The sequence below is a fragment of the Streptomyces sp. NPDC051322 genome (assembly GCF_040689485.1).
In the GTDB taxonomy this organism is placed as follows: Bacteria; Actinomycetota; Actinomycetes; order Streptomycetales; family Streptomycetaceae; genus Streptomyces.
Window position 1 is genome coordinate 1 of record NZ_JBFBAK010000010.1, and the last position, 55,332, is coordinate 55,332.

Below are 55,332 nucleotides of genomic sequence, written 5' to 3' on the forward strand. Positions count from 1 at the left end.
TCTCTGCGCCGCCCCGCGTTCGGGGGCGGCCCGCCCCCCCCCGGCCCGCCCGCCCCCGCTCCCCCGTACCCCGTTACCCCCCTCGGTACATCCGCCGCATCCCCCGAGGCGGCGGCCCCCGTACCCCCGATCCTCAGGCGACCAACTCGCCGAAGGAATCCTCCTCGTCACGGCCGAAGCTGAGCGCTTCGTCGTCCCGCATCCGGCGCAGGGAGCGCCAGATGCTCGACTTCACCGTGCCGACGCTTATACCGAGAATGTCCGCGATTTCCGGGTCCGTGCGGCCCTCGTAGTAGCGCAGCACCAGCATGGTGCGCTGCGGTTCGGGCAGCCGGGCCAGCGCCTGCCAGAGCACCGCGCGCAGTTCGGTTCCGCGCATCGCGTCCGTGTCGCCCGCCGTCTCCGGGAGCTGCTCGGTCGGATACTCGTTGATCTTGCGCCGGCGCCAGGCGCTGATGTGCAGATTGGTCATGGTGCGGCGCAGATAGCCGCCGACCGCCGCCTTGTCGCTGATCCGGTCCCAGGCGCGGTAGGTGGAGAAGAGCGCACTCTGCAGCAGATCCTCGGCCTCGAAGCGGTCACCGGTCAGGTGGTACGCGGTGGCGTACAGGGAGGCGCGGCGTTCCTGTACGTAGGCGGTGAACTCCGCCTCCGACAGGGACTGCCGCTCCCCCGTGTCCTCCCGGTACGCCGCCGCGTGTTCGGCGTGCTCCGACGGCGTCTGTTCCAGCGGTGCGTCGACCACGGTCATGTACGCCGTGGACTGACGCCCGGTGCCGCGAGCACACCCCCGCCTGCTTACGGCACCGGACTTCTCGGCGTTGCGCGCTGCCACTACGTCGTGCAGACGCGTGATTACTGCGCTGGAGTTGGTGCTGTGCAGTGTGTTCATCTCGCGCCCCCCGTCGTGGAGTCGTGCTCGGCCTGTGATGAAGAGATTGCCCTGGCAGTTTCATGACGGTGTCTGCCGACTGTCACAGCCGCGTTACAAGGGGGGATGACGGGAGGCGGAAGCGATCAGAGCGCTCCAGAGGTCGAACTCCGCTGCCCCCATGGGCCAGAATGGCCCCCGTGCCCTTCCTGTTGCTGATCGAGGACGACGACGCCATCCGTACGGCTCTTGAGCTGTCTCTGTCACGCCAGGGGCACCGTGTGGCCACGGCCGCCACCGGCGAGGACGGTCTGAAGCTGCTGCGCGAACAGCGGCCCGATCTGATCGTGCTGGATGTGATGCTGCCCGGGATCGACGGTTTCGAGGTCTGCCGGCGGATCAGACGCACCGACCAGCTGCCGATCATCCTGTTGACCGCGCGCAGCGATGACATCGATGTGGTGGTCGGCCTGGAGTCCGGCGCCGACGACTATGTGGTGAAGCCGGTCCAGGGCCGGGTGCTCGATGCCCGGATCCGTGCGGTGCTCCGCCGCGGGGAGCGCGAGTCCACCGACTCGGCGGCCTTCGGCAGTCTGGTCATCGACCGTTCCGCGATGACCGTGACCAAAAACGGTGAGGACCTTCAGCTCACGCCGACCGAACTGCGGCTGCTCCTCGAGCTGAGCCGCAGGCCCGGGCAGGCACTGTCCCGCCAGCAGCTGCTCCGGCTGGTGTGGGAGCACGACTATCTCGGCGACTCCCGGCTGGTGGACGCCTGCGTCCAGCGGCTGCGGGCGAAGGTCGAGGACGTGCCGTCCTCGCCGACCCTGATCCGTACGGTCCGTGGCGTCGGCTACCGGCTGGACACTCCTCAGTGAGTCGTACGTTCCTCCGCAGGTTGCGATGGACCAGTCTGCGGCTGCGGCTCGTCGTCGTCTTCGCGCTGGTGGCGCTCACCGCGGCGGTCTCGGCGTCGGGCATCGCTTACTGGCTCAACCGTGAGGCGGTACTGACCCGCACACAGGACTCCGCGCTGAAGGACTTCCGGCAGGAGATGCAGAACCGGGCCGCCTCGCTGCCGCTGCAGCCGTCGCAGAACGAACTGCAGACCGCCGCCGTGCAGATAGCGAGCAGCAGCAACCCGGGATACAGCGTGCTGCTGGTCGGTGAGCGGGCCAAGGGCAAACCGGTCGTCGGCTATTCGAACCTGGACAATTTCACCCTGTCCGATGTGCCGCAACGGCTCCAGGAGGCGGTGGGCAAGCAGCAGGACGTCGGCGCGAGCAACGCGTACGCGTACCACTTGTTCTGGCAGCGGATCACCCTGCACGGCAAGCCGTATCTGGTCGGCGGCACCCGGATCATCGGGGGCGGGCCCACCGGTTACATGCTCACCTCGCTCGCCCAGGAGCGCGAGGACCTCAACTCCCTCGCCTGGTCACTGGCGATCGCCACCGCACTGGCGCTGATCGGCTCCGCGCTGCTCGCCCAGGCGGCGGCCACCACCGTGCTCCGGCCCGTACAGCGGCTCGGGGACGCGGCCAGGCGGCTCGGCGAGGGCGAGCTCGACACCCGGCTCAGGGTCTCCGGCACCGACGAACTCGCCGATCTTTCCCGGACCTTCAACAGGACAGCCGAGGCGCTGGAGGAAAAGGTCAGCCACATGAGCGCGCGGGAGGAGGCGAGCCGCCGTTTCGTCGCCGACATGTCGCACGAGCTGCGGACCCCGCTGACCGCGATCACCGCCGTCTCGGAGGTCCTCGAGGAGGAGTCCGAGAACCTCGACCCGATGATCGCGCCCGCCGTGCAGCTGGTGGTCAGCGAGACCCGCAGACTCAACACGCTGGTGGAGAACCTGATGGAGGTCACCCGCTTCGACGCGGGCACCGCCAGGCTGGTCCTCGACCACGTGGACATCGCCGACCAGATCACCGCCTGCATCGACGCACGTGCCTGGCTCGACGCGGTGGAACTCGACGCCGACCGCGGCATCATGGTGCGTCTCGACCCGCGGCGCCTCGACGTGATCCTGGCGAACCTGATCGGCAACGCGCTCAAGCACGGCGGTTCCCCGGTGCGGGTGGCGGTGCGGATCGAGGGCGAAGAGCTGGTCATCGAGGTGCAGGACCACGGCCCCGGCATCCCCGAGGACGTGCTCCCGCACGTCTTCGACCGCTTCTACAAGGCGAGCGCTTCCCGGCCGCGTTCGGACGGCAGCGGCCTCGGCCTCTCCATTGCGATGGAGAACGCACACATCCACGGCGGGGACATCACCGCGGCCAACGCGGCGGACGGCGGTGCGGTGTTCACCCTGCGGCTGCCCCGCGACCCGGCGGATCCGGCCGACGACCAGGAAGGCGATCACGCATGAGGGCGGGCAGGCCGGTGGCGGCGCTCATCGGGGTGGCGGCGCTCTTCGCCGCGGCGACCGGATGCGGGATCCGGGACACCTCGGTGCCGGTGGACGCGGGGGCCGCGCCCTCCCGGGTGGCCTGTGACCTGCCCGCGGAGAACGTCACGGCTCAGGCGCTCGAGGGCATCCCGGTCCGGGTCTATCTGGTCTGCGGGAGCCGCCTGGTCTCCGTGGACCGTACGGTGCAGATCGCCGAGGGCCGGACGCTGTCCGACGGCGTACGGGTCGCCGAGAAGCTCCTCGACGAACTGCGCGAACCGCCGACCGCCGCCGAGAAGAACGCCGGCTTCACCACCGACGTACGGGATCCGATCGCGGTGAGCGCCGGGCACCGGAGCGACCCGGCGGGAGCGCTGCGACTGAGCGTCGCACCGGAGGACCTGCCGGCCAACGCCCTCGCCCAGATCGTCTGCACCTACGCGGAGAGCGCGGCGGCGGAGACCGACGGCTCGGTGGTGCTCGGCGGCCCCGGGCAGGACCCGCCGCGGGCGTACTCCTGCACCCAGGACCTCAAGACCCGGCCGGGCTCCGACCCGAACCTGGGCAACCTACGGCCAAGTGGCTGACGCGGGACCCAGTGCCTGACGCGACCGGCACGTCACCGTGACAAAGTCGGCGGAACCGATCCCGATGGTGGCCGCGTCTTGGAAGGCGTGCGTCAAGGAATGGGCGGCCGCGCCGTCATCCGTGTCCGCGTCGCGGGGATCGTCCTCCTCGCCGCGCATCTGCTGGTCGTCGGCTGGCTGACGCTGCGACCCCTTGACGTGATGTGGGTGACCGCATCGAATTTCACCCCGTTCGCCGGCCTCCGCGCGGACCTGGCCCTCGGCGCCCTGCAAGCCACGCGTCGCATCGGCGAGGGCCTGCTGCTGCTCGCGCCGCTGGGCGTGCTGCTGCCGCTCGCGGGCGCCCGGCTGTACGGCTCTCCGTGGGCCTCGCTGGCCCGTACGGTCGCGGCGGGCGCTCTGATCTCGCTGGCCATCGAACTGCTGCAGACGGGTGTGCCCGGCCAGGTCGTCGATGTGGACTCGCTGCTGCTGAACACCGTCGGGGTGGCCCTGGCGCACGTCGCGGTGGTGCCTGCCGCACGGTCCCGGCTGCGCGGCAGGCAGGCGCAGCCACGCCGCGCGCTCCCACCGCAGGAGGAGCCTGCTCAGGGGCCGACCCCGATGATTCCCAGGGTCGGGATCGCCCCGCGGAGCGACGCTCTGTACCAACGCTCCGCGTCATAGTGGAAGTACCGGGAGCGCGACGGAGCAGCTCCCGAAGCTTCCCGAAGGAGCCCCTCATGTCCGCACTTGCCCGCCCCCGTGACGGCCGTGTCCTCGGCGGAGTGTGCGCAGCGCTGGCACGGCGCTTCGGCACGTCCGCCACCACCATGCGGGTGATCTTCGTGGTCTCGTGCCTGCTGCCGGGGCCGCAGTTCCTGCTCTACCTGGCGCTGTGGATCCTGCTGCCGTCCGAGTCTCCGAGGTCGGCGTCGACCGCCTGGTAGTCCGGGCCCGCCGACGACCGCAGCGGGGCGCACACCCGTGGGGACGGGTGTGCGCCCCGCTGCCGCTTCACTGCTGGGCCGGCCGGCGCTCCGGTGTCAGGCGCCGATGCCGGACAGCGCATCGCCCGGCAGCGAGTTGCCGGACAGCGAGCCGCTGGGCAGGCCGCCGAGCAGGCCGCCGGGGTTGGCCCCGCCGTTGAGGGGCAGCCCCTTCGACAGGGTGCCGGCGAGGGCGTTCGGCAGGCTTGCCGATTCGCTGCCGAGGGCGGTCCGACCGGCGTCCACCGACTTGCCGGCTCCGAGCGGCAGCTGGGCGGGGCCGACCTGCACCGGGAGTGCCTCGGCGACGGAGTCCAGGGCTCCTGACACGTTCGGCGCGGCCGCCGGAACGGTGGCTGCGGAGGCGGAACCGGCGGCGACTGCGGCAAAAGCGGCACCGACGACGGCGACACCGAGGGTCTTGGCAGCAGACTGCTTCATGAGGAAAACGTCCTTGTGACGGGGAATTTGAGCGGTTACGCAAGGTAGCCATCCGTCAGCACGTCCCGCAAACACCCGTCAGTGCCCGTAACCACCGGCGCCCGGCCGCTTTCGGTCGGCGTCTTCAGCTCGTCGAATCCTTGGAACCACTGGTCACGGCGGTCTGACGGAACAGCCATTCCGCCTTGAGTTCGGCGTAACCGGGCTTGATGACGTCGTTGATCATGGCCAGCCGTTCATCGAAAGGAATGAACGCCGACTTCATCGCATTGACGGTGAACCACTGCATGTCGTCGAGCGTGTAGTCGAATGCATCGACCAGGGACTCGAATTCACGGCTCATGGTGGTACCGGACATCAGCCGGTTGTCGGTGTTCACCGTCGCCCGGAAATGCAGCCTCCGCAGCAGCCCGATCGGGTGCTCGGCGTACGAGGCGGCGGCGCCGGTCTGCAGGTTGGACGTCGGGCAGAGCTCCAGCGGGATGCGCTTGTCGCGGACGTAGGCGGCGAGCCGCCCGAGCTTCACCGTGCCGTCGTCGGCGACCTCTATGTCGTCGATGATGCGCACGCCGTGGCCGAGCCGGTCGGCGCCGCACCACTGGAGCGCCTGCCAGATCGACGGCAGACCGAAGGCCTCGCCGGCGTGGATGGTGAAGTGGTTGTTCTCCCGCTTCAGATACTCGAACGCGTCGAGGTGCCTGGTGGGCGGGTAACCCGCCTCGGCGCCCGCGATGTCGAAGCCGACGACGCCGGAATCGCGGTAACGGTTCGCGAGCTCGGCGATCTCCAGGGCGCGGGCCGCGTGCCGCATGGCGGTGAGCAGCGCCCCGACCCGGATCCGCCTGCCGTTCTCACGGGCGATCCGCTCGCCCGTGCGGAAGCCCTCGTTGACCGCCTCGACGACCTCTTCGAGACTCAGCCCGCCGTCCAGGTGCTGCTCGGGCGCGTAGCGGATCTCGGCGTACACCACGCCGTCCTCGGCGAGGTCCTCGGCGCATTCGGCGGCGACCCGCACCAGGGCCTCGCGGGTCTGCATGACGGCGCAGGTGTGCGCGAAGGTCTCCAGATAGCGCTCCAGCGAGCCGGAGTCCGCCGCCTCCCGGAACCAGATGCCGAGCTTGTCGGTCTCGGTCTCGGGAAGCGACTCGTACCCCACGGCGCGGGCGAGTTCGATGATGGTGCCGGGGCGCAGGCCGCCGTCGAGGTGGTCGTGCAGCAGCACCTTCGGTGCGCGGCTGATCTGGTCGGTGGTGGGCGCTTGCCCGGTCTGGCTCGTCATCTGTGCACTTTAGCCCCTACGCGCGTAGAACAGTCCCCGCCGATATGTAACAGTGACCGTCTTGGAGGGTGGAGTACACCTCCGCTTCTGAGACTGTTCCGTTATGGCACAGCAAGCACCCGGCCTGCCGGAAGCCCGGCTGGGACCGGTAGTCGGGGCGGACGGCGCCCGTTCCGGGGTCGGTGGCGTGGTGCTGCTGCTCCCCGACGGCGCCCCGCTCTCCAAGCGCCGCCCCTCTCCTCTTCCGTACGCCTCCCTCCGCCCGCTGGCCCGACGGCTGGCCCGGGCGGGCCGCGACGACGGTCTGGCGGCCCATGTCGTCCGGTACCGCTTTCACGGCTGGAACGGCACCGACGCGCATCTCGCCGAGGACGCGAACCGGTGCGTGGACGAGGCCGTACGGCGTTACGGGGACGTGCCGGTCTGCCTGGCCGGGCGCGGCATGGGCGGCCGCGCGGCCCTGCACGCGGCGGGCCACCCGGCGGTCGCCTCGGTCCTGGCGATCGCTCCGTGGCTCCCGGACGACGACCGGGCCCCGGCACCCGAGCCGGTGAAGCAGTTGGTGGGGCGGCAGGTGCTGATCGTGCACGGCACGACGGACCGGCGTGCGGACCCGGAGCTCTCCTTGCGCCTGGCCGAACGCGCCAAGAAGATCAACCGCACCACCTGCCGTTTCGAGGTGCACTCGGACGGCCACGCACTGCGCCAGCACCGGGCCGAGGTGATGGCGCTCGCATCGGATTTCGTGTGCGGGACGCTGTTCTCCCGGCGGTTCTCGCGGCCGGTGGTCGATGCGCTCGCGGCTCCGCCGCCGCTGGGGCTGCGGATGCCGTTGGCGGCGGGGTTCGGACGGACGCTGGAGCGGTAGCCGCAGGCCTTCGGACAGCCTCAGGAGCTGAAGGTGGGCAGCAGTCTTCCCCGCCGTGACAACAGGAACTCCTTGAAGGCGGCGACCGGAGGCGTGTCCGGGTGGCCGTCCAGCCAGGCCACCCCGATCTCGCGCACGGCCCGCGGCGCGGTGACCGACAGCTCCACCACCCCGGGCCTGGGCACCGCGGGCGGGGGCAGCAGCGCCACCCCCAGGCCGGCGGCGACCAGACCGCGCAGGGTCTCCGCCTCCTCGCCCTCGAAGGCGACCCGCGGGGTGAAGCCGGCCTCGGCGCACAGGTCGTCGGTGATACGCCGCAGGCCGTATCCGGGCTCCAGCGTGACGAAGGCCTCGTCGGCGGCCTCGATCAGACGGATCCGCTTGCGTCCGGCCAGCCGGTGATCGTCCGGCACCACCAGCCGCAGCCGCTGCTCGTCGAGACGGCGGGCGACCAGATCCGGCGCGTCGGGGACCGGCGAGGTGAGGCAGAGGTCGAGTTCCCCCGCCCGCAGCCCCTTGAGCATCGCCTCGCCGTAGTTCTGCACCAGTTGGAAGCGCACCTTCGGATGGTCTGCCCGGAAGGCGCGGATCAGTGCGGGCACCGTCTCGGAGCCCATGGTGTGCAGAAAGCCGAAGGAGACCCGGCCCGCCGTGGGATCCGCGTCCGCCCGTACCGAGTCCGCAGCCCGCTCCACCTCGGCGAGAGCCCGCTCGACGGTGGTGAGGAACGTCCGGCCGGCCGGAGTCAGTGAGACGGTGCGGCCCTTGCGGGCGAACAGCGCCACCCCCAGGTCCGCCTCGAGCCTGACCATGGCACGCGAAAGGGTGGACTGCGGCACCGACAACTCGTGCGCGGCCCGGGTGACGTGCTCGTGGCGGGCCACCGCCTCGAAGGAGGCGAGGCGAGGCGCGAGCAGGAGGCGGATGTCTTCTTCGTAACTACCGGGTGACATCCGGGGCTGTGAGCTGTTGTCATGCACCATGGGAACGATTATGGCCAGTCCGTGCATTGGACGCATGAGAGCCGGTCGGCCTACGTTCGCCGTATGCCTCCCGCGAGTACCGAGGCGCTGAGCACGTCGAGCGCCCCGTCCGAGTCCGCCCCGCCCCAGTCCGCGTCCGCCGAACCGCAGCAGCTGATGCCGGGCCGTCCCGGCTACCGCCGGATGAGCTTCGCGCTCTTCGCCGCCGGTGTGGCCACCTTCGCCCTGCTGTACTCCACGCAGGCGCTGCTGCCCGCGATCACCTCCGACTTCGGTGTCACGGCGAGCCAGGCCAGCTGGACGGTCTCCGCCGCGACCGGCGGACTCGCCCTCTTCGTACTGCCGCTCAGCGCGCTGTCCGAGCGGTTCGGACGGCGGACGATGATGACGGCCTCGCTGACGGTCGCCGTGGTCATCGGACTGTTGGTTCCGTTCGCGCCGGACCTGGGCTGGCTGATCGCGCTGCGCGCCGTGCAGGGCGCGGCTCTCGCCGGGCTGCCCGCATCGGCGATGGCGTTTCTCGCCGAGGAGGTGCGGCCGAAGGCACTGGTGGCGGCGATCGGTCTGTTCGTCGCGGGCAACTCCATCGGCGGGATGAGCGGGCGCATCCTGGCCGGCTGGGCCGCGCAGGCCTGGGGCTGGCGCGCCGCGCTCGGCACGATCGGCCTGGTCGCGGTGGTCTGCGCGGTCGGCTTCCGGCTGCTGCTCCCGGCAGCCCGCAACTTCACCCCGGTCTCCCTCAACCCCCGGGCCCTGGGCCGTACGGTCGGCGCCCACCTCGGCGACCCGCTGCTGCGCCGGCTGTTCGCGATCGGCGCGCTCTTCATGACGGTGTTCGGTGCCGTGTACACGGTGATCGGCTACCGGTTGGTCGGCGCACCGTTCGATCTGGCCCAGGGACTGGCCGGTTCGGTGTTCCTGGTCTATCTCGTCGGTACGGTCTCCTCCGCGGCCGCCGGACGGCTGGTCAACCGGCTCGGCCGGCGCGGTGCGCTCTATCTCGCCGGTTCGACGACCGCGGCGGGCCTGCTGCTCTCGCTGGCCGACCTGCTGCCGGTCGTACTGCTAGGGCTCGTCCTGATCACCGCTGGTTTCTTCGCCGGGCACGCGGTCGCCTCGTCGGCCGTGAGCCACACCGCGAAGACCGGCCGGGCCCAGGCGTCAGCGCTCTACCAGTCGGCGTACTACCTGGGCAGCAGCGCCGGCGGTGCGCTCGGCGCGGTCGCCTTCCATGCCGCGGGCTGGGCGGGCACCGTCGCGCTGGGGCTGCTTGCGGTACTCGGTGTCGTGGCGGTCACCGTGCACGGGTCGCACAGCGCCCGGGCCGCCCGCCGGATGACTGCCGCGGTGCGCTGACCGGCGCCGAGCCGGGCTCGCGCAAGAGACCTGCCCCGCCCCGGACGGGTGGTGAACGGCTGTTCCGGGGGCGATTGTCAGTGGCCCCCTGTAGCTTTTCAATCGCTGGTGCGATTGGGATTCAAGCAGGGGGCACCCTATGAGCGACCTGGCCACAACCGACCTCGACGTCCGTCTGGAAGGGCACCGGACCGAGCTGACCGGATACTGCTACCGGATGCTCGGTTCGGCCTTCGAAGCGGAAGACGCCGTGCAGGACACCATGGTCCGCGCCTGGCGGAGCTTCGACCGGTTCGAGGGGCGTTCCTCGCTGCGCTCGTGGCTGTATCGCATCGCGACCAACGTCTGCCTGGACATGCTCAAGGCCGGCAGCAAGCGCGCCCGCCCGATGGACCTCACCGCTGCCACCCCGGTCGCTCAGGCCGCGCTCAACTCCCGCCCCGAGGTGACCTGGCTGGAGCCGGTGCCGGACGGCCGGGTGCTCCCCTCGGTGAGTGACCCGGCGGAGACCGCGGTGGAGCGGGAGACGATCCGGCTGGCCTTCGTCGCCGCGTTGCAGCATCTGCCGCCCAAGCAGCGGGCCGTGCTGATCCTGCGCGAGGTGCTCGCCTGGAAGGCGAGCGAAGTGGCCGAGTTGCTCGAAACGACCGTCGCTTCGGTCAACAGCGCACTTCAGCGAGCCCGTGCCACGCTCGCCGAATCCCCGCCCGCGACGACCGACTCCGCCGACCCGCTGGACGAGGAACAGCAGAAGCTGCTCGCCCGCTATGTGGCGGCCTTCGAGGGGTATGACATGCAGGCGCTGACCGCGCTGCTGCATGAGGACGCCACGCTGTCCATGCCGCCCTACGACCTGTGGCTGCGCGGACACGAGGACATCGTCGGCTGGATGCTGGGCGTCGGCTCGGTCTGCCGTGGTTCGCGCCTGGTGCCCGTGGTGGCCAACGGCACGCCGGCCTTCGCGCACTACCACCCGAGCGAATCGGGCAAGGGCTTCGACCCCTGGGCGCTCATGGTCATCGAGATCACCGACGGCGCGATCGCCGGGATCACGTCCTTCCTGGACACCGAGCGCTGGTTCCCGCTGTTCGACCTGCCCACCCGCCTGGAGGAGTGAGCGCGGCCGCCACCTCCCTACGACTCGTCGGCAAGCCCCACCAGTTCCAGCAGTGCGACGAGCGCGGGAGCGGCATGGCGCAGGCGGATGCGGCTGCCGTGCCGGCGGGCGGTGAGCCGGAGCCGGACGACGGCTTCGACCGCGGTCAGGTCGGGGCGGGTCAGCGCTCCGACGTCGCAGTCCACCACGGGCGCCCCCGTGCTGGTCAGCAGCGCCCGCAGCTCCTCGCACAGGCGCGGGACATCGGCCCGGCCGACCGGCCCGGCAACGACAAGGGCGATCGGCCCGGTGACATCCACAAGGGGAAGACCGGCGCGGCGAACGGAAATCATCGGTGCGCCGCCGCCGGCCGAACCGGGGGGCCGCGAACCAGCCCAGCACGCCCTGCGACGAGATCAGGGCGGTGGCGTGCGGTCCCCCCACCAGACCGTGGTCGGCCATGGGCACGCCCCTGCCGAGCGCGGATATCCCGGTCAGGCGATGCGTTCCAGGACGATCGGGCTCGCCGTGAAAGCGGTCCCGGCGGGGGCGATCTCGTACGCGGCGGCGAGCGATTCGAGGGCGTAACCGAACTTCTCCGGGGTGTCGGTGTGCAGGGTGAGCAGCGGCTGCCCCGCCGTCACCCGGTCCCCCGGCTTGGCGTGCAGCTCGACGCCCGCCCCGGCCTGCACCGGGTCCTCCTTGCGCGCCCGGCCCGCGCCGAGACGCCAGGCGGCCACCCCGACGTCGTACGCGTCGAGGCGGGTCAGCACGCCGCTCGAAGCGGCGGTGACCACATGCTGCTCGCGGGCGACCGGCAGGGCCGCGTCCGGGTCGCCGCCCTGGGCCGAGATCATCCGGCGCCAGTGGTCCATCGCCGAACCGTCGGCGAGCGCCTTGGCCGGGTCGGCGTCCGGCAGCCCCGCCGCGTCCAGCATTTCCCGGGCCAGCGCCAGGGTGAGCTCGACGACGTCGGCCGGGCCGCCGCCCGCGAGGACCTCGACGGACTCCCGCACCTCGAGGGCGTTGCCCGCGGTCCGGCCCAGCGGGGTGGCCATGTCGGTGAGCAGTGCGACCGTCCGCACACCGTGGTCGGCGCCGAGGCCGACCATGGTCGAGGCCAGTTCGCGGGCGTCGGCCAGGTTCTTCATGAAGGCGCCGGAACCGACCTTGACGTCCAGCACCAGCGAACCGGTGCCCTCGGCGATCTTCTTGGACATGATCGAGGAGGCGATCAGCGGGATGGCCTCGACGGTGCCGGTGACGTCGCGCAGCGCGTACAGCTTCTTGTCGGCCGGCGCCAGGCCGTCGCCCGCCGCGCAGATGACCGCGCCGACCGAGTCCAGGACGTCCAGCATCTCGGCGTTGGAGAGCAGCGCCCGCCACCCGGGGACGGACTCCAGCTTGTCGAGGGTGCCGCCGGTGTGGCCCAGACCGCGGCCCGACAGCTGCGGCACGGCGGCCCCGCAGGCGGCGACCAGCGGGGCGAGCGGCAGGGTGATCTTGTCGCCGACACCGCCCGTGGAGTGCTTGTCGGCGGTCGGTCGGGAGAGCGCCGAGAAGTCCATCCGCTCACCGGAGTTGATCATCGCGGCGGTCCAGCGGGCGATCTCGGCGCGGTTCATGCCGTTCAGCAGAATCGCCATGGCCAGCGCGGACATCTGCTCGTCGGCGACCTCGCCGCGGGTGTAGGCGTCGATCACCCAGTCGATCTGCTCGGGGCTCAGCTCGCCGCGGTCCCGCTTGGTGCGGATGACGGAGATGACGTCCATGGCTTTCCTTCCGGCCTTCCGGCAAAAAAATCGTATCGCGCGACTCTACGCGCATAGAGAAGAGTGGGTCGACGGCCCTCCCACGCTCCCGGGAGGGCCGTCGCTCTCAGCCGAGATGCTGCGGGCCGAACGCCTGGGGCAGCATCTCGGACAGCGGCAGCACACCGCCGGGTGTTTCGAGCAGCAGCCCGGGCCCGCCGAATTCGTACAGCAGCTGCCGGCAGCGACCGCACGGCACCAGGACCGCGCCCTCACCGTCCACACAGGTGAAGTGCGTCAGCCGGCCGCCGCCGGTGGCCTGCAACTGCGAGACAAGACCGCACTCGGCGCACAGGCCCAGACCGTACGAGGCGTTCTCGACGTTGCAGCCGACCACCGTACGACCGTCGTCCACCAGGGCCGCCACCCCGACCGGATACCGCGAGTACGGCGCATAGGCGCGGGCCATCACAGCCCGCGCGGCCTCCCGCAGAGCGTCCCAGTCGACCTCGGTCACTTGCCCTGGCCCTTCCGGTAGCGCATACCGTCCGCCTTCGGCATCCGCAGCCGCTGCGCGGACAGGGAGAGCACCAGCAGGGTCACCACATACGGCGTGGCGCCCACGAAGTCGGACGGGACATCGTCGGTCAACAGGTACCAGACCAGGACGACCACGGCCATGACCGCGCTGACCGTGCCCTGGATCATCGCCTTGCGGTACAGCTTCCACACCGCGAGCAGCACCAGCAGCACCACGATGAGCAGCAGCAGCGCGTGCACGGTCTCGCCGCCGTTGCGCAGCTGCAGCGCGTCGGAGAAGCCGAACAGGCCCGCGCCCATGGCGAGTCCGCCGGGCCGCCAGTTGCCGAAGATCATCGCGGCGAGGCCGATGTAACCGCGGCCGCCGGTCTGGTTCTCCAGGTAGATGTGCGTGGGGACCATCGCCAGGAACGCACCGCCGAGACCGGCCATACCGCCGGAGATGGCGACGGCCGCGTACTTGTACCGGTAGACGTTCACGCCCAGCGACTCGGCCGCGATGGGGTTCTCACCGCTGGAGCGCAGCCGCAGACCGAACGCGGTCTTCCACAGCACCCACCAGGTCCCGACGAAGAGCAGCACGGCCAGGATCGTCAGCACCGACACATCGGTGACCAGGCCACCGAGGATGCCGGCGAGGTCGGAGACGAAGAACCAGTGGTGCTTCTCGATCGACGACAACCCGTCCGAGAGCCCCGGGATGGTGACGGTGGGCATCGAGTCGACCGGCGGGGACTGCTTGGGGTTGCCGCCTGCGGCGATGGCGTCGCCGTGGTTGAAGAAGATCTTGGCGAGGTACTGCGTGGCGCCGAGCGCCAGCAGGTTGACCGCTACGCCGGAGACGATGTGGTCGACGCCGAAGGTGATGGTGACGATGCCGTGGATCAGGCCACCGAGCATGCCGAAGGTGATGCCGGCCAGCAGTCCCAGCCAGGGGCTGGTCTGCCAGCCGATCCAGCCGGCCCCGAAGGTGCCGAGGATCATCATGCCTTCGAGGCCGATGTTGACGACACCGGCCCGCTCGGACCACAGGCCGCCGAGGCCCGCGAGTCCGATCGGCACGGCCAGGCCCAGCGAGGCGCTGATCTGACCCTCCGAGGTGAGCTGGTCGGCGCCGGTGATGATGCGGACCAGCGAGACCAGGATCAGCGCGCCCGCGATGATCAGCAGGATCTTCGAGAGGCCGATCTTGCGGCCGGACGTGGCGTTCGCCGCCTTGGGAGCCGCCGGAGGCGGGGTCTTCGTCATGGTCGCGGTCATGCCGTCACCTCCTGCTGGTCCTGCTTGATCGAGGCGGCCTGCGCGGCGAGTTCGGCGCCGACCTTCTGCTGCTGGCGCTTGAGCCCGTAACGGCGTACGACCTCGTAGGCGATCACGACGCACAGGACGATGACGCCCTGGATCACGCCGAGGATCTCCTTGTCGTAGCCCATGAACTCAAGGTGGTTGGTGGTGCGCTCCAGGAAGCCCCAGAGCAGCGCGCCGAGCGCGATGCCGACCGGGTGGTTGCGGCCGAGCAAGGCGATCGCGATCCCGGTGAAACCGACACCCAGCGGGAAGTCGTTGCTGTACATGTGGCTGTCGTTGAGCAGCGTCGGCATGCCGATCAGACCGGCCATGGCGCCAGAGATGATCATGCTGGTGGCGACCATCTTCTTGACGCTGACCCCGCTCGCGGACGCCGCGGACTCGGACTGGCCGACCGCGCGGAGGTCGAAACCGAAGCGGGTGCGGCCCAGCACGAACCAGTACGCGACACCAGCCAGCGCCGCGATGAAGATGAAACCCCACAGCACGCCGGCCGGGCCGGTGTCGATGGAGAAGAACCAGGAGGACCTGGGCAGCGGCTTGGTGGAGACCAGGGTGCCGGAGTCGTCGAGCTGGCCGAGCCGGCCCGGCTGCATCAGATAGGCGATGACCGCGGTGGCGATCGAGTTGAGCATGATCGTCGAGATGACCTCGCTGACGCCCCGCGTCACCTTCAGCACACCCGCGATCCCCGACCACATCGCACCGACCAGCATGGCGGTGACGATCATCAGCGGGATCTGGACGGCGCCGGGCAGCGTCAGCGCGCCGCCCACGACCGCGGCGAAGAAGGCGGCCATGCGGTACTGGCCGTCGACGCCGATGTTGAAGAGGTTCATCCGGAAGCCGATGGCCACCGCGATGCCGGCGAGGTAGTACGTCGTCGCCTTGTTGAGGATGTAGATCTGGCTGTCGCTGGCCGAGCCGAAGCTGATCATGTCGCTGAACGCGGCGAACGGGTCCTTGCCGGTGGCCAGGATGACCAGCGCGGTGACGACCAGGGCCGCCACGATCGCGAGCAGCGGGGCGGCGATCGCCAGGATCAGCCGCTCCCGGTCGATGCGCGAGGTGTACTTCTTCATCGGTCCTCTCCCCCAGCTTCGCCGCCGGCGGTGTCCGGGGTGTCCGGAGTCTTCCGGGACTCCGGGATCCCCAGCGTCTTCGGGGCGGCCGGAGTCCTCGGGACTGCCGTCCCGTCGGGAACGGGCTTCTCGCCGTGGTCCAGGTGTCCGCTGGCGGCGCCGGTCATCGCGGAGCCGAGCTCCTCGGGGGTGATCGTGGCGGGGTCCGCGTCCGCGACCAGCCGGCCGCGGTACATCACCCGCAGGGTGTCGGACAGGCCGATCAGCTCGTCCAGGTCGGCGGAGATCAGCAGGACGGCGAGCCCCTCCCGACGGGCTTCCTTGATCTGGTCCCAGATCTGCGCCTGCGCGCCGACGTCCACGCCCCGGGTGGGGTGCGCGGCGATCAGCAGTCTGGGGCGGTGACTCATCTCCCGGCCGACGATCAGCTTCTGCTGGTTGCCGCCGGAGAGCGAGGCCGCGGTGACGTCGATCCCCGGCGTACGGACGTCGTACTCGGCGATGATCCGCTCGGTGTCGGCGCGCGCCGCCTTGGCGTCGATCAGTCCGCGCCGGGAGTTGGGCTCCTCGGTGACATGGCCGAGGATGCGGTTCTCCCAGAGCGGCGCCTCGAGCAGCAGGCCGTGGCGGTGCCGGTCCTCGGGGATGTATCCGACGCCGCTCTCGCGCCGTGTGCGGGTAGGGGTGTGCGAGATGTCCGTGGTGCCGAGGGTGATGACCCCGCCGTCCGGTTCGCGCATCCCCATGATCGCTTCGACCAGCTCCGCCTGGCCGTTGCCCTCGACACCCGCGATGCCCAGGACTTCGCCCCGGTGGATGGTGAAGGAGATGCCGGAGAGCACCTCGCGCACGAAGCCGTCGGCGTCGGCCGCGGTCAGCCTGATGTCGTCGAGTGTGAGCATCGGGGTGCCGGTGACCGTCGACTCGCGGGTCTCCGGCGAGGGTAGCTCGCTGCCGACCATCAGCTCGGCCAGCTGCTTGGTGGTGGTGGACGCCGGATCCACGGTGCCCACGGTGGTGCCGCGGCGGATCACGGTGATCTCGTCGGCGACCGACAGCACCTCGCCCAGCTTGTGGGAGATGAAGATGACGGTCAGGCCCTCGGACTTCAGCTCGCGGAGATTGTCGAAGAGCGAGTCCACCTCCTGCGGGACCAGCACCGCGGTCGGCTCGTCGAGGATGAGGGTGCGGGCACCGCGGTAGAGCACCTTGAGGATCTCCACCCGCTGGCGGTCCGCGACCCCGAGGTCCTCGACCAGGACGTCCGGGCGGACGTTCAGCCCGTACGCGTCGGAGATCTCCTTGATCCTGGCGCGGGCCTTGTTGCCGATGCCGTGCAGCTTCTCGCCGCCGAGCACGACGTTCTCCAGGACGGTGAGGTTGTCGGCGAGCATGAAGTGCTGGTGCACCATGCCGATGCCGAGCGCGATGGCGTCGGCGGGCGTGGCGAAGGAGGCCTGCTTGCCGTCGACGGTGATGGTGCCCTCGTCCGGCTTCTGCATGCCGTAAAGGATCTTCATCAGGGTCGACTTGCCGGCACCGTTCTCACCGCAGAGCGCGTGCACGGTGCCCTTGCGGACGGTGATGTCGATATCGCGGTTGGCGACGACACCGGGGAATCGTTTGGTGATGCCGCGCAGTTCGACGGCGGGCGGGCTGGACGCGTTGATGACGCACTCTCCTCGGGAGAAGGAGCGATGGGGCGGCGGGCCCCGGCGGAGTCGGGGGTGCGGTGACGCTAACGCGCCAACTGCACGCTACACGCGTAGAGTTGACACATTGTTACGACCCGACGCCTATCGCGCGCCAGGTCGTTAGGGGGCCCGGGAGGGGATGTGGCAACCCTCTCACCGGGCCCATGGGAGACGGCGGGTCAGGGAGTGGTCTTGACCTTGACGGTGCCGTCGGCGATCTTCTTCTTCGCCGCGTCGAGCTGCGGCTTGATGTCGTCGATGAAGCCCCCGCTGGTGGACAGCGAGACGCCGCCCTTGGCGAGCGAGTAGGTGTTGGTGCCGGTGACGGGCTTGCCGTCGTGGACCGACTTGACCAGGTCGTAGACGCCGATGTCGACGTTCTTGACGACCGAGGTCAGGATCGAGGTCTTGTACTGCGCCAGCGACGGAATGTTGTACTGGTCCGAGTCGACGCCGATCGCCCAGGCGCCCTTCTTGCCGTGGACGGCCTCGATCGCGCCGTTACCGGACGAGCCGGCCGCCGAGAAGACCACGTCAGCGCCCTTGTCGAGCATGCCCTGCGCGGCCTGCTCGCCCTTGTCGGGGCTGGCGAAGCCGGAGGTGTCCGAGCCGTGGCTCAGGTACTGCCGGTCGATCTTGATGCTCTTGTTGGTGTCCTGGACGCCCTGGACGTAACCCGCCTCGAACTTCTTGATCAGCGGAATGTCCACACCGCCGATGAAGCCGACGTGCTTCGTCTTGGTCTTCAGCGCCGCGGTGACACCCGCGAGGTAGGAGCTCTGCTCCTCGGTGAAGACGATGTTGTCGATGTTCTTCGCGTCGACCACGGAGTCCACGAGGCCGAAGGTGACCTTCGGGTACTTCGCGGCGACCTTCTTCATCGACGGCGCGTAGGAGTAGCCGATGCCGACGATCGGGTTGTAGCCCGCGTCGGCCAGGTCGGTGAGCCGCTGCTCGCGGTCGGCCTCGGTGTCCGACGTCTTGGCGGTCAGCTCCTTGACGTCACCACCGAACTCTGACTTGGCCTTGTCGATACCGCGCGCGGCGGAGTCGTTGAAGGAGTGGTCGCCTCGGCCGCCGACGTCGTACGCGACGCCGACCTTGACACCCTTGGACGAGGAGGAGGACGACGAGGCGGAGCCGGACTCCTTCTGGGTCGACGTGCTGCCGCAGGCGGAGACGGAGAGAGCGAGGGCCGCGGTGGCTATGCCAGACGCAGCGATCTTGGTTACCCGGCGCAAGAGGAGGTCCCTTCAAACAAAACTGGAAGCGCCTCTTCCGGCGCTGGTTTTCGCCAGGATCGTAACGCGCGTAGATGTCAGGTAAAGGCCCGTTCGGAACCTGTTATCGGATCGACGCGAACGGGGCCTGACGTGGCCGGCTACAACCGGTGTCCGGCGAGCAACGCGGCGGCAGTGAAGAGCTCGACGGCGACCTCGATCGCGGACTCGTCGGCGTCGAAATCACCCCGGTGCAAATCACCTCCGACGCCGTCGCCCGGCGTACGCACACCGAGCCTGACCATCGCGCCGGGCACCCGCTCCAGGTACCAGGAGAAGTCCTCGCCGCCCAGGCTCTGCGCGGTGTCCTCGATCGCGTGCAAGCCGCGACGGGCGGCCATCGCGTCGCGCAGCAGCTCGGCGACGGCTCCGTCGTTGACGACCGGCGGCACCCCGCGGACGTAGTTGATCACCGTCTTGGCCCGCTGGATTTCGGCCACCTCGTCGATCGCCGCATGCACCAGGTCGGGCGCGGCCCGCCAGGCGTCGAGATCCAGACACCGCACGGTCCCGGAGAGCTCCGCGTGCTGCGGGATGACGTTGCAGGCGTGCCCGGAGTCGATACGCCCCCAGGTGACGACGAGCCCCGACCGGGCGTCCACCCGCCGGGCCAGCAGCGCCGGCACGTCGACGGCGACCTTCGCGACGGCGGTGACCAGGTCCGTGGTCAGGTGCGGCCGCGCGGTGTGCCCACCGGGTCCGTCCAGGGTGATCTCCACACGGTCGCAGGCGGAGGTGATGGGCCCGGTCCGCAGCCCGATCCGCCCGGCATCGACCTTGGGGTCACAGTGCACCGCGATGATCTGCCCCACGCCGTCGAGCGCCCCGGACTCGATGGCGTCGAGCGCACCGCCCGGCAGTACCTCCTCGGCGGGCTGGAAGATCAGCCGCACCGGAAACGGCAGCTGCCCGGCCCGGTGCAGCTCGGCCAGCACCAGCCCGGCGCCGAGCACCGCCACCGTATGGACGTCGTGTCCGCAGGCGTGCGCCATGTCCGGCACGGTGGACCGGTAGGCGCACCCGATCTTGGTGTCCGGGATGGGCAGGGCGTCGATATCGGCCCGCAGCGCGAGCATCGGCCTGCTTGCTCCCCCGCCGCCCTCCGGCATGCCGATATCGCACAGCAGCCCGGTCCCGGTGTCGAGCACCCGCGGCGCGAGCCCCGCCTGCTCGAGCCGCGCCTTGATCGCCGCGGTGGTACGGAACTCCTGGTTCCCGAGCTCGGGGTGCCGATGCAGATCCCGCCGGAGGGCGATCAGCTCGTCACGCAACTCCGCCGGGAGTACCCCGGGCAGCACCTCGTCGCCGGCGTCGCCGCCTGCGCCGCTGTCGGTGGACTGATGAACATCGGACTCGAGGGGGGTCAAGTGGTTCACCTGTTCAAGGTTAGGCCCCTTCACGGCTCAACCACCGGTCCATCCGCGAATTTCAGCCGCATAGGCGAAAGAATCTCGGCTTGCGCGGCATGGCCTACGCCTTCGATGGGTAAAGGCAGGCGCGTTCCGGGATCCGATCCTGGCAGCCGTGTCTGCGGCACCACATTCTGTACAAGGTTCGGGCGGTGGACGTGCAGCGTCACCGGCCCGCAGCCGGTGCCGACCCCATCGGAGTAAGTCGCTGCACGTCGCGGGCCGTTCCCGTGACGCCCGCCAGGAAACTCTGGGCGCGGGGTGAGGCGGTGGCGGTGAGCCAGACGGGGTCGATGTCGCAGACGGCGACGCGGACCTCGGTGCCGGTCAGGGCGAGCGGGAGGGTGTGGACCACGGTGGAAGGGAAGCTCACGATGGTGCGGCCGATGGGGCCGCGGCGGGCTATCAGTTCCAGCGGGAGGTCGGGGCGGACGATCTCCAGGCCGGTTTCGATGTGCAGGCGGTGCAGTTTGTCGGTGGCTTCGCGGCGGTGGGCGAAGTAGCGGGTCGCGTGGTGGGTGCGGGCCAGCGAGGCCACGGCGGTGATGTAGCGGTCCGGGTCCACCACCCCCGTCTCGACGAGCGAGGTGCCCACCAGGTCGGAGGTGCGGGTGATGCGGGGCGGTCCGAAGCGGGCGCGGGTCCAGGCGAAGTCGTTCCGGGTGATGGTCAGGCCGGGGGGCGCGGTGTCGACCGGCATGGCGCTGAAGACCTCGACGGTGCGGCGGCGGGACGGAGTCAGCCGGCGGCGGGCCGCCGAGGACATCGGGGCGAAGAGGAGGTCGCGGGGGCCCCGGCGGCCACGCCGGTGCCAGCGGGTCAGGGGCTGCCTCGCGGCGAGTTGGGCGATGAACTCCATGGTGGCGGTGCCGTCGTCGACCACCGTCAGGTCCCGGGCGCCGGTGATCGAGAGGAGGAGCTGCACGTAACGGGAGAACGGGTCGCCGATGACGATCCGGCCGGCCCCGTGAAGCAGCGGCAGGAGACCGCCGATCGTCCGGAACGGCGCCGCCGCGCCGCCACGCGCCTCCTCCCACCGCACCGTGATCCCTTCGCCGCGGGCCAGTTCGGCCATCCGGCGCAGCTGGCCGCGGGACATCGGGTCGAGCGGTGAGAGGACGACCACAGTCAGGTCCGTGGTCGCCGTGTGAGCCCATTCCAGCAGGTTGAGCAGCTGGACGGGGCTCTCCACGAAGGCGAGCGTGGCGGGGGCGCTCTTCACTGGGGCGGCCTCTCCTCGTACGGACCTGTGCCTCGACGGATCAGACGGACGCGGGCTCGCGGTGGTCGGCCTCGGCGACCACCCCGGCCACCCGGCGCAGCTTCTTCATCGGGGCGAGCTCCGAGTCGTAGACCTTCTTGACACCGTCACCGAGGGAGGCCTCGATGGTGCGGATGTCGCGGACCAGGCGCTGCAGGCCCTGCGGCTCGACGGAGGCTGCCTGGTCGGAGCCCCACATCGCGCGGTCCAGGGTGATGTGGCGCTCGACGAAGGCCGCGCCGAGCGCGACGGCGGCCAGCGTGGTCTGCAGGCCGGTCTCGTGGCCGCTGTAGCCGATCGGGACGTTCGGGTACTCGGACTGCAGGGTGTTGATGACCCGCAGGTTGAGCTCCTCGGCCTTCGCCGGGTATGTCGAAGTGGCGTGGCAGAGCAGGATGTTGTCGCTGCCGAGCACCTCCACCGCGTGGCGGATCTGGCGCGGGGTCGACATGCCGGTGGAGAGGATGACCGTACGGCCGGTGGCGCGCAGTGAGCGCAGCAGCTCGTCGTCGGTGAGTGAGGCGGATGCGACCTTGTGGGCGGGCAGGTCGAACTTCTCCAGGAAGGCGACGGCCTCGGTGTCCCACGGCGAGGCGAACCAGTCGATGCCGCGCAGCGCGCAGTGGTCCGAGATGGCCCGGTACTCCGCCTCGCCGAACTCCACGCGGTGGCGGTAGTCGATGTACGTCATCCGGCCCCAGGGGGTATCGCGCTCGATGTCCCACTGGTCGCGCGGGGTGCAGATCTCGGGTGTGCGCTTCTGGAACTTGACCGCGTCGCAGCCGGCTTCGGCGGCCACGTCGATCAGGGCGAGGGCGTTGTCCAGCTCACCGTTGTGGTTGATGCCGATCTCGCCGGTGATGTAGACGGGGTGGCCAGGGCCCGCGGTCCTGTTGCCGAGGGTGCGGAGGCGGGTGGTGCGCATGAGGGGTGTCCTTAGCTGTGGGAGGTGTTGAGGGCGGGGCCCAGGAGCCAGGCGGCGATCTCGCGGATCGCGCCCTCGCCGCCTGGGGTGGTGGTGACCGCGCGGGCGGCGCCGCGTACGACGTGGTGTGCCTGGGCGACCGCGACGGGCCAGCCGACGAGGCCGAAGCACGGCAGGTCGTTCACGTCGTTGCCGACGTAGAGCACGCGCTCGGGCGCGACGCCCTGTTCTTCGCACCACTGCTTGAGTGCGAGGTCCTTGCGGTCGATGCCGTGCAGCACGGGGACGCGCAGTTTGCGTGCCCGGGCGGCGACGACGGGGTTCTGTTCGGTGGAGAGGATGAGGAGCCTGAGGTCCGTGGTGTCACGGAGGGCGGCGATCCCGAGGCCGTCGCCGCGGTGCACGGCGACGAACTCGTGGCCCTCGGCGTCGATGAGGACCCGGTCGTCCGTCTGGGTGCCGTCGAAGTCGAGGACCACCGCGTCGACGTCCTCGCGGCTCGGCAGCGTCCGGGTGTCGAGCAGCGGGGCCAGGGCGCGGGCCCGGGCCAGGTCGTGCGGGTCGTCGATCTCCAGGACCCGGGCCGGGTCCGTACGGACCAGTGCGGTCCGGCCGAAGAAGCGGTGCCGGGTGGCGCGGAAACCGGCGGCGTTCATCGCGTACGCCGCGCCGGTCTCCAGGTAGTCCTGCGGCCGGTCCTGGCGGCGGGGCCTACTCGCCTTGTCGTGGTTGACGCCGACGGCCTCCGCATTCGCCGGGCTTTCCCGCCACAGGAAGCCGTGCGTGGCGGCGACCGTGTGCGCGGTGTCCGCACCGCCCTCGGCGACCGCCGCGGCGACCCCGTCGATGTCCTCCCCGGTGAGGAAGGGGCTGGTGCACTGGACGAGCAGCACCACGTCCGTCCCCGGGTAACCGTTCAGGGCGTGCAGCACCGCCGCCTCGCTGGTCGCGGTGTCACCGGCGATCTCGGCGGGGCGCAGCACCACGTCGGCGCCGGCCTCCCGGGCCGCGGCCGCGATGCGTTCGTCGTCGGTGGAGACGGCGACATCGGTGACCAGGCGGGCGCCGAGGCAGGCCCGGACCGCCCGGACCACCAGGGGCACGCCGCCGACCGCGGCCAGGTTCTTGGCGGGTACGCCCTTGGATCCGCCGCGTGCGGGGATCACGGCCAGCACTTTGGTGGGCGTCACAGCGCTGGGTGTCACAGCAGTGGGTGTCACAGCGGTGGGCATCACAGTTCTCCCATGCGGCGGATGACGGGAGCCACGCGCTGGACGCCGTGACGGTAGGCGCCGCGCGCCACATCGCGTAGGGCGTCACGTACCACCCGCCGGACACCGGCGACCTCGCCGGCCGGAGCGGTGTCGAGGCGGTAGCGGGCGAGGATTCCCGGGAGGTAGCCGGGCGCGGTGGCGGCGGTGTAGTAGGGGGCGATCGGCGGGAGCGCGGGCCGGGCGAGGAGGTCGGCGACCCGTTCGCGTACGGCGTGGAAGGCCGTGTCGTACGGCACGTCGGCGGCCACGCCCTGCCCGGCCAGCCACACCGGGTCGGCGTCGGGGCGTTCACCGGCGTCGAGTCGGTCCCAGGACGCGAGGCAGCCGGAGCCGATGAAGTGGTGGTTGCCGAGCGCTTCCCGGACGCCGAGGTCGGTGAGGACGACGGTGGGGATGCGCCGGTGCAGGGATTCCAGGGCTGCCGTCGACGAGACGGTGACCAGCAGGTCGGTGCGGTCGAGCAGCTCGCCCATGTGCCCGTAGACGAGGCGGAAGTTGGGCGGCGGTTCGGCGGCGAGTTTCTCGGCCAGCTTCTGGTAGGGCAGTTCCTCGATGTGCGTGGTGTGCTCGCCGGGCCGGGAGCGGAGTTTCAGCAGTACCTCGCGGCGCGGGTGCAGCCTGGCGTGCTCGACGAGGCGGCGCAGCAGATAGCCGCGGTCCTCGCGCGACTCGGGTACGGAGGGCTGCGCGGCGAAGACCAGCGTGTCGCGGCCGTCCGCCGGAGCGTAGGGCGCCCCGCCCAGGAAGGGCAGCGCGGTCTCGATGACCGCCGATGCGTCGGCGCCCACCCCGGCGTAGACCGAGCGGAACCGCTCCGCGTCGTGGCGGGAGTTGGCGAGTACGACGTCCGCGCCGTGTCGCAGCAGCAGCCCGTCGGCCAGCTTCTCGTAGACGACGCCGACATAGCCGGTGACGACCACGGGCCGACGGTCCAGGGCGGCCAGCCCGTGCAGGACCGCCTGGACGGCTCCCCCGACGAGCGCGAGGATCACCACGTCGTAGGTGTCCTGCTGGAGCGCGCGGACGAACTCGGCGCCGGTCACTTCGCGCAGGTCGTCCGGGTCCACGCCGGCCCCGACCTCGGCGAGCTGGCGGGGGGTGGGGGTGGCCCGGCCGCGCAGCAGAAAACCGCTGAGGTCGACGTCTCGTTCGGAGAGACGGCGTGCGGTGAGCGCGCCCCATTTCCAACGGGTGTCGGAATCGGCGATCACGGCTACGCGGAGAGCGTTGCCGGCACGTGGAGGACATGGTCTTACTGGCAGACATGGTCTTACTGGCACACCCAAGAAGGTAGAAAGGAATTCCGTTCGGCGGCCCAACTCGACTGCAACAAAGGGTTAACAGCACGCTTCCGGATGGGGAGAAATCCCGGTGCCTGATCCGGTTCACTGTTCCGCCACGCGTCGTTCACCCTGCGTACCGTCACAGGTCAGCGGAAATGCCGGGAGCGAAATTAACGTCACGCGGGTGGTCAAGCTCTCCGTCATCGTGCCGTTCTTCAACGTGCAGACATACGCCCCCGACACCCTCAGAAGTCTCCGCGCGAACGCCCGCGACGACTTCGAGTTCCTGCTGGTCGACGACTGTTCGACGGACGGGACCCCGGAGATCCTCGAGCCTGCCACGCGGGAACTGCCCGGGGCGGTCCTCCTCGGACACCGGCAGAACGGAGGTCTCGCCACCGCTCGCAACACCGGCCTCGACGCCGCGCGCGGGGAGTACATCACCTTCCTCGACGGCGACGACTGGCTGGCACCCGGGTACTACGAGCGGCTGCTGGCCGCCGCGGAGGGGCTGGGCTGCGACTTCGTCCGTACCGACCATGTGCAGTGCACGGGCCGCACCCGGTCCGTGCACCGCGTGCCGCACGGCAGGCGCGGGGAGGTGCTGAACCCGCGTGACGTCATCCTGCCCGCCGACCGTTCCACTCCGGTCGACTACGCCTACGCCTGGGCCGGGCTGTATCACCGCAAGCTGCTGGACCGTGGGCTGCTGCACTTCACCGCCGGTCTGCGCACCGCGGAGGACCGCCCCTGGATCTGGCGGCTGCACCGCGAGGCCGAATCGTTCGCCGCGCTGAGTCTGCTCGGGGTCTTCTACCGCCGGGGCGTCGCTTCGTCTCTCACCCAGATCGGCGACGTGCGCCAGCTCGATTTCATTCGCGCTTTCGACCAGGTTATCGACGATACGTCGAGAGATGTCGATGCGGATCTGTTGCTCCCCAAAGCGGTGCGCACCTATTGCGCCATCATTTCCCACCACTTGGGCTCCATCGAAAGGTTCGAACCAGCTGTGGCACGTAAATTGCGCACCGTCAGTGCGGCCGCGCTGAAGCGAATGCCGCAGGACCTGCTGAGCGACGCCCTCGACTCGATGGACACCCAGCGCGCCTCCCGGCTGCGCAGGCTCCGCAGGCGCCCGGCGCCGCTGACGGCGGAGGTCGCGGCGTGACACCCGGACGCACCACCCAGATCTTCTACGCCTCCACGCTCTACGGAGCCGCCACGCTCGCCGCCGCGATCGACAGCGGCTGCTTCGACCCCGCCGAACGGCGCCTGCTGCTGGTCGGCAACAACGCGGCCGTCCCGGAGACCACACCCGCGCTGGACGAGATGCCCGGCTTCGACCGGCTACGCGACCGGTTCGACGCGGTGCTCTCCTGGAACGCCACCATCGCTCCGCTGCACCCCGGAGGCTGGTCTCCGCGACCCGACGACGTCCCCCTGTGGGAACGGCAGTTGAGGCTGGCGTGGGACCTCGGTGACCACCGGATCGAGCTGGTCGTCGAGTCCATCCAGGTCAACCCGGCGCAGGCGCTCGCCCTGCTGTTCCAGGACGCGCCGGTGACGGTGTACGCGGACGGGCTGATGTCGTACGGACCGACCCGCAACAAGATCGACCCACTGATCGGGACACGGATCCGGGGCCTGCTCCACCTGGACCTGGTGCCCGGTCTGACGCCGTTGCTGCTCGCGGAGTTCGGGGTGGAACCGGAGATCGTGCCGACCGCGGCCTTCCTGAAGGTGCTGGCCGAGCTGGCCGAATCGGCGACAGGGCTGCCCGAGTGCGCCGAGCCTCCGGCCCTGCTGCTCGGCCAGTACCTCTCGGCTCTGGAGATCCTCACCCCGCAGGAGGAGGAGGATCTCCATGTCCGGATGCTGCGCGGTGCGGTGGCCCTGGGCCACCGCACCATCGTCTTCAAACCGCACCCGACGGCCCCGGCCCGCTGGTCGCGCCTGCTGGAACGGGAGGCGGAGCAGCTGGGCGTCGAACTGACCGTGGTGGAGTGCCCGTTGCTCGCGGAGACGCTGTACGAGCGGGTGCGTCCCGCGCTGGTGGTGGGGTGCTTCTCGACGGCGCTGCTGACGGCACGTGCCTTCTACCGGATCCCGGTCGCCCGTACCGGCACAGAGCTGCTGCTGGACCGGCTCGCGCCGTATCAGAACAGCAACCGGGTGCCGGTGACGATCGTCGACGCGCTGCTGCCGGAGCCGGCGGGCGACACCGCCACGCCCGCCGACGAGCTGCCGGGCCTGGTCGCGGCCGTCGGCTTCGCGATGCAGCCGCAGCTGCGACCGGACCTGCGGCCGGCCGCCGAGGCGTATCTCGCCGCTCATCTCGACGACCACACCTGGCGCTACTTCAAGCGGCGCAGACTGACGGTGCTCGGGCTGCCGGGCGGGGTACCGGCGCAGTTGGCCTTCATCCCGCGCAACGCGACGGTACGGCGGGTCGCCCGGCGGGCGCGTTCGCTCAAGAGGATCGCCCTGGGATGACCTCCCGTGGCCGCTCCCGCCGCGGCCACGGCCCCCGGTGCGGGGCCGCGGCGGGACCGCTCAGAACGCGTCGGTCGGCACGTAGGTCCCCCACACCTCGCGCAGCGCGTTGCAGACCTCGCCGACCGTGGCGCGTGCCCTGAGTGCGTCCTTCATCGGATACAGCACGTTGTCCGTGCCCGCAGCCGCCTTCTTCAGCTCGGTGAGCGCCGCATCGACGGCCGGCTGGTCCCGGTCGGCGCGCAGCGCGGCCAGCCGCGCCGCCTGCTGGGCCTCGATCGCGGGGTCCACGCGCAGCGGCTCGTAAGGTTCCTCGGCGTCCAGCTGGTAGCGGTTGACGCCGACCACGACCCGCTCGCCGCTGTCGGTCTCCTGGGCGACGCGGTAGGCGTTGCGCTCGATCTCGCCCTTCTGGAAGCCGTTCTCGATCGCGGCCACCGCGCCGCCCAGGTCCTCGACCCGCTCCATCAGCGCGAGCGCCGCCTCCTCCACCTCGTCCGTCATCCGCTCCACCACGTACGAGCCGGCGAACGGGTCGACGGTGGCGGTCACGTCGGTCTCGTAGGCGAGGACCTGCTGGGTGCGCAGGGCCAGCCGGGCGGACTTGTCGGTCGGCAGCGCGATGGCCTCGTCGAAGGAGTTGGTGTGCAGCGACTGCGTGCCGCCGAGGACCGCGGCGAGCCCCTGCACGGCGACCCGCACCAGATTGACCTCGGGCTGCTGGGCGGTGAGCTGCACGCCCGCGGTCTGGGTGTGGAAGCGCAGCATCAGTGACTTCGGGTTCTTCGCACCGAAATCGTCGCGCATCACCTTCGCCCAGATCCGGCGCGCCGCACGGAACTTGGCGACCTCCTCGAGGATGGTCGTGCGCGAGACGAAGAAGAAGGAGAGGCGGGGCGCGAAGTCGTCGACGTCCATCCCCGCCGCGACGGCCGTGCGGACGTATTCGATGCCGTCGGCCAGGGTGAAGGCGATCTCCTGCGCGGGCGAGGCACCGGCCTCCGCCATGTGGTAGCCGGAGATCGAGATGGTGTTCCACTTCGGGATCTCGGCCCTGCAGTACTTGAAGATGTCCGCGATCAGCCGCAGCGAGGGCTTGGGCGGGAAGATGTACGTCCCGCGGGCGATGTACTCCTTCAGCACGTCGTTCTGGATCGTGCCGGTGATCCTGCCGGCCGGTACACCCTGCTCCTCGCCGACGAGCTGGTACATCAACAGCAGCAGCGCAGCCGGGGCGTTGATGGTCATCGAGGTGGACACCTTGTCCAGCGGAATCCCGCCGAACAGCACCCGCATGTCGTCGATCGAGTCGATGGCGACACCGACCTTGCCGACCTCGCCGGACGAGATGTCGGCGTCGCTGTCGTGCCCCATCTGGGTCGGCAGGTCGAAGGCGACCGAGAGGCCCATGGTGCCGTGCTCGATGAGCTGCCGGTAACGGGCGTTGGACTCGGTGGCCGTGCCGAAACCGGCGTACTGGCGCATGGTCCAGGGCCGGCCGGTGTACATCGACGGATACACACCACGGGTGTACGGGTACGCCCCCGGCGCACCGAGCTTCTCGGCCGGGTCCCATCCCTCCAGGGTGTCCGGGCCGTACACCGGCTCGATCGGGAGCCCACTCTCGGTGATGCGTCCTTCGCCGGATTCGTGCGCCATCTGCTGTGCCTCCCGCTGAAAAAACTACCCACTGGTACGTCCCGGCCCTCGCCACGGACTGTAGCGGCGGGCGTGCGGCGGGTGGAGACCTACACGCTGGGACCTTGCTCACAGCGTGTCCGGATCGTGTCCCCGGCTTTCGCAACCGGCGGGGCCGGGAATCTGTCCCTGGATACACCGGAGAGAGCAGGGGGCCGAAATGCGGAACGGATTGCGGGACACGTTGCTGGGCAGAGCACTGGCCGCGGCCGCCGTCGTGGCCGTGGCAGCGGGCTGTTCGGCGCAGACCACGGGGACGCCGGACGCCAAAGGCGTGCGGAGCGCGAAGAGCGCGAAGCCGAGCAGTGGTACGGCGGGCAGCAGCACGGCGGCCGCCTCGCCCAGCCCCTCACGAAGCGGCGCGAAGACCGCGCCGGTCGCCGGGACGCCGGCGGCGTCCGCCACCACCGCCCCGGCGAAACAGCCGGTCGATGCGGCGACGCCCAGGACCCTCATGTCCCGGGGCAGCAACGGCAAGCAGGTGCGTGAACTGCAGGCGAGGCTGCGCCAGATCGGCTGGTTCGACGAGACCCCGACGGGCACCTACGGGCCGGTGACCGTCGCTTCGGTCCAGGGTTTCCAGGCCAAGCGGGGCCTGGCCGCCACCGGCCGGACCGACACCGTCACCTGGCAGAAGCTGCTTGCCATGACCAGGACGCCGACCCGTGACGAACTGAACGGGACGGCGGGCGGACAGCAGCGGGGCAAGCTCGACCCGCGCTGTATGACCGGCCGGGTGATGTGCATCAGCAAGACCAGCCGCACGCTGAGCTGGGTCGATGACGGCCACGTGCTCTCGACGATGGACGTGCGGTTCGGCTCGCAGTACACACCGACCAGGGAAGGTACCTTCCACGTCGACTTCAAGAGCCGGCATCACGTCTCGACGATCTACCACACGGCCATGCCGTACGCGATGTTCTTCAGCGGCGGTCAGGCGGTGCACTACTCCTCGGACTTCGCGGCCCGGGGCTACAACGGCGCCTCGCACGGCTGCGTCAACGTCCGGGACGAAGGGAAGATCGCCGCACTCTTCGCCCAGGTGAAGGTCGGCGACAAGGTCGTCGTGTACTGGTGAGGTCGTGTACGGGCGGGATTGGGGGCGCGGGTGGGTCCGGGGGAACGTAACCCACCCGCGCCGGGTGCGTGGAGCCGAAGGTACGGGGGGAACCCCGGCTCACACGCGGCCGATGACCAGTCGGCTCACTCTCTACTGCGCCGGGCGCTCGAAAAGTGTCACACCTGTCGGTGTCACACCTACCGTTCGGTCTGCCCGTGCCGACCGTTCGAAGCCCCGCCGCCGTGACCGGTGCTCGGTGCAGCGTTCGAAGACACGCTCGGTGACACGCTCGGTGGCGTGCTCGCGGACGTGCTCGGCGCAGCCTTCGAGGAGGGCTCGAGGGAGAAGGCCGAAGCGAGCGGGGGGACGGAGAGCGAAGGCGACGGGGAGGGTGACACGTCGGGCGCGAAGGACGCTTTCCCTTGGTCACCATCGCTGCTGCCGTCGCTGCTGCCGCTCTTCTGGCCGTTGAGCACCCGGTCACAGAACTTCGCGATTCTGGACGCGCCGTGGGCTTGGGACACCAGCGTCTGCCGGCCGTCGACGTCGACGTGTCCCGCACGGTAGTCACGGCAGGCTGCCACCAGTCGGAGGTACGCCTTGCCGGCCCCGTGCACGGCTCCGCCGGGAGACGTCCGGTCCTGGTCGGACGGGGCGGACGACTTTCCGGATCCGTTGCTGCCGTGCTCTGCACCCGGATCCTGCTGCTGACTGCCCTGTCGACCGCCGGGCAGCGGACCGTCGGGCCGGCCCGGGGGGCTCTGCCGACCCGGCTGTCCGGAGCCGGGGGTCCCGGGGCCGGGGTTCGGCGCCGCGCTCGTACCGGCCCCCGTCGTCGGCGGGGAAGCCGGCGGGCTCGCGGTCGCCGCAGCCGAAACCGATGAGGCGGGCATGGGTTCGTGCGGCCGGAAGGGCGAGGGCAGCATGCCCGCCCCTGCCGCGACGGCCACTCCGCTCAGTGTGCATCCGGCCACCGCGGCTGCGACGCCGAACCACACGGGTCTGCGCCAGCGGCCGCCGGCCGGGGACGAGGGAGCCGACAGCGCGCCGAGGCGTACCGGACCGAGGGCATTCGGTTCTGCGGCCCTGGCCTGCCGAAATGCCTCCAACGCGAGCTTCTCGCCCGGGAACTCGCCGTTTTCGGGATGCACGGCGGGCCGGGCCACGCCGTCCAGCGCGGCATACAGCCGCGCGGCCTGCGCCCGGGCATGATCGTCGACAGCTCCGACCGGGCCGCCGTCCAGCAGGCGGTCAGCCATGTCCTTGTCGAGCCATTCGCACCGCTCGTCGGGCATCACATGTCCCTCTGCGTCCAGCGATGTGAATGCGTCACACCAACCGCCGTTGTCGCCTCCTCGCGCGCCGCGCGCTGCGGGGGCACGGCATCGAGTCCGTACTGGCCGGCGTCGGGGCCGAGCAGTTCCGCGAGCCGTTTCAGTCCGCGGTGCGCCGCGGTCCGTACCGCACCGGGGCGCTTGCCGAGTGTCCTGGCGGCGGTCTTCGCGTCGAGTCCGACGACCACGCGCAGCACCACTGCTTCTGCCTGGTCCTGCGGAAGCTGGGCGATGAGCCGCATCGTGCGGCCGGTGGCCAGGGCTTCCATCGCTTCGTCGGCGGTATCGGACTCGCCCGGCTCACCGGCGAGTTCCGATTCGTCACCGCCGACCGCGGGGCGCCTGCCCCGCATCCGTATGTGATCCAGTGCGCGATTGCGGGCTATCCGCGCCGCCCAGCCGCGGAACCGGTCCGCGTCGCCGCTGAAGCGCTGCAGGTCCCGGGCTATCTGCAGCCAGGCCTCGGACGCGACGTCTTCGGCGTCCGGCTCGCCGACGAGTGTCCGTACATAGCCCAGCAGCCGCGGGTGCACAGCGCGGTACACAGTCCGGAAGGCATCTTCGCCCCCGTCCTGCGCCGCGAGCACCGCGGCGGTCAGCTCCGCGTCGTCCCCCAGCACTTCCTCAACCTGTCCCGCTGCCCTGCGTCGCCGATTCCCAGCCGGTCACTACTGCCGCGCCAACTGTGTGCAAACCGTCACGCTACGGCCTGAGCCCGCGTACGTCCACGGCTTGTACAACTCGCAACAACTGAGGAGGTGTGACAGAAAGCGCATCCCCGGCGCTGAGAGAGATACGGGACCCGTACCGCGGCTCCCGCGGATGACGACCGGGGCCTCTCCTGTGGGGGGTGGCGGCCCCGGTCGTCATCCCTCGATCCCGGCGAGCGGCCCGCGCACGAGCAGCGCCGCGAACGAGTCGGCTGACGACCGGGGCCACCTGCTGTCAGCGGTGGCGACGGCCCCAGCTCACAGTGTCGACCACATGCCCGCGCGCGTCGCGCAGGGTGGCCCGGTCCCCGGCCTTGTCCCAGACGCTGGAGCGCCGGTCCTGGTAGACGTTACGTGCGTTGTCGCGTCCGAAGCCGGTGTGGACCTTCACCGACTTGTGCGCGCCCAGACGCAGCGCGTGGAACCGGTAGGTGTGGTGCTGGGAGTCGCTCAGCGTCCAGTTCTTCAGATTGACCGCCCGATGGGTCTTGTTGGTGACGGAGATCCACTCGGTGCCCAGGTCGGCGCGCTGGCCCCGGTGGTGGGTTTCGAAATGGACGCCGCTGAGGTCGATCGCGGCCCGCTCGTGACGCGGGGCCGGGTGGTGATGGTCACTGGCCGCCGCCGGGAAGGCCGCGGCCAGCAGGGCCCCTGACGCCAGTACCGCGGCGGCGAGACGGGAACCCGAGGACAGAGAAGGCAAGGACGACATGTGAACCCCCAGATCAGGGCGTGCGCACGCCGGTTGGCAGATGCGCATCGTGCGGATGAACAGCCGGCTCCGCGCCGGACATCCACACTCTGGACCGGCCCCGACGCTCAGCGCGGAGAAACTTCGCCGTGTTACAGAAAGCGGACAAAACACGCACCGTCAGATCATCCGGCGCGCGCTCCCCGGCGCGCCGATCTGCTTGAGCGCCCACCGTGATTGATCGTTCACTGCGCGTGATGCACTCTGGTGCGACCAGCTCTGCTCAGCTCCGAGGGGATCCTGCGTGAACCGCATCCGCACCGCACTCGCCGCGCTCGGCATCACCGCGGCCACCGCGCTCGCGCCTGCCGCGACCGCCGCCGCGCCGCCGCATCCGGACCGGACCGCGGTCCTGGCCGCCGCCCGCCACGATCCGTGTTCCGGCGAGTTCCGCGGCGACGCCCGCCTCGGCCCCAAGTGGCTGCCCGCCAAGCGGGAAGCGCCGGTGGGGCCGCTGCTGAACGGCTATCACCGGACCGGCAGGCTGTCACCGGGGGCCTTTCTGAAGAAGTACTGGGAGGGGCCCGCGGACGCCGGCGGGTGGAAGTACCCGCCCGACGACGGATTCGCCACGGTCAACGGCCGGCTGGACAAGGAGCCCAGGAAGCTCCACACCGGCCAGCGCCTGGACCGCTTCGGCTCCGAGTACGGCTCGTACCTGGCGCCCGCCGGTGACGCCTACGCCGCCCGCGCGCTGCCGCCGCAGAGCCTGAACACCCGGGATGTCGCGGCGCCCTGCGACTACAACGTCTACCGGGTCACCAAGCCCTTCCGGGTCTGGCAGGGTTCCATCGCGCCGTGGTTCGAGCAGCCGGGCGGTGGTCAGCAGATCAAGCTCGACGCGATGTTCCTGGATCCGGGCGAGGGTCAGCGGCTGAACGTCCACTGGCTGCTGGAGCACCACTATCTCGGCCGGCTCCTGCCCCCAGCCATCGATTAGGACCGCCCATGGACCGCCAGGAACTGCGGGACGCGCTGCGCACGGCGGGCGTGCCGGACGGTTACTACCGCATCGAAGGCGTCCACGAACCGGCTCCCACCCCCGTCGACTTCCTGTTCCTCAGGAAGAGCCCCGACGGGGGGTGGGAGACCGGCGCCTACGAACGTGGCGCCTCCCAGGTCATCGCCCGCCATCCCGGTGAAGAGGCCGCCTGCGCGCAGCTGCTGCGGCTGCTGCTGTGACGTTATGCGTCTATGTGTCGCCCACGTCGCGGCGGTTCGACAGGGCCGACTCCGCGAGGGGCGAGAGCCCGTCGACGTAGACCAGACCTCCGGGCACGGGCCGGACGACGAGCCAGCCGCGCCTGCCGAGGCTGCGCACCTGGGCGCGTACGTCGTCACCGAGCTCGGCCACCAGCTCGTCCTCCCGGGGCCGGTTACCGGCCTGCAGGTGCTCACGGATACGCAGCAGGAGTGCCTCGTCCTCCGCGGTGATATTGAAGTCCATCCTTGGACGCTAAGGCGGCCGGGCCGCCGCCGCCTGCCGAATGGCCAGGTGGATCAGCTCAGCTTCGACGCCAGGGCGCCGAACTGCTGCCAGGTCAGCGACGGTTTCTCCGGATTCCACAGCTTCTGGGCCATCGCCCGCAGCGGCATCCGGATGCCGGCCGCGATCTGCGCGGGCGTCTGCGCGTCCGCGTGGTCGCACCAGACGGCGAACCGGGCGCCCTGGATGAGATGCGCGTACTTCGCCGGCACCGGCCGGGTGCCGCGCAGCACCCGGGGGGTCCACTGCTCGTAGATGCGGCGGCCGGTCGGGTAGGTGAAGTCGTTCGGCTCGCCGAGCACGTAGTAGAGGTACTCGTCGTTGAGGTTCACCACCCGCCGCCCCGCGCTCAGGTACTCCTCCGGCTGCCGGGCGCTGTACTCCTTGCCCGTCCAGTACTCGACCTCGATGGACGGGTCGGCCTTGACCGCACCGTCGCGGAAGAACCCGTCGTTCCAGGCTTTGAGCTGCTTGGCATACGGACGCACCACCGCGGCCCGGTCGTTCAGCCAGCCCGTCGCCAGGTCCTGCACCCGGGCGCGCGGCCCGTACTTCCGGTGCGCCTGGTCGGCCAGCCGGGGGTAGGAGGTCTCGGGATCCCTGACGGTCAGCGCGCGGTACTCGTCGCCGCCGAGGTGCCAGTACGCGGCGTGGCCGCCCGGCGGCGAGAAGAGCCCGGCGTACTCGTGCAGCAGATCGTCCACGATGCGGGCCGCCGCCGGGTTCGACACGTCGACGGCGCCGCGGGTCGGCGCCCCGGAGGCGTCCTTCAGCTGGAGATCCGGGTGGGCCTTGATCACCGCGCCCAGATGTCCCGGTGAGTCGATCTCCGGGATCACGGCGATGTGCAGGCTGGTGGCGAGGGCGACGATCCTGCGGACCTCGGGCTTCGTGAGGTGCTGCGCCGATACCACCTCGGGGTGCGATTCCGAGGCGATGCGGAAGCCCTGGTCGTCGGAGAAGTGCAGACCCAGCTCGTTGAGTTTGAGATCGGCCGCTTCGCGCAGCCGGTCCTCGATCCAGCCGGCGGTGAAGGACTTGCGGGCGATGTCGAGGTTGAGCCCGCGCTGCGGGCGGTCCGGCCGGTCGTGCACGACGCCCTCGGGCACCTTCCCGTCGGCGCGCACCGACTGTTTCACGGTGCGCGTCCCGTAGAAGACTCCGGCCTCGTCCGGCCCGGTGATACGGACCCGGTGGTCGCGGGCGGACAGGGTGTACGACTCGGGGGCGCCCTTGGGATCCGGCTGCAGGGCGAGCTCGATGTCGCCCGGACGCGGTGTGCCGCCGTACGCGTATCCCAGTTTCAGCTCGTGCGCGAGCAGCCGGCCCTCGTCGGTCAGCCCCTTGCTGCCGCGGTCCACCAGCACCCGGGAGCGGGGGCCCGGTTGCCACCCGGGACCGCGGGCGGGGCCGTGTTCGCGTACTGACGGGATGGTCCGTGGCGCCCCGGACAGCGGATACACCCGTGACGTGGCGGAAGCCGACGAGGAGGAGCCGGCGGGTCCGGCGCTCGCGGGAGCGCTGCCGCCGGTCGTGTCGTCGTCGGGCCAGACCACGGCGGCCAGGACGACGGCGGCGGCGACCAGCACCCCGGTGCCCAGGCCGGCCGATCGATTCAGCTTCCTGATCATGCAGAAACCTCCCATGTGCTGCGAAGGTAGGGCGAAAGTTCGACGCCCGCGTCCATCACACGCCGCGAAACTCTGCCTTCCGAGTGAAAATCGCGCATCCGTCGGACGCGTAACTCTCCGCCTCGATAACCTCAGTCCCGATAACCTCAGTACTGACCACGTTGTCGTCGTGTCCGAGGAGTTCACGCTGTCCAGCGAGTCCCCTGCCGGTCCGCCGCTGCGCCCGCCGACACTCCACCACACGAAGCGCGGCCCGGCTCGCGTCGCCGTGCCGACCCAACCGCACAGCCTGTCGGCGCGTGGTTCGCAGCCCCACAGCACTCCGCCGCACCCGGCGCAGACCCACCTCCGGTCCGGTGGACCGCTGGGACTCGCAGGGTTCAACACCGCACCGCGCGACATCACCGAGGACGCCCTGTTCGCCTGCTGCGGCAGCCGCCGCTGGGCCGAGCGGGTCGCCGCGCATCGCCCCTACCCGGATGTGTTCGCGCTGCTCGCCGCGTCCGACGAGGCGGGTTACGACCTGTCCCCCGCCGAGCTCACGCCGGCGCTGGCCGCGGAGTCCACCTCCGGGCTGCCCCACGAGTTCCACGACGGGCCTCCGGCCGCGCACACCGCCCTTCGCGCCGCCCGCGCCGCTTACGAAAGCCGCTTCGGTCACGCTTTCGTGATCTGCCTCGACGACTTCCGGCCCGCCGAGCACCTCGACCAGGTACTCGCCGGCATCCGTTCGCGGCTGGCAAACGAGCCGGATGAGGAGCGATCGGTCGCCGCCGAGGAGCTGCGCCGCCTCGTCCGAGGGCGAATTGCCCGTCTTGTCGCGGATGTCGGCCACCCGGGTAGCCCGTCCGTGGCTGTTTGATTGCCTGTTTGATCACACCGGAGGACCCCGGGCGAGTGAACCGACAACTCGTCGCTACGATGGCCAGGGCCGGTGGACCGTACCCGGCCGGGCCAGACCGACACAGCACTGCTCTTGCCGAGCAGACGTTGGCGGCATGACCCCCATCCCCGCTCCCGGAGGGTTTTTCCGTGCCGGCTGGAACGCTGTACCGCGGCCGGGAAGGCATGTGGTCCTGGGTGGCTCATCGAGTCACCGGTGTCCTCATTTTCTTCTTCCTGTTCGTACACGTCCTGGACACTGCTCTCGTCCGTGTCTCCCCCGAGGCCTACGACAAGGTCATCGCTACTTACAAGACGCCGATCGTGGGGCTTCTCGAGTACGGCCTTGTCGCAGCGATCCTCTTCCACGCTCTGAACGGTTTGCGCATCATCGCCGTGGACTTCTGGTCCAAGGGCCCGCGCTACCAGAAGCAGATGCTGTGGTCTGTCGTGGGCATCTGGGTCGTGCTGCTGATCGGGGCGATCTACCCCGTGCTCGGGCACGCCGCACGTGAACTGTTCGGGAGCTGAGGACTGAATGTCTACTGAGACCTCCGCCGCTGTCGGCCCCGTCGAGGGCGTTCCGCTCTACGACGCCGACCACCCGGCCCCGCTCATCGAGGCCCCCCGCGCGCGCACCAAGAAGACGCCGAAGACCACTCGCGGCAACTTCGAGATGTACGCGTGGCTCTTCATGCGCCTCTCCGGCATCGTCCTGGTCGTCCTCGTCCTCGGCCACCTGCTCATCCAGCTGGTGCTCGACGGCGGCGTGACCAAGATCGGCTTCGCTTTCGTGGCAGGCCGCTGGGCCTCGCCGTTCTGGCAGGTCTGGGATCTGCTGATGCTGTGGCTGGCGATGCTGCACGGCGCCAACGGCCTGCGTACCGTCATCAACGACTACGCGGAGCGCGTCAACACGCGCCTGTGGCTCAAGGGCCTGCTGTACACCGCCACGGTGTTCACCATCCTGCTGGGCACGCTGGTGATCTTCACCTTCGACCCGAACATCCGATAGAAGCCCGGGACCGAGGCGCTTTCACATGAAGATCCACAAGTACGACACCGTCATCGTCGGCGCCGGCGGCGCCGGCATGCGCGCGGCCATCGAGTCGACGAAGCGCAGCCGCACCGCCGTGCTGACGAAGCTGTACCCGACCCGCTCCCACACCGGCGCAGCGCAGGGCGGCATGGCCGCCGCCCTCGCCAACGTCGAGGAGGACAACTGGGAGTGGCACACCTTCGACACGATCAAGGGCGGCGACTACCTGGTCGACCAGGACGCCGCCGAGATCCTCGCGAAGGAGGCCATCGACGCGGTCCTCGACCTGGAGAAGATGGGCCTGCCGTTCAACCGCACGCCCGCCGGCGAGATCGACCAGCGGCGTTTCGGCGGTCACTCCCGCAACCACGGTGAGGCCCCGGTCCGCCGCGCGTGCTACGCCGCGGACCGCACCGGCCACATGATCCTCCAGACGCTGTACCAGAACTGCGTCAAGGAGGGTGTGGAGTTCTTCAACGAGTTCTACGTCCTCGACCAGCTCCTCGTCGAGGTCGACGGCGTGAAGACCTCCGCCGGCGTCGTCGCCTATGAGCTGGCGACCGGCGAGATCCACGTCTTCCAGTCGAAGTCGGTGATCTACGCGTCCGGCGGCACCGGCAAGTTCTTCAAGGTCACCTCGAACGCGCACACCCTGACCGGTGACGGCCAGGCCGCCTGCTACCGCCGCGGCCTGCCCCTGGAGGACATGGAGTTCTTCCAGTTCCACCCGACGGGCATCTGGCGTATGGGCATCCTGCTGACGGAGGGCGCCCGCGGTGAGGGCGGCATCCTCCGCAACAAGGACGGCGAGCGCTTCATGGAGAAGTACGCGCCGGTGATGAAGGACCTCGCGTCCCGCGACGTCGTATCGCGCTCCATCTACACGGAGATCCGCGAGGGCCGTGGCTGCGGACCCGCGGGCGACCACGTCTACCTCGACCTCACGCACCTCCCGCCGGAGCAGCTGGACGCCAAGCTCCCGGACATCACGGAGTTCGCGCGCACCTACCTGGGCATCGAGCCGTACACCGACCCGATCCCGATCCAGCCCACCGCGCACTACGCCATGGGCGGCATCCCGACGAACGTCCAGGGTGAGGTCCTCGCGGACAACACCACGATCGTTCCCGGTCTGTACGCCGCCGGCGAGGTCGCCTGCGTGTCGGTGCACGGCGCCAACCGCCTGGGTACCAACTCGCTGCTGGACATCAACGTCTTCGGGCGCAGGTCGGGCATCGCGGCCGCCGAGTACTCCGCGAAGAACGACTTCGTCGCGCTTCCCGATGACCCGGCGTCGCTGGTCGAGGCCAAGGTCGAGCGGCTGCGCAACTCCACCGGCACCGAGCGGGTCTCGGTGCTGCGTACGGAGCTCCAGGAGTGCATGGACGCCAATGTGATGGTGTTCCGCACCGAGCAGACGATCAAGACCGCGGTCGAGAAGATCGCCGAGCTGCGCGAGCGCTACCTGAACGTGTCCGTCCAGGACAAGGGCAAACGCTTCAACACCGACCTCCTCGAGGCGATCGAGCTGGGCAACCTGCTCGACCTCGCCGAGGTCATGGCGACCTCCGCCCTGGCGCGCAAGGAGTCCCGCGGCGGTCACTACCGCGAGGACTTCCCGAACCGCGACGACGTCAACTTCATGCGCCACACCATGGCGTACCGCGAGGTGGGCGACGACGGCTCCGAGTCGATCCGGCTCGACTACAAGCCGGTCGTCCAGACCCGCTACCAGCCGATGGAGCGTAAGTACTGATGGCTACCCCGACCATGGACAAGGCCACCCCGGCGGGCAAGCCGGAGGCGGGCTTCGCCGACGCCCCGTTCATCACGGCCGTCTTCCGGATCCGCCGCTTCAACCCGGAGATCTCCGCCGAGGCGCACTGGCAGGACTTCGAGGTCCTCATCGACCCGAAGGAGCGGGTGCTCGACGCTCTCCACAAGATCAAGTGGGAGCTCGACGGCACGCTGACCTTCCGCCGCTCGTGCGCGCACGGGGTCTGCGGCTCCGACGCGATGCGGATCAACGGCAAGAACAGGCTCGCCTGCAAGACGCTGATCAAGGACATCACGGCGCCGGACAAGAACGGCGTGTCGAAGCCGATCACCATCGAGGCCATCAAGGGCCTCACGGTCCTCAAGGACCTGGTGGTCGACATGGACCCGTTCTTCCAGGCGTACCGCGACGTGATGCCCTTCCTGATCACCAAGGGCAACGAGCCGACGCGTGAGCGTCTGCAGTCCGCCGAGGACCGGGAGCGTTTCGACGACACCACGAAGTGCATCCTCTGCGCGGCCTGCACCTCTTCCTGCCCGGTGTTCTGGAACGACGGCCAGTACTTCGGTCCGGCCGCGATCGTGAACGCGCACCGTTTCATCTTCGACTCGCGTGACGAGGGCGGCGAGCAGCGTCTCGAGATCCTCAACGACAAGGACGGCGTGTGGCGTTGCCGCACCACGTTCAACTGCACGGACGCCTGCCCGCGCGGTATCGAGGTCACGAAGGCGATCCAGGAAGTGAAGCGAGCCCTCATCACCCGCCGCTTCTGACGCCTCCGCAGTCCCCTCAGGGCCCCGCACTCCCGGCTACCGGGCGGCGGGGCCCTGGCGCGTCCTGCTGTGCCAGGATCTTGCCCGTAGCCGTACGCAGGAGAACGTCGTACGCGTGAGAACGAAACGGGGAGCGGGATGAGCGAGCAGAATCCATACGCGTCGGGGGACTACCGGTGGGGCCCGCAGCAGCAGCCCGGTGCGCCGGGCTACGGCTACCCCAACGAGGCTGCGGGCTACGGCTATCCGCACGCGGGCCCCGGGTACATCCCGCCCCAGCCGGCCGGCCTCCCCGTCCTCGTCGGGGGCGGCGCGCCGCTGGTGTCCATCGGCGACATCACCGTCGTCCAGGACGGCGTCATCACGCCGGCCGGCACCCTGCCGCTGCGCGGTTCGGTCTGGAACGCGACGGACATGTCCCGCACGGAGGAACGCATCCCGCCGGTCGCCATCGTGCTGGCGATCGTCTTCGCCGTGTTCTGTCTGCTGGGTCTGTTCTTCCTCCTCATGAAGGAGAAGAAGACGGTGGGCTTCATCCAGGTCACGGTGACCAGCGGTGGCCGCCACCACGCGACCATGGTCCCGGCCACCGGCCCGGACACCTTCCACCTGGTCATGGGCCGGCTGAACTACGCGCGTTCGCTGAGCACCATGTGATGACCCCACCCCGCGCTTGAACATGTTCAAAAGTAGGTCTACAGTCCATGACATCAGCTTTTGAACGCGTTCAAGGGAGGGTGGGGCATGGACCTCACAGTGGTCGCGTACATCGTTTATCTCGTCCTGAGCGTCTCGCTGACCGTCTGGGTCGCCCGGACGCTCAGCAAGAACGGGCGGGTGTTCCTGGCGGACGTACTGCACGGGAACGAGAAGCTCGCAGAGGCCGTCAACCACCTGCTGGTGGTGGGCTTCTACCTGGTCAACCTGGGATTTGTGGCGCTGTACCTCCAGGACGACACCACCATCACCGACGCCCGGGGAGTCTTCGAGGCGCTGTCGAGGAAGCTGGGCGTGGTGCTGCTCGTCCTCGGTGGGATGCACCTCGGCAATGTCTACGCACTGAACAAGTTCCGCCGGCGCGGGATCATGGACCGCGAGCAGACCCCGCCGGTGGCCCCGCAGGGCTGGGTCGCGCCGACCCCCGGGGTCTGAGCGGCGGTGGGCGGGATCCCGGTCACCGGACTGACCGTGCTGTACGACGCGCAGTGTCCGCTCTGTGTCCACCTGCGGCACTGGCTGTTGCGTCAACCGCAGCTCGTACCCCTGCAACTGGTTCCGGCGGCCTCCGCCGAGGCCATGGCACGCTTCCCCGGGATCGACCACCGGGCCACGCTGGAGGAGATCACCGTGATCGGTGACCGGGGCCAGATCTACCGGGGACCCGCCGCCTGGATCGTGTGCCTCTGGGCCCTGGCCGGCCACCGGGCCAAGGCCAACTGGCTCGCCACCCCGGCCGGGGCACCGTTCGTCCGGGTCGCCATGCTGTCCGCGGCGAAGTACCGGGACGTCACCGCACCGCCCTGCGGTGAACGGTGCGAGATCCCCGGCTAGGCTCGGTCACCGTGACAGCAGCGAAGGCCCCCAAGAGCGAGCAGACCCGCACGCTCATCCTCGAAACCGCGCTCCGGCTCTTCCAGGAGCGCGGTTACGACAAGACGACCATGCGGGCCATCGCCCAGGAGGCCGGAGTCTCCGTCGGGAACGCGTATTACTACTTCTCCAGCAAGGAGCACCTGGTCCAGGGCTTCTACGACCGGATCGGCGCCGAGCACCGGGCCGCGGTGCGCAAGGTGCTGGACCACGAGACGGACCTGGAGACCCGGCTCGCCGGGGTGCTGACCGCGTGGGTGGAAGTCGCCTCGCCGTACCACGAGTTCGCCGCGCAGTTCTTCAAGAACGCGGCCGATCCGGAGAGTCCGCTCAGCCCCTTCTCCACCCAGTCGGAGCCCGCCCGGGAGGCGGCCATCTCCATCCACCGGGAAGTCCTCGCAGGCGCCAAGGCGAAGGTGCCCGCGGATCTGGTGGACGTGCTCCCCGAGCTGATGTGGCTGTCCCAGATGGGCCTGGTCCTCTACTGGGTCTTCGACCGCTCGCCCGACCGCGAACGGACCCGCCGGCTCGCGGGCCGGGGGGCGCGGCTCACCACGCGGGGCATCGCGCTCGCGCGGTTCCGGGTGCTGCGACCGTTGGTGCACGAGGTGCACGAACTGTTCACCGACTTCCTGCCCGGCATGGCGGAAACCGCCGCCGCCCGCAAGCGGCCCTGAGGCCCGGGAGCCGGCCCTACAGCCAGCCCAGTTCCCAGATGCGCCAGACCCCGGTCCCGTCCGAGAGGTACTGCGCCCCCGAAACGTCGTTGTTCGACAGCACATAGTCCTTGCGCTGCCACAGCGGGATCACCGGCACGTCGTCGGCCACCACGTCCTGCATCGACTTGAAATCCTCGGCGGTACGGCCGCGGTCCGTGTACTGCTGGGTCTGGCTGATCAGCTTGTCGACCTGCTTGTTGCTGTAGCCGTTGTAGAGGCTGTTGCCGGTGCCGATGAGCGGCTGGGAGTAGTTGTCGGCATCCGGGTAGTCCGCGATCCAGCCGACGGTGTACGCGTCGAACTTGCCGGCCTTGTAGCCGTCCTGGAACTTCGTCCAGTCGGTCATGCCGACCAGCTTGACCTTGAAGAGACCCCCGGCGTCCAGCTGCTTCTTCAGCAGCGCGGCCTCGGCGTCGGTGACGCTGGTCCGTGAGTACGCCATGCTGAACTTCACCGGGGTCTGCACCCCGGCGTCCCGCAGCAGCTGCCCGGCCTTCGTGACGTCGACCTTCGGGTACGCGTCGAAGAAGGCGGTGCTGTGGCCGGTGAAGCCCTGCGGGATCAGCGAGTAGAGCGGCTCCACCGTGCCGCTGTACACCTGCTCGGCGATCTGCGCCCGGTCGACCAGGAGGGCCGCGGCCCTGCGCACCTCGGTGTCGGCCAGCGCCGCGCTCTTGCGCACATTGAAGACCAGGTTGCGGATCTCGCTGCCGGTGGCCTCGGTGACGTGGGCGTTCGGGTCACCCGGGGAGAGCTGCGCCAGCATCGCGGGCGGCATCTCCCGGTGGGCCACGTCGATTTGCTTGTTCTTCCAGGCGGCGTCGAGCTGGTCCGGCTGCTTGAAGTAGTGGATCTCGATCGGCACGCCGGTCTTCTTGATGGCGCCCTGGTACTTCGGGTTCGGCTCCAGCAGCGCGCTCACCCCGTCCTTGTAGGACTTGAGCACGTACGGCCCGGAACCGACCACCGTGTCGCCGGGGCGTTCCTTGTTCTGGGGGTACTCGGTGTGGTCCACGATCGCGCCACCGCCGGTGGCGATCTTCGAAGCGAAGGTCGCGTCCCGGGACTTGAGGTGGAAGGTGACCTTGTCGCCCGCCGCCTCGACGTTCTTGAGGGTGGCGAACAGCGGCGCGGGCCCGTTACCGTCCTTCATCCTCAGCACCCGGTTGAACGAGAACGCCGCGTCCTGCGCGGTCACTTTGTGACCGTTGGAGAATGTCAGATCGTCACGCATGGTGCAGGTGAATGTACGCAGCGCGTTATCAGTGAATTCACAGCTTCGGGCGGCGTCCGGAACCGGCTGGGCCGACCCGATGTCAAAAGTCATCAATGACTGGTAAAGGCTGCTGTACAAAGCCCACGAGCCGGCGTCGTAAGCCTCGGCCGGGTCCAGCGACGAGACGACATCAGTGGTCCCGATGGTGATCGGGTCCTTCCTCCCACCGTCGTCGGGCAACAACTGCCAAGCGCCGATACCGACACACGCCAGAACGACGCACATTGCCAGAATCCGCATTCGGATCGAACGCATGGTGCTGTACCCCTCAACCCACCCTGTGGACGCACGGATCGTCGCGCGTCAAACCAAAGTCGGCGCTAACCCAACCACACGAAATTCACAAGTGGAAGAGAAAATCTCCACGGGACGCCAACTCGTTGGACGCACCCCGGGTGGTAACGCATACGGCGTGTCCTGCGGGTCATGCCGCGGAGCGCCGGGGTGAAAGCGCGCGCAGTCCGCGGAACCCGATCACGCCCACCGCCGTCCCCAGAAGGAAGGACGTGATGGCGAGCAGCAGATGCACCCAGAAGTAGGCGGTCGGGTCGCCCGCGTCGTTGAAGGCGAGCCCGCTGCCGTCCTTCCACAGGTTCTTGACGAAAGTGATCCAGATGAACCAGCTCCACACCCCGAACGCGAGCAGGAACCAGGAGACGGGTCGGCTGAGCTTCATACGTTCAGTATCGACCGCGTACTCCGGGCGGCTGCTGCCGGGTGGCCCGGCAGGGGTCACCGTGCGGCGGGTCACACCCGCGGTGAACGGCCGTCCGGTCGTGCCCTGTACGTTCACCACCGTGTCTGCTGTGAAAAAGACCGCCCTGACGGTCCTCGCCACGTCGTTCCTCTCCGCTCTCTGCGCGGTGCCCGCGTCGGCCGCGACGGCGGACGATCCGAAGCCGCCCGCTTCCATGTCGACCGTCGGTGGCGACCGGCTCGGTCTGCCCGGTACGCAGGTGAATCTCGGCTCCGCCGGAGCGCTGCCGAAGAAACTGACCGGACGCTCGTGGATCGTCGCGGACGCCGAGTCCGGCGATGTCCTGGCCTCGCACAACGCGCACTGGAAGCTGCCTCCGGCGTCCACCCTCAAGATGCTCTTCGCGGACACCGTGATGCCTCGTTTCCCGAGCACCGAGACGCACAAGGTGGCGCCGTCCGACCTGGCGGGCATGGGCGAGGGCAGCAGCCTGGTGGGCATCAAGGAAGGACTCACCTACACGGTCCACGACCTCTGGCTCGGCGTCTTCCTGCGGTCCGGCAACGATGCGGTACACGTGCTGGCCGCGATGAACCACGGCGTGGCCAAGACGGTCGGCGACATGCAGAAGCACGCCCAGGACCTGCGGGCGCTGGACACCCAGGTGGTCTCCCCGGACGGCTACGACGCCCCCGGGCAGGTCTCCAGCGCGTACGACCTGACGCTCTTCGCGCGCAGCGGGCTGCAGAAGAAGGACTTCCGCGAGTACTGCTCGACGTCCACCGCGCAGTTCCCGGGGCTGCAGAAGAAGGGCAAGAAGCGGGAGACCTTCGGCATCCAGAACACCAACCGGCTACTGACCGGCGCCGACGGCGTCACCCAGTACCGGGGCATCGCCGGAGTGAAGAACGGCAACACCTCGAACGCCGGGGCGACCTACACGGCCGTCGCCGAGCGCGGCAACCATGTGCTGCTGGTGACCGTGATGAACCCGAGCTCGACGGAGAGCCAGGCGGTCTACAAGGAAGCCGCCCGGCTGCTCGACTGGGGCTTCGCCGCCGAGGGCAAGGTGACGCCGGTGGGCCAACTCGTCGCGCCGGTGTCGGCGACCCCGGTGAAGCAGCCGTCGAAGAGCCCGACGCCCGCCAGCAAGCAGCCCCCGGCGCAGGCCGCGGCCACCTCGCGGACGAACGGTTCGGGCCAGGGAGTGGGGATGGCCCTCTCCATCGCCGGCGGGGCGGTGGTACTGCTGGCGGCGGGGGTGTTCCTGGTCAATCGTCGGTGGCCGCTGCCGGATCTGGTACGACGTTTTCCACGTCGCTGATCCGCTCGCCCTTCCCGTTCCCCGTCGCCGACCAGGCCGCGCAGTACAGCAACAGCTTCACGGTGAAGCTGATCCACAGCAACAGGGCCACCGGGACGCCGAAGGCGCCGTACATACTCTTCGATGCGACCCCCCGCAGATAGCCGCTGAGCAGCAGTTTCAGCAGCTCGAAGCCGAATGCGCCGATCAGCCCGGCGGTGATCAGCCGACGCCGGGGAGGTTCCACTCCGGGCAGCAGCGTCAGGACGTACATCAGCACCAGGAAGTCGGCGAGCACGGCGAGCGCGAAGGCCGCGGACTGCAGCAGCGCGCCACCCCAGCCGCTGTCGTGCAGACCGATACGGTCGGCGATCCATCCGATGGCCGTGGAGCCGACGGCGGAAGCGCCGAACGAGACGACCACGGCGCCGCCCATCCCGATCAGGATGCCGCCGTCCTTGAGCTTGCGCAGCACCGGATTGCCCTCGTCGGCGTTGTCGAGCTCCCAGACGGCACGCAGGCAGTCCCGCGTCGATCCGACCCAGCCGATACCGGTGAAGATCAGCAGCGCTCCGGCGACGACCCCGACCGTGCCCGCGTTGGCCACCAGCGAGTTCAGGTCGAGCTGGTTCGAGATGCCGGGTACCTGTTCGGCGATCCGGTGCTGCAAGGTGTGCAGTTGACCGGTGGACAGCAGGGCGGCGCCGATCGCCGCGCCGACGGTGATCAGCGGGAAGATCGCCAGAAAGCTGACAAAGGTGATCGCGGCGGCGAGCCGGGTCCAGTGCACCCGGTCGAGGGTCTCGTACGAACGCCAGGCGTGCGTACGCATCAGGCGAACCACCCAGGGGCCGATAACGGGAAGCTTCGTCAGCCAGTCCATGGCATCCGCCTACCCCGCCGGCCGGCCCTCACAGGTGCGCGACCGCCAGGGCGTACAGGCCGGTCCAGGTCACGCCGATGAACGCCAGCGCCCGGTCGTGCAGCACCACGTCCTCGGGTGCTCCGGCGATGCCGCGGTCGGCGAAGACCGCATACCGCAGGACGGCCAGGATGAACGGGATCATCGACAGCTGACGCCACGGCAGCAGGCCGTCATGGGATGTGCCGCCGCCCTCCATGGCCCAGAGGCAGTAGGCGAGGACGGCGACACCGGCCGCCAGCTGCCAGACGAAGCGCAGGTAGCCGGTGGTGTATTCGGAGAGCAGGGCGCGGGTCGCCGCCCCACCGTTCATCTGGACCGACTCGGAGTAGCGCTTGGCGGAGACCATGAAGAGCGCCCCGAAGCCGGCGGTGATCAGGAACCAGCGGGAGAGCGGAATGCCGAGGGCCACGCCGCCGATCATCGCCCGCATCAGGAAGCCGGCGGTCACCACCACGAGGTCGACCACGAGGACATGCTTCAGGCTGACGCAGTAGGCGAGTTGCATGGTGATGTACCCGACGAGCAGCACGGCCGTCATGGTGTTGCAGTACCGGAAGGCGGCGACGGTGGAGAGGGCGGCCAGCAGTGCTCCCGCCGCGTAGGCGACGGAGACCGGTACCTGTCCGGCGGCCACCGGGCGATGGCGCTTGACGGGGTGTGCGCGGTCGGCCTCGGCGTCCTTGGCGTCGTTCACCAGATAGACGGCGGAGGCCGCGGCCGTGAACAGGACGAAGACGAGCGTCAGTCGGGCGCCGGTGCCGTGCGAGAGCAGCCGGCCGGCCGCGGCGGGTGCGGCGACGACCAGCATGTTCTTGACCCACTGACGGGGGCGGGCCGTCCTGAGCAGGCCCAGCGCCAGCCCGAGCGTCCCGCCCGGCCCCGTGCGGTCGGGCGCCAGGGGTGGCGACGCTTCGCCGAGGAGGACGGCGGTCTGCTCGGACACTTCAGACATGGGTGCCTCGCATCCATTTCGCACCGAGCCGGGCGGTCAACCCGCCCAGCAGGGCGCCCGCGGCGACATCGGTCGGATAGTGCACGCCCGCGACGAGCCGTGACACGCACATCGCGGCGGCGAGCGGCGGTACGACATGACGACCCGCCGGTCCCAGCGCGCCGAAGACGACGGCGGCCGCGACCGCGGACGAGGCGTGCGAGCTGGGAAAGGAGTGGCGGCCCGCGGTGCGTACGAGGGGCGGCCGGGCCCGGACGGGTGGGCGCGGGCGGCGTACCACCCGCTTGACGCCCATGCTCGCCAGCTGGGCGGCGGCGATCAGCGCGGTGGCCCGCAGCCAGGCGCCGCGGCGGGCCCGGTCGGCAAGGGCGCCGCCGAGCCCGGCGGTGAGCCACAGGGCGCCGTGTTCGCCACTGAAGGACAGGGCGCGGGCAGCGGCAGCCACCCGTGGGTCGGTACCGCAGTCGCGCATCACCGACAGCAGCCGGTGGTCGGCGTCGACGGACCACATCGCGTCACCCCTTCTCCGGACAGGATTCCGGCCGGACGGCCGTACATCGGGGAAAGATTCTTGTATGACATATCCCCGGAAGCACGCCTATAGCTACTGACACCCCCTCAATCACCCGTTTCCGCCCATACACCAGCGATACGGTCGGCTCATGCCTGCCGAAACCACCGTGTCACCCACGGCGTCGCCTACAACGCCACCCGCTGTGTCACCCCCCGCGTCGCCCCCCGTGTCCGCCGGCCCCGGAATGCTGAGTCCCGTGACCGGCTGGGGGCGCACCGCTCCCACCGCCGCACACCTGATCCGCCCGCGCAGCTACGAAGAGGCGGCCGCCGCGGTGCGCGGCTGCGGGGCACGCGGTTCGATCGCCCGGGGACTCGGCCGCGCCTACGGTGACGCGGCGCAGAACGCGGGCGGCGCGGTGCTCGACATGACGGGCCTCGACCGCATCCGCTCCATCGACGTCGACGCCGGTGTGGTGGTGTGCGACGCGGGGGTCAGCCTGCACCGGCTGATGGAAGTGCTGCTGCCGCTGGGCTGGTTCGTACCGGTCACGCCGGGGACCCGGTACGTCACGGTGGGCGGTGCGATCGGCGCGGACATCCACGGCAAGAACCACCACGTCTCCGGCTCGTTCTCGCGCCATGTCCGCTCGCTCGACCTGCTGACCTCGGACGGTTCGGTCCACACGACCACCCCGGGCACCGTGCTCTTCGACGCGACGGCGGGCGGGATGGGGCTGACCGGAGTGATTCTCTCGGCGACCGTCCAGCTGCTCCCGGTCGAGACCTCCCTGATCTCGGTGGACACCGAACGGGCCACCGATCTGGACGACCTGATGGCCCGGCTGACCGCGAGCGACCACCGCTACCGCTACTCGGTGGCGTGGATCGACCTGCTGGCGCGGGGCGCGGCCACCGGGCGCTCGGTGCTCACCCGCGGCGACCACGCGCCGCTGGACGCACTCCCGGCGCGCGCCCGGCGCACACCGCTGTCCTTCCGGCCGGGAACGCTCCCCGCGCCGCCGTCCTTCCTCCCGGAGGGCCTGCTGGGCCGCGGCTCGGTCTCGCTCTTCAACGAACTCTGGTACCGCAGAGCGCCGCGCAGGCGCACCGGCGAGCTGCAGCGCCTGGCCGCCTTCTTCCACCCGCTGGACGGAGTTCCGCAGTGGAACCGTGTCTACGGACGCAGTGGCTTCGTCCAGTACCAGTTCGTCGTCGGCCACGGGCAGGAGGAGACGCTGCGCAAGATTGTCGGCCGCATCGCCCTGCGCGGCTGCCCCACCTTCCTGGCGGTCCTGAAACGCTTCGGTGACGGCGATCCCGGCTGGCTGTCCTTCCCGGTTCCGGGCTGGACGCTGGCACTGGACATCCCGGCGCGTCTCAGCGGGCTCGGCGCCTTCCTCGACGAGCTGGACGAGGAGGTGGCCGCCGCCGGCGGCCGCGTCTACCTGGCGAAGGACTCCCGGCTACGGCCGGACCGGCTGGCGGCCATGTATCCGCGGCTGGCCGACTTCCGCGCACTGCGCGCGGAGCTGGACCCGACGGGGGTCTTCACGTCGGACCTGTCCCGTCGCCTCGGACTCTGAGCCGTCTCCGGCCTGTGCAGCTTCCCGCGGCCCGTGCCGCATCCGCCCCTGCCGCATCCTCCGCGCCAATCCGCTCCTAAGGACCTCGCCCATGAAAGACGCCTTCGGTGCCCCGCAGTCCCTGCTGATCCTCGGTGGCACCTCCGAGATCGCCCTGGCCACCGCTCGCCGGCTGGTGGCCCGCCGCACCAGGACGGTCTGGCTGGCGGGACGCCGGTCCGCCGCCCTCGACGAAGCCGCGGCCCAGCTGCGGAAGCTGGGCACGGAGGTCCGCACAGTCGATTTCGACGCCCTGGACCCGTCCTCCCACGAGAAGACACTGGGCAAGGTGTTCGCCGAGGGCGACATCGACATGGTCCTGCTGGCCTTCGGCATCCTCGGCGACCAGGCCCGGGACGAAAGCGCCCCGCTCTCCGCGGTGAAGGTCGCGCAGACCAACTACACGGGGGCCGTTTCGGCGGGTCTGATCTGCGCGAAGGCCCTGCAGGGCCAGGGCCACGGCTCCCTGGTGGTGCTCTCCTCGGTGGCGGGCGAGCGAGCCCGCCGGGCGAACTTCATCTACGGCTCGAGCAAGGCGGGCCTGGACGCCTTCGCCCAGGGTCTGGGCGATGCCCTGCACGGCACCGGGGTGCATGTGATGGTGGTCCGCCCCGGCTTCGTACGGTCCCGGATGACGGCGGGCCTGGCGGAGGCCCCGCTGGCCACCACGCCGGAAGCGGTGGCGGCGGCGATCGAGATCGGCCTCCGCCGCCGCTCCGAAACGGTCTGGGTGCCCGGCGCGCTGCGGGTCGTGATGTCGGCGGTACGGCACGCTCCGAGGCCGCTGTTCCGACGTCTGCCGATGTGAGTCAGTGCCCGGCGGCGGGGCTCTTTCCGGCGGGCTACGGATGCGAGGCGGCGGTCCACGGGCGGGAGGCGGCGGGGGTATCGCGCGATACGTTCGGCCCGGGAACGACTCCGCCCCCGCCGCCGAACGCGTACTCCCGCAGCTTGCGCCACACCGAGTCCGCGCCCTGCTCGTACAGCGCGAACGACCCGCAGGTCCACATGGCCTCGAACGAGGAGAGTGCCTCGTACGCCCGGTCCATCGCCTCCTCGGAGATGCCGTGCGCCACTGTCACATGCGGGTGATACGGGAAGGACAGCTCGCGCACCAGCGGACCCGATGCGTCCCTGATCTGCTGTTGCAGCCAGGAACAGGCCGACCCGCCGGTGACCACCTGCACGAAGACGACCGGCGACAGCGGCCGGAAGGTGCCCGTCCCGTACAGCCGCATCGGAAACGCCCGGTTCGCCGCGGCGACCGACGCCAGGTGAGCCTCGATCGCGGGCAGCGACCTCGGATCGGCCTCCGTCGGCGGCACCAGAGTGACGTGGGTGGGGATGCCGTGCGCGGCGGAATCCCCGAAGCCCGCGCGCTGCTCCTGGAGCAGGCTGCCGTACGGCTCCGGGACCGCGATCGAAACGCCGAGCGTTACGGTCCCCACATCGTTCTCCTCCGCTGTCTGACGCTGTCTGATGCCTGGGTGTGCGGTTCGGCTGTGCTCGGTGTCGCTGTGTGCGGTGTCGCTGTGTGCAGTGTGGCGGGCGGGCCGGACCTCTGACCAGAGTCCAAGGTCACGAGCCCGGCTCAGTGCTTGGCGGGCAGGAAGCCGACCCGGTCGTACGCCTGCGCCAGGGTCTCGGCGGCGACCGCGCGGGCCTTCTCCGCACCCTTGGCCAGGATCGAGTCCAGCGTCTCCGGGTCGTCCAGATATTCCTGGGTGCGGGTCCTGAAGGGCACCACGAAGTCGGCGACGATCTCCGCGAGGTCACCCTTGAGCGCGCCGTACATCTTGCCTTCGTACTGCCGCTCGAGCTCGGCGATGCCGGTGCCGGTGAGCGTCGAGTGGATCGTCAGCAGATTCGACACGCCGGGCTTCGCCACGGTGTCGTAGCGGATCACCGTTTCGGTGTCGGTGACCGCGCTCCTGACCTTCTTCGCCGAGACCTTCGGCTCGTCGAGCAGGCTGATCAGGCCCTTGGGCGAGACGGCCGATTTGCTCATCTTGGCGCTCGGATCCTGCAGGTCGTAGATCTTCGCCGTCTCCTTGAGGATGTACGGCTCGGGAACGGTGAAGGTCGCACCGAAGCGGCTGTTGAAACGATCCGCCAGGTCGCGGGTCAGCTCGACGTGCTGACGCTGGTCCTCACCGACCGGGACCTGATTGGCCTGGTAGAGCAGGATGTCGGCGACCTGGAGGATCGGATAGGTGAACAGGCCGACGGTCGCGCGGTCGGCGCCCTGCCGGGCGGACTTGTCCTTGAACTGCGTCATGCGCGAGGCCTCGCCGAACCCGGCGATGCAGTTCATGATCCAGGCCAGCTGGGCGTGCTCGGGCACATGGCTCTGGACGAAGAGGGTGCAGCGCTCCGGGTCGAGCCCGGAGGCCAGCAGCTGGGCGACGGCGAGCCGGGTGTTGGCCCGCAGCTCGGCCGGGTCCTGCGGCACGGTGATCGCGTGCAGGTCGACCACCATGTAGAAGGCGTCGTGCGACTCCTGCAGGGCCACCCACTGGCGCACCGCGCCGAGGTAGTTGCCGAGGTGGAACGAGCCTGACGTGGGCTGGATCCCGGAGAGCACGCGGGGACTTTCAGAGGCCATGTACAGCATTCTCTCAGGTGCGGAACCCATCTCCGTCGCGCGGTGTATCAAAGATGTGAGAACGCGGGAGGGGGGCCACGCCGTAGTCGCGGACGAGGCCGAAGTGATCGCACGCGTAAGAGCCGGGGACGTCCAGGCATACGCGCGGCTGGTGCGTGCGTATACCGGGATCGCCTTACGCACCGCGGCGGCCTTCGGAGCGGGTGCGGAGGCCGAGGACGTGGTGCAGGCGGCCTTCTTCAAGGCTTATCAGGCACTGAGCCGGTTCCGGGAGGGCGCGTCGTTCCGGTCCTGGCTGCTGCGGATCGTGGTGAACGAGACCAGGAACACCGTGCGCTCCGCGGTGCGGTTGCGCTCCGCCACCGGACGCGAGGCCGCGCTGACGGAGGCGGAGCCGCTGATACCGGAGTCGGCCGACCCGGCGGTGGCCGCCATCGACGACGAGCGCAGGAAGCAGTTGCTGGCCGCGCTGGACCGGCTGAGCCCGGAACAGCGCCTGGTCGTCACCTACCGCTACCTGCTGGACATGAACGAGGCGGAAACGGCTGAGGCACTGGGCTGGCCGCGGGGCACCGTGAAGTCGCGGCTGAACCGGGGGCTGAAGAAGCTCGGCCGGCTGTTGCCGCCACCGGAGGGCGATCAGGACGATCCGGAGGGCAGTGAGGAAGGTGCGTGGGGATGACCGACCGGGATGCACGACTCCGCGAGGAGCTGGCTGCGCTGGGCCGCCGGCTCGGCGCGTCGACGGGCTCCGACCTGGTGGCCGACGGGGAATCGATGGCCGAGCGGGTGCTGGCCCAGATCATCGCCGAATCGGTGCCGGCGGGCCTCGCCCCACCGCTTCCCGGGGTGCCCGAGACGGAGGCGCCCGGGCGGTTCACCCGCGCGCGAACCTGGGCCGGAAGGCGGTGGCGGGCAGTGCTCGCGGCGCTCTGCGGACTGCTGGCCGCACTGATACTGAGCCCTCCGGTGCGCGGCGCGGTGGCGGACTGGTTCGGCCCCGGCGGCGTCCCGGTGCGCTATGCCCCGGCCGCGCTCGCACCCACTGGGCAGTCGGTGGACCCGGGCAGGCCCGCTGACCTGGCGCTGGTCATCGCGGCGGGCAGCGGACGATCCGAGACGCTGACCGCCGAGGACGCCGACTTCATCCGGCTCTTCGGGCTGCTGAACCCGCAGTCGACCGACACCGAGCCGGCACCCGAGGACCGGGCACCGCAGGTGCGGGCCAGCGTGGTCTGGGGGCTGAGCGGCGTGGGCGGCTGGCCGCAGACCGACCGGGCGCCGGGCGGAGACATCGCCATCGAGCGGGAGGACCAGGTGATGGTGGCGGACGACTCCACGGTCTGGGTGCGCTCCGACCCCGCGGTCGGCACGCAGGACGACGACCTCCGCTGGCACCGGGTCCCGGCCGATGTGCTCGGTCTGCTGGCGAAGCACAGGCTGCTCGGCCCGCCCACGGCGGAAACCTCCGGGGAGGCGTCCCGGGCGGGCTGGTGGTGGGCGTCGGCGGCCCTGGCGGTGGGAGCGGTCGCCGGATACGGCTGGGCGGTGCTGCGTCGGCGCCGGGATCCGGGCCCTCCGGAGCCGCATCAGCAGTTGATCGACCTGGACGCCTGAGCCGCGACGCGAGGTGCGGTCGCGCGGCGCGTGACCGACGGCGGTAAGCGGCGCATCCTGGCCTGTAGACGGCAGGTTTCGCACCCCGGGCAGGAACGGAGAACCCGTGTCAGTTACGGAAACATCGATCGCCGCCGCCGAGGCGCACAGCGCGCACAACTACCATCCGCTTCCCGTGGTCGTGGCGTCGGCGGACGGTGCCTGGATGACCGATGTCGAGGGGCGCCGTTTCCTCGACATGCTCGCCGGGTACTCGGCGCTCAACTTCGGGCACGGCAACCGCCGGCTGATCGAGGCCGCCAAGGCACAACTGGAGCAGCTCACCCTCACCTCGCGGGCCTTTCACCACGACCGGTTCGCCGCCTTCTGCACCCAGCTCGCCGAGCTGTGCGGAATGGAGATGGTGCTGCCGATGAACACCGGCGCCGAAGCGGTGGAGACCGCGGTGAAGACGGCCCGTAAATGGGGCTACCGGACGAAGGGCGTGCCGGACGGCCGAGCCAAGATCGTCGTCGCGGAGAACAACTTCCACGGCCGCACGACCACCATCATCAGTTTTTCGACGGACCCCGAGGCACGGGCGGACTACGGCCCGTACACGCCGGGCTTCGAGGTCGTCCCGTACGGCGATCCGGCCGCACTGGAGGCGGCGGTCGACGAGGACACCGTGGCCGTGCTCCTCGAGCCGATCCAGGGTGAGGCCGGGGTGCTGGTGCCGCCGGCCGGTTATCTGCCGGGCGTACGGGAGCTGACCAGGGCCAGGAACGTGCTGTTCATCGCCGACGAGATCCAGTCCGGTCTCGGCAGGACCGGCCGGACCTTCGCCTGCGAGCACGAGCACGTCGTGCCGGACGTGTACATCCTGGGCAAGGCACTCGGCGGTGGCGTCGTCCCGGTGTCTGCTGTGGTGTCGTCGGCGGAGGTACTGGGCGTCTTCCAACCGGGCGAGCACGGCTCCACCTTCGGCGGGAACCCGCTGGCCTGCGCGGTCGCCCTGGAGGTCATCGCGATGCTGCGCACCGGAGAGTTCCAGCAGCGGGCGGCCGAGCTGGGCGACCATCTGCACCGCGAACTGGGTCTGCTGGTGGGTGGTGGCTCGGTGGAGGCCGTCCGGGGGCGCGGACTGTGGGCCGGTGTGGACGTTGCCCCGGCCCGCGGCACCGGCCGGGAGATCTCCGAGAAGCTGATGGACCGCGGTGTGCTGGTCAAGGACACCCACGGTTCCACC

General features: G+C 70.0%; 57 protein-coding genes (1 of these 57 only partly in view). 28 read left to right on the forward strand and 29 right to left on the reverse strand.

Features of this window, described 5'->3' with window-relative positions; genetic code table 11:
* Positions 1-133: 133 nt before the first annotated feature.
* Positions 134-892 (reverse strand): SigE family RNA polymerase sigma factor, encoded by a 759-nt coding sequence (locus tag AB0436_RS22715; protein WP_366469768.1) that lies wholly within the window; start codon positions 890-892, stop codon positions 134-136.
* 179 nt (positions 893-1,071) lie between these two features.
* Here AB0436_RS22715 and afsQ1 point away from each other — a divergent pair, with 179 nt between their 5' ends.
* From afsQ1 to AB0436_RS22740, 5 genes are all read left to right on the forward strand, one after another.
* The gene (afsQ1, locus tag AB0436_RS22720) at positions 1,072-1,749 is read left to right on the forward strand and encodes a two-component system response regulator AfsQ1 (protein WP_328540803.1); all 678 of its coding nucleotides are present in this window, start codon (positions 1,072-1,074) and stop codon (positions 1,747-1,749) included.
* Positions 1,750-1,769: 20 nt separating this feature from the next.
* Positions 1,770-3,242: an ATP-binding protein gene (locus tag AB0436_RS22725; protein WP_366469770.1), complete on the forward strand. Its 1,473-nt coding sequence runs from the start codon at positions 1,770-1,772 to the stop codon at positions 3,240-3,242.
* Positions 3,239-3,850 (forward strand): hypothetical protein, encoded by a 612-nt coding sequence (locus tag AB0436_RS22730; protein WP_366469772.1) that lies wholly within the window; start codon positions 3,239-3,241, stop codon positions 3,848-3,850. Before AB0436_RS22725 ends, AB0436_RS22730 begins: the two co-directional genes overlap by 4 nt.
* A 99-nt stretch (positions 3,851-3,949) precedes the next feature.
* Positions 3,950-4,516, forward strand: coding sequence for a VanZ family protein (locus tag AB0436_RS22735; RefSeq protein ID WP_366469773.1), 567 nt, complete (start codon positions 3,950-3,952; stop codon positions 4,514-4,516).
* A 56-nt stretch (positions 4,517-4,572) separates the two neighbouring features.
* Positions 4,573-4,779, forward strand: coding sequence for a PspC domain-containing protein (locus AB0436_RS22740; RefSeq protein WP_366469774.1), 207 nt, complete (start codon positions 4,573-4,575; stop codon positions 4,777-4,779).
* Positions 4,780-4,875: 96 nt separating this feature from the next.
* Here the strand turns inward: AB0436_RS22740 and AB0436_RS22745 are convergent, their stop codons facing one another.
* Together AB0436_RS22745 and AB0436_RS22750 are read right to left on the reverse strand one after the other, a co-directional pair.
* A complete protein-coding gene (locus AB0436_RS22745; protein ID WP_366469775.1) occupies positions 4,876-5,259 on the reverse strand; it encodes an ATP-binding protein in 384 nt (127 codons plus the stop codon).
* Positions 5,260-5,383: 124 nt separating this feature from the next.
* Positions 5,384-6,538, reverse strand: coding sequence for an adenosine deaminase (locus tag AB0436_RS22750; protein ID WP_366469776.1), 1,155 nt, complete (start codon positions 6,536-6,538; stop codon positions 5,384-5,386).
* A gap of 103 nt (positions 6,539-6,641) precedes the next feature.
* Between AB0436_RS22750 and AB0436_RS22755 the strand changes: the two genes are divergently transcribed.
* A complete protein-coding gene (locus AB0436_RS22755) occupies positions 6,642-7,406 on the forward strand; it encodes an alpha/beta hydrolase (protein ID WP_366469777.1) in 765 nt (254 codons plus the stop codon).
* Positions 7,407-7,426: 20 nt separating this feature from the next.
* Here the strand turns inward: AB0436_RS22755 and AB0436_RS22760 are convergent, their stop codons facing one another.
* Positions 7,427-8,389 (reverse strand): LysR family transcriptional regulator, encoded by a 963-nt coding sequence (locus AB0436_RS22760; protein WP_366469778.1) that lies wholly within the window; start codon positions 8,387-8,389, stop codon positions 7,427-7,429.
* A gap of 63 nt (positions 8,390-8,452) precedes the next feature.
* Here AB0436_RS22760 and AB0436_RS22765 point away from each other — a divergent pair, with 63 nt between their 5' ends.
* Positions 8,453-9,745 carry an MFS transporter gene (locus tag AB0436_RS22765; RefSeq protein ID WP_366469779.1) on the forward strand — a complete coding sequence of 431 codons (1,293 nt, stop codon included), beginning with the start codon at positions 8,453-8,455 and terminating at the stop codon, positions 9,743-9,745.
* 139 nt (positions 9,746-9,884) lie between these two features.
* Complete coding sequence (locus AB0436_RS22770; protein ID WP_366469780.1) at positions 9,885-10,862, forward strand: sigma-70 family RNA polymerase sigma factor; 978 nt, start codon at positions 9,885-9,887, stop codon at positions 10,860-10,862.
* 17 nt (positions 10,863-10,879) lie between these two features.
* On the opposite strand, the gene AB0436_RS22775 is transcribed toward AB0436_RS22770, so the two are convergent.
* From AB0436_RS22775 to AB0436_RS22830, 12 genes are all read right to left on the reverse strand, one after another.
* Positions 10,880-11,194 (reverse strand): STAS domain-containing protein, encoded by a 315-nt coding sequence (locus tag AB0436_RS22775; RefSeq protein ID WP_366469781.1) that lies wholly within the window; start codon positions 11,192-11,194, stop codon positions 10,880-10,882.
* 141 nt (positions 11,195-11,335) lie between these two features.
* The gene (locus AB0436_RS22780) at positions 11,336-12,613 is read right to left on the reverse strand and encodes a thymidine phosphorylase (RefSeq protein ID WP_366469782.1); all 1,278 of its coding nucleotides are present in this window, start codon (positions 12,611-12,613) and stop codon (positions 11,336-11,338) included.
* Between the two features lie 106 nt (positions 12,614-12,719).
* Positions 12,720-13,109, reverse strand: coding sequence for a cytidine deaminase (locus AB0436_RS22785; RefSeq protein ID WP_366469783.1), 390 nt, complete (start codon positions 13,107-13,109; stop codon positions 12,720-12,722).
* The gene (locus tag AB0436_RS22790; protein ID WP_366469784.1) at positions 13,106-14,392 is read right to left on the reverse strand and encodes an ABC transporter permease; all 1,287 of its coding nucleotides are present in this window, start codon (positions 14,390-14,392) and stop codon (positions 13,106-13,108) included. Before AB0436_RS22790 ends, AB0436_RS22785 begins: the two co-directional genes overlap by 4 nt.
* Positions 14,389-15,522, reverse strand: a complete 1,134-nt coding sequence (locus AB0436_RS22795) for an ABC transporter permease (protein ID WP_366469785.1) — start codon at positions 15,520-15,522, stop codon at positions 14,389-14,391. The genes AB0436_RS22790 and AB0436_RS22795 overlap by 4 nt, the downstream gene beginning before the upstream one ends.
* Positions 15,519-17,192, reverse strand: coding sequence for an ABC transporter ATP-binding protein (locus AB0436_RS22800; RefSeq protein ID WP_366470034.1), 1,674 nt, complete (start codon positions 17,190-17,192; stop codon positions 15,519-15,521). The genes AB0436_RS22795 and AB0436_RS22800 overlap by 4 nt, the downstream gene beginning before the upstream one ends.
* A 203-nt stretch (positions 17,193-17,395) precedes the next feature.
* Positions 17,396-18,457, reverse strand: coding sequence for a BMP family ABC transporter substrate-binding protein (locus tag AB0436_RS22805; protein WP_366469786.1), 1,062 nt, complete (start codon positions 18,455-18,457; stop codon positions 17,396-17,398).
* Positions 18,458-18,597: 140 nt separating this feature from the next.
* A complete protein-coding gene (locus tag AB0436_RS22810) occupies positions 18,598-19,794 on the reverse strand; it encodes an amidohydrolase (protein ID WP_366470035.1) in 1,197 nt (398 codons plus the stop codon).
* A 277-nt stretch (positions 19,795-20,071) separates the two neighbouring features.
* Positions 20,072-21,127: a hypothetical protein gene (locus tag AB0436_RS22815; protein ID WP_366469787.1), complete on the reverse strand. Its 1,056-nt coding sequence runs from the start codon at positions 21,125-21,127 to the stop codon at positions 20,072-20,074.
* Positions 21,128-21,167: 40 nt separating this feature from the next.
* Positions 21,168-22,091 carry an N-acetylneuraminate synthase family protein gene (locus tag AB0436_RS22820; RefSeq protein WP_366469788.1) on the reverse strand — a complete coding sequence of 308 codons (924 nt, stop codon included), beginning with the start codon at positions 22,089-22,091 and terminating at the stop codon, positions 21,168-21,170.
* 11 nt (positions 22,092-22,102) lie between these two features.
* Positions 22,103-23,323, reverse strand: a complete 1,221-nt coding sequence (locus AB0436_RS22825) for an acylneuraminate cytidylyltransferase (RefSeq protein ID WP_366469789.1) — start codon at positions 23,321-23,323, stop codon at positions 22,103-22,105.
* Positions 23,323-24,576 (reverse strand): DUF6716 putative glycosyltransferase, encoded by a 1,254-nt coding sequence (locus AB0436_RS22830; RefSeq protein ID WP_366469790.1) that lies wholly within the window; start codon positions 24,574-24,576, stop codon positions 23,323-23,325. Before AB0436_RS22830 ends, AB0436_RS22825 begins: the two co-directional genes overlap by 1 nt.
* A gap of 256 nt (positions 24,577-24,832) precedes the next feature.
* Between AB0436_RS22830 and AB0436_RS22835 the strand changes: the two genes are divergently transcribed.
* Together AB0436_RS22835 and AB0436_RS22840 are read left to right on the forward strand one after the other, a co-directional pair.
* The gene (locus AB0436_RS22835) at positions 24,833-25,816 is read left to right on the forward strand and encodes a glycosyltransferase family 2 protein (protein WP_366469791.1); all 984 of its coding nucleotides are present in this window, start codon (positions 24,833-24,835) and stop codon (positions 25,814-25,816) included.
* On the forward strand, positions 25,813-27,141 hold the full coding sequence (locus AB0436_RS22840) for an alpha-2,8-polysialyltransferase family protein (RefSeq protein ID WP_366469792.1): 1,329 nt from the start codon (positions 25,813-25,815) through the stop codon (positions 27,139-27,141). The genes AB0436_RS22835 and AB0436_RS22840 overlap by 4 nt, the downstream gene beginning before the upstream one ends.
* Before the next feature lie 60 nt (positions 27,142-27,201).
* On the opposite strand, the gene AB0436_RS22845 is transcribed toward AB0436_RS22840, so the two are convergent.
* On the reverse strand, positions 27,202-28,800 hold the full coding sequence (locus AB0436_RS22845; RefSeq protein ID WP_366469793.1) for a methylmalonyl-CoA mutase family protein: 1,599 nt from the start codon (positions 28,798-28,800) through the stop codon (positions 27,202-27,204).
* A 199-nt stretch (positions 28,801-28,999) separates the two neighbouring features.
* Between AB0436_RS22845 and AB0436_RS22850 the strand changes: the two genes are divergently transcribed.
* Entirely contained in the window at positions 29,000-29,917 is a 918-nt protein-coding gene (locus tag AB0436_RS22850) for a L,D-transpeptidase family protein (RefSeq protein WP_366469794.1), read from the forward strand.
* A 179-nt stretch (positions 29,918-30,096) separates the two neighbouring features.
* Here the strand turns inward: AB0436_RS22850 and AB0436_RS22855 are convergent, their stop codons facing one another.
* From AB0436_RS22855 to AB0436_RS22865, 3 genes are all read right to left on the reverse strand, one after another.
* Positions 30,097-31,194 (reverse strand): hypothetical protein, encoded by a 1,098-nt coding sequence (locus tag AB0436_RS22855; protein ID WP_366469795.1) that lies wholly within the window; start codon positions 31,192-31,194, stop codon positions 30,097-30,099.
* The gene (locus AB0436_RS22860) at positions 31,194-31,853 is read right to left on the reverse strand and encodes an RNA polymerase sigma factor (protein ID WP_366469796.1); all 660 of its coding nucleotides are present in this window, start codon (positions 31,851-31,853) and stop codon (positions 31,194-31,196) included. The genes AB0436_RS22855 and AB0436_RS22860 overlap by 1 nt, the downstream gene beginning before the upstream one ends.
* A gap of 325 nt (positions 31,854-32,178) precedes the next feature.
* Positions 32,179-32,655, reverse strand: a complete 477-nt coding sequence (locus AB0436_RS22865) for a lamin tail domain-containing protein (RefSeq protein WP_366469797.1) — start codon at positions 32,653-32,655, stop codon at positions 32,179-32,181.
* Between the two features lie 283 nt (positions 32,656-32,938).
* On the opposite strand from AB0436_RS22865, the gene AB0436_RS22870 reads away from it, so the two are divergent.
* Both AB0436_RS22870 and AB0436_RS22875 read left to right on the forward strand, forming a co-directional pair.
* Positions 32,939-33,634, forward strand: coding sequence for a TNT domain-containing protein (locus AB0436_RS22870; protein WP_366469798.1), 696 nt, complete (start codon positions 32,939-32,941; stop codon positions 33,632-33,634).
* Positions 33,635-33,642: 8 nt separating this feature from the next.
* On the forward strand, positions 33,643-33,876 hold the full coding sequence (locus AB0436_RS22875) for a hypothetical protein (RefSeq protein WP_366469799.1): 234 nt from the start codon (positions 33,643-33,645) through the stop codon (positions 33,874-33,876).
* Positions 33,877-33,886: 10 nt separating this feature from the next.
* Here the strand turns inward: AB0436_RS22875 and AB0436_RS22880 are convergent, their stop codons facing one another.
* Together AB0436_RS22880 and AB0436_RS22885 are read right to left on the reverse strand one after the other, a co-directional pair.
* A complete protein-coding gene (locus AB0436_RS22880) occupies positions 33,887-34,141 on the reverse strand; it encodes a hypothetical protein (RefSeq protein ID WP_366469800.1) in 255 nt (84 codons plus the stop codon).
* A gap of 53 nt (positions 34,142-34,194) precedes the next feature.
* Positions 34,195-35,811, reverse strand: coding sequence for a glycoside hydrolase family 20 protein (locus AB0436_RS22885; protein WP_366469801.1), 1,617 nt, complete (start codon positions 35,809-35,811; stop codon positions 34,195-34,197).
* 364 nt (positions 35,812-36,175) lie between these two features.
* Between AB0436_RS22885 and AB0436_RS22890 the strand changes: the two genes are divergently transcribed.
* The 9 genes from AB0436_RS22890 to AB0436_RS22930 all read left to right on the forward strand — a co-directional run bounded on the left by AB0436_RS22890 (position 36,176) and on the right by AB0436_RS22930 (position 42,549).
* Positions 36,176-36,673 carry a 2-oxo-4-hydroxy-4-carboxy-5-ureidoimidazoline decarboxylase gene (locus tag AB0436_RS22890; RefSeq protein ID WP_366470036.1) on the forward strand — a complete coding sequence of 166 codons (498 nt, stop codon included), beginning with the start codon at positions 36,176-36,178 and terminating at the stop codon, positions 36,671-36,673.
* A gap of 170 nt (positions 36,674-36,843) precedes the next feature.
* The gene (sdhC, locus tag AB0436_RS22895) at positions 36,844-37,224 is read left to right on the forward strand and encodes a succinate dehydrogenase, cytochrome b556 subunit (protein ID WP_365851639.1); all 381 of its coding nucleotides are present in this window, start codon (positions 36,844-36,846) and stop codon (positions 37,222-37,224) included.
* A gap of 7 nt (positions 37,225-37,231) precedes the next feature.
* Entirely contained in the window at positions 37,232-37,708 is a 477-nt protein-coding gene (locus AB0436_RS22900) for a succinate dehydrogenase hydrophobic membrane anchor subunit (protein WP_366469802.1), read from the forward strand.
* A 25-nt stretch (positions 37,709-37,733) separates the two neighbouring features.
* Positions 37,734-39,488, forward strand: a complete 1,755-nt coding sequence (gene sdhA, locus AB0436_RS22905) for a succinate dehydrogenase flavoprotein subunit (protein ID WP_365851641.1) — start codon at positions 37,734-37,736, stop codon at positions 39,486-39,488.
* Positions 39,488-40,282: a succinate dehydrogenase iron-sulfur subunit gene (locus tag AB0436_RS22910; RefSeq protein ID WP_365851642.1), complete on the forward strand. Its 795-nt coding sequence runs from the start codon at positions 39,488-39,490 to the stop codon at positions 40,280-40,282. Before sdhA ends, AB0436_RS22910 begins: the two co-directional genes overlap by 1 nt.
* A gap of 138 nt (positions 40,283-40,420) precedes the next feature.
* On the forward strand, positions 40,421-40,939 hold the full coding sequence (locus tag AB0436_RS22915; RefSeq protein ID WP_366469803.1) for a hypothetical protein: 519 nt from the start codon (positions 40,421-40,423) through the stop codon (positions 40,937-40,939).
* 87 nt (positions 40,940-41,026) lie between these two features.
* Positions 41,027-41,434: a hypothetical protein gene (locus tag AB0436_RS22920; RefSeq protein ID WP_366469804.1), complete on the forward strand. Its 408-nt coding sequence runs from the start codon at positions 41,027-41,029 to the stop codon at positions 41,432-41,434.
* A 6-nt stretch (positions 41,435-41,440) separates the two neighbouring features.
* Entirely contained in the window at positions 41,441-41,833 is a 393-nt protein-coding gene (locus AB0436_RS22925) for a DUF393 domain-containing protein (protein ID WP_366469805.1), read from the forward strand.
* 11 nt (positions 41,834-41,844) lie between these two features.
* Positions 41,845-42,549: a TetR family transcriptional regulator gene (locus tag AB0436_RS22930; protein WP_366469806.1), complete on the forward strand. Its 705-nt coding sequence runs from the start codon at positions 41,845-41,847 to the stop codon at positions 42,547-42,549.
* A gap of 16 nt (positions 42,550-42,565) precedes the next feature.
* On the opposite strand, the gene AB0436_RS22935 is transcribed toward AB0436_RS22930, so the two are convergent.
* Complete coding sequence (locus AB0436_RS22935; RefSeq protein WP_366469807.1) at positions 42,566-44,122, reverse strand: ABC transporter substrate-binding protein; 1,557 nt, start codon at positions 44,120-44,122, stop codon at positions 42,566-42,568.
* Positions 44,123-44,291: 169 nt separating this feature from the next.
* The gene (locus AB0436_RS22940; protein ID WP_366469808.1) at positions 44,292-44,543 is read right to left on the reverse strand and encodes a hypothetical protein; all 252 of its coding nucleotides are present in this window, start codon (positions 44,541-44,543) and stop codon (positions 44,292-44,294) included.
* A 121-nt stretch (positions 44,544-44,664) separates the two neighbouring features.
* Between AB0436_RS22940 and AB0436_RS22945 the strand changes: the two genes are divergently transcribed.
* Positions 44,665-45,888: a D-alanyl-D-alanine carboxypeptidase gene (locus AB0436_RS22945; RefSeq protein WP_366469809.1), complete on the forward strand. Its 1,224-nt coding sequence runs from the start codon at positions 44,665-44,667 to the stop codon at positions 45,886-45,888.
* On the opposite strand, the gene AB0436_RS22950 is transcribed toward AB0436_RS22945, so the two are convergent.
* The 3 genes from AB0436_RS22950 to AB0436_RS22960 are packed head-to-tail and all read right to left on the reverse strand — an operon-like array spanning position 45,836 to position 48,255.
* Positions 45,836-46,750, reverse strand: a complete 915-nt coding sequence (locus tag AB0436_RS22950) for a YihY/virulence factor BrkB family protein (protein WP_366469810.1) — start codon at positions 46,748-46,750, stop codon at positions 45,836-45,838. The two genes, AB0436_RS22945 and AB0436_RS22950, sit on opposite strands and share 53 nt — an antisense overlap.
* A gap of 28 nt (positions 46,751-46,778) precedes the next feature.
* Entirely contained in the window at positions 46,779-47,744 is a 966-nt protein-coding gene (locus AB0436_RS22955; RefSeq protein WP_366469811.1) for a decaprenyl-phosphate phosphoribosyltransferase, read from the reverse strand.
* On the reverse strand, positions 47,737-48,255 hold the full coding sequence (locus AB0436_RS22960; protein WP_366469812.1) for a phosphatase PAP2 family protein: 519 nt from the start codon (positions 48,253-48,255) through the stop codon (positions 47,737-47,739). Before AB0436_RS22960 ends, AB0436_RS22955 begins: the two co-directional genes overlap by 8 nt.
* 247 nt (positions 48,256-48,502) lie before the next feature.
* Between AB0436_RS22960 and AB0436_RS22965 the strand changes: the two genes are divergently transcribed.
* Both AB0436_RS22965 and AB0436_RS22970 read left to right on the forward strand, forming a co-directional pair.
* Positions 48,503-49,843, forward strand: a complete 1,341-nt coding sequence (locus tag AB0436_RS22965; protein ID WP_366469813.1) for an FAD-binding oxidoreductase — start codon at positions 48,503-48,505, stop codon at positions 49,841-49,843.
* Positions 49,844-49,934: 91 nt separating this feature from the next.
* The gene (locus tag AB0436_RS22970; protein WP_366469814.1) at positions 49,935-50,690 is read left to right on the forward strand and encodes a decaprenylphospho-beta-D-erythro-pentofuranosid-2-ulose 2-reductase; all 756 of its coding nucleotides are present in this window, start codon (positions 49,935-49,937) and stop codon (positions 50,688-50,690) included.
* Between the two features lie 34 nt (positions 50,691-50,724).
* On the opposite strand, the gene AB0436_RS22975 is transcribed toward AB0436_RS22970, so the two are convergent.
* Both AB0436_RS22975 and trpS read right to left on the reverse strand, forming a co-directional pair.
* Positions 50,725-51,330, reverse strand: coding sequence for a 2'-5' RNA ligase family protein (locus AB0436_RS22975; protein WP_366469815.1), 606 nt, complete (start codon positions 51,328-51,330; stop codon positions 50,725-50,727).
* Between the two features lie 143 nt (positions 51,331-51,473).
* Entirely contained in the window at positions 51,474-52,487 is a 1,014-nt protein-coding gene (gene trpS, locus AB0436_RS22980) for a tryptophan--tRNA ligase (protein ID WP_366469816.1), read from the reverse strand.
* A gap of 55 nt (positions 52,488-52,542) precedes the next feature.
* Between trpS and AB0436_RS22985 the strand changes: the two genes are divergently transcribed.
* The 3 genes from AB0436_RS22985 to rocD all read left to right on the forward strand — a co-directional run.
* Positions 52,543-53,169, forward strand: a complete 627-nt coding sequence (locus AB0436_RS22985; protein ID WP_366469817.1) for an RNA polymerase sigma factor — start codon at positions 52,543-52,545, stop codon at positions 53,167-53,169.
* Positions 53,166-54,104: a hypothetical protein gene (locus tag AB0436_RS22990; RefSeq protein WP_366469818.1), complete on the forward strand. Its 939-nt coding sequence runs from the start codon at positions 53,166-53,168 to the stop codon at positions 54,102-54,104. The genes AB0436_RS22985 and AB0436_RS22990 overlap by 4 nt, the downstream gene beginning before the upstream one ends.
* 106 nt (positions 54,105-54,210) lie before the next feature.
* Positions 54,211-55,332: the 5' portion of an ornithine--oxo-acid transaminase gene (rocD, locus tag AB0436_RS22995; protein ID WP_366469819.1), read on the forward strand. It continues 84 nt past the right edge of the window; the window shows 1,122 of its 1,206 coding nt (coding positions 1-1,122); it begins with the start codon at positions 54,211-54,213; its stop codon lies off the right edge, out of view.

What these genes read in the sequence shown, in the direction of transcription:
- AB0436_RS22855 (WP_366469795.1), bottom strand. Translation starts at nt 31,194, where the DNA reads ATGCCCGACGAGCGGTGCGAATGGCTCGACAAGGACATGGCTGACCGC.
- AB0436_RS22875 (WP_366469799.1), top strand. Translation starts at nt 33,643, where the DNA reads ATGGACCGCCAGGAACTGCGGGACGCGCTGCGCACGGCGGGCGTGCCG.
- AB0436_RS22880 (WP_366469800.1), bottom strand. Translation starts at nt 34,141, where the DNA reads ATGGACTTCAATATCACCGCGGAGGACGAGGCACTCCTGCTGCGTATC.
- sdhA (WP_365851641.1), top strand. Translation starts at nt 37,734, where the DNA reads ATGAAGATCCACAAGTACGACACCGTCATCGTCGGCGCCGGCGGCGCC.
- AB0436_RS22850 (WP_366469794.1), top strand. Translation starts at nt 29,000, where the DNA reads ATGCGGAACGGATTGCGGGACACGTTGCTGGGCAGAGCACTGGCCGCG.
- AB0436_RS22865 (WP_366469797.1), bottom strand. Translation starts at nt 32,655, where the DNA reads ATGTCGTCCTTGCCTTCTCTGTCCTCGGGTTCCCGTCTCGCCGCCGCG.
- AB0436_RS22775 (WP_366469781.1), bottom strand. Translation starts at nt 11,194, where the DNA reads ATGATTTCCGTTCGCCGCGCCGGTCTTCCCCTTGTGGATGTCACCGGG.
- AB0436_RS22760 (WP_366469778.1), bottom strand. Translation starts at nt 8,389, where the DNA reads ATGGTGCATGACAACAGCTCACAGCCCCGGATGTCACCCGGTAGTTAC.
- AB0436_RS22795 (WP_366469785.1), bottom strand. Translation starts at nt 15,522, where the DNA reads ATGAAGAAGTACACCTCGCGCATCGACCGGGAGCGGCTGATCCTGGCG.
- trpS (WP_366469816.1), bottom strand. Translation starts at nt 52,487, where the DNA reads ATGGCCTCTGAAAGTCCCCGCGTGCTCTCCGGGATCCAGCCCACGTCA.
- AB0436_RS22915 (WP_366469803.1), top strand. Translation starts at nt 40,421, where the DNA reads ATGAGCGAGCAGAATCCATACGCGTCGGGGGACTACCGGTGGGGCCCG.
- AB0436_RS22955 (WP_366469811.1), bottom strand. Translation starts at nt 47,744, where the DNA reads ATGTCTGAAGTGTCCGAGCAGACCGCCGTCCTCCTCGGCGAAGCGTCG.
- AB0436_RS22885 (WP_366469801.1), bottom strand. Translation starts at nt 35,811, where the DNA reads ATGATCAGGAAGCTGAATCGATCGGCCGGCCTGGGCACCGGGGTGCTG.
- AB0436_RS22780 (WP_366469782.1), bottom strand. Translation starts at nt 12,613, where the DNA reads ATGGACGTCATCTCCGTCATCCGCACCAAGCGGGACCGCGGCGAGCTG.
- AB0436_RS22965 (WP_366469813.1), top strand. Translation starts at nt 48,503, where the DNA reads ATGCTGAGTCCCGTGACCGGCTGGGGGCGCACCGCTCCCACCGCCGCA.
- AB0436_RS22990 (WP_366469818.1), top strand. Translation starts at nt 53,166, where the DNA reads ATGACCGACCGGGATGCACGACTCCGCGAGGAGCTGGCTGCGCTGGGC.
- AB0436_RS22940 (WP_366469808.1), bottom strand. Translation starts at nt 44,543, where the DNA reads ATGAAGCTCAGCCGACCCGTCTCCTGGTTCCTGCTCGCGTTCGGGGTG.
- AB0436_RS22770 (WP_366469780.1), top strand. Translation starts at nt 9,885, where the DNA reads ATGAGCGACCTGGCCACAACCGACCTCGACGTCCGTCTGGAAGGGCAC.
- AB0436_RS22730 (WP_366469772.1), top strand. Translation starts at nt 3,239, where the DNA reads ATGAGGGCGGGCAGGCCGGTGGCGGCGCTCATCGGGGTGGCGGCGCTC.
- AB0436_RS22755 (WP_366469777.1), top strand. Translation starts at nt 6,642, where the DNA reads ATGGCACAGCAAGCACCCGGCCTGCCGGAAGCCCGGCTGGGACCGGTA.
- AB0436_RS22920 (WP_366469804.1), top strand. Translation starts at nt 41,027, where the DNA reads ATGGACCTCACAGTGGTCGCGTACATCGTTTATCTCGTCCTGAGCGTC.
- AB0436_RS22745 (WP_366469775.1), bottom strand. Translation starts at nt 5,259, where the DNA reads ATGAAGCAGTCTGCTGCCAAGACCCTCGGTGTCGCCGTCGTCGGTGCC.
- AB0436_RS22950 (WP_366469810.1), bottom strand. Translation starts at nt 46,750, where the DNA reads ATGGACTGGCTGACGAAGCTTCCCGTTATCGGCCCCTGGGTGGTTCGC.
- AB0436_RS22735 (WP_366469773.1), top strand. Translation starts at nt 3,950, where the DNA reads ATGGGCGGCCGCGCCGTCATCCGTGTCCGCGTCGCGGGGATCGTCCTC.
- AB0436_RS22750 (WP_366469776.1), bottom strand. Translation starts at nt 6,538, where the DNA reads ATGACGAGCCAGACCGGGCAAGCGCCCACCACCGACCAGATCAGCCGC.
- AB0436_RS22820 (WP_366469788.1), bottom strand. Translation starts at nt 22,091, where the DNA reads ATGCGCACCACCCGCCTCCGCACCCTCGGCAACAGGACCGCGGGCCCT.
- AB0436_RS22970 (WP_366469814.1), top strand. Translation starts at nt 49,935, where the DNA reads ATGAAAGACGCCTTCGGTGCCCCGCAGTCCCTGCTGATCCTCGGTGGC.
- AB0436_RS22910 (WP_365851642.1), top strand. Translation starts at nt 39,488, where the DNA reads ATGGCTACCCCGACCATGGACAAGGCCACCCCGGCGGGCAAGCCGGAG.
- AB0436_RS22825 (WP_366469789.1), bottom strand. Translation starts at nt 23,323, where the DNA reads ATGCCCACCGCTGTGACACCCACTGCTGTGACACCCAGCGCTGTGACG.
- AB0436_RS22900 (WP_366469802.1), top strand. Translation starts at nt 37,232, where the DNA reads ATGTCTACTGAGACCTCCGCCGCTGTCGGCCCCGTCGAGGGCGTTCCG.
- AB0436_RS22765 (WP_366469779.1), top strand. Translation starts at nt 8,453, where the DNA reads ATGCCTCCCGCGAGTACCGAGGCGCTGAGCACGTCGAGCGCCCCGTCC.
- AB0436_RS22740 (WP_366469774.1), top strand. Translation starts at nt 4,573, where the DNA reads ATGTCCGCACTTGCCCGCCCCCGTGACGGCCGTGTCCTCGGCGGAGTG.
- AB0436_RS22845 (WP_366469793.1), bottom strand. Translation starts at nt 28,800, where the DNA reads ATGGCGCACGAATCCGGCGAAGGACGCATCACCGAGAGTGGGCTCCCG.
- AB0436_RS22790 (WP_366469784.1), bottom strand. Translation starts at nt 14,392, where the DNA reads ATGACCGCGACCATGACGAAGACCCCGCCTCCGGCGGCTCCCAAGGCG.
- AB0436_RS22715 (WP_366469768.1), bottom strand. Translation starts at nt 892, where the DNA reads ATGAACACACTGCACAGCACCAACTCCAGCGCAGTAATCACGCGTCTG.
- AB0436_RS22935 (WP_366469807.1), bottom strand. Translation starts at nt 44,122, where the DNA reads ATGCGTTCGATCCGAATGCGGATTCTGGCAATGTGCGTCGTTCTGGCG.
- AB0436_RS22960 (WP_366469812.1), bottom strand. Translation starts at nt 48,255, where the DNA reads ATGTGGTCCGTCGACGCCGACCACCGGCTGCTGTCGGTGATGCGCGAC.